Annotated in this window: 58 protein-coding genes and 1 riboswitch (2 of these 59 cut by a window edge); of the genes, 34 read left to right on the top strand and 24 right to left on the bottom strand. The window is 55.1% G+C overall.

Annotation, left to right across the window (positions count from 1 at the left end; all coding sequences use genetic code 11):
• Window positions 1-365, top strand: partial view of a branched-chain amino acid ABC transporter permease gene (locus FAP39_RS06565; RefSeq protein WP_138015600.1) — the 3' end only. 670 nt of this gene lie to the left of the window's left edge; the window shows 365 of its 1035 coding nt (coding positions 671-1035); the start codon falls outside the window, past its left edge; the stop codon is at window positions 363-365.
• 38 nt (window positions 366-403) lie between these two features.
• Window positions 404-1573, top strand: a complete 1170-nt coding sequence (locus tag FAP39_RS06570) for an ABC transporter substrate-binding protein (RefSeq protein WP_138015601.1) — start codon at window positions 404-406, stop codon at window positions 1571-1573.
• A gap of 39 nt (window positions 1574-1612) precedes the next feature.
• Here FAP39_RS06570 and FAP39_RS06575 read toward each other — a convergent pair whose 3' ends face one another.
• The 3 genes from FAP39_RS06575 to FAP39_RS17485 all read right to left on the bottom strand — a co-directional run bounded on the left by FAP39_RS06575 (window position 1613) and on the right by FAP39_RS17485 (window position 4636).
• Window positions 1613-2668, bottom strand: a complete 1056-nt coding sequence (locus FAP39_RS06575; RefSeq protein WP_138015657.1) for an FAD-binding oxidoreductase — start codon at window positions 2666-2668, stop codon at window positions 1613-1615.
• 35 nt (window positions 2669-2703) lie between these two features.
• A complete protein-coding gene (locus FAP39_RS06580) occupies window positions 2704-3930 on the bottom strand; it encodes an aromatic ring-hydroxylating oxygenase subunit alpha (RefSeq protein ID WP_138015602.1) in 1227 nt (408 codons plus the stop codon).
• 109 nt (window positions 3931-4039) lie between these two features.
• A riboswitch (cobalamin riboswitch) is annotated at window positions 4040-4243 on the bottom strand.
• A gap of 135 nt (window positions 4244-4378) precedes the next feature.
• Window positions 4379-4636 (bottom strand): hypothetical protein, encoded by a 258-nt coding sequence (locus FAP39_RS17485; RefSeq protein ID WP_171006788.1) that lies wholly within the window; start codon window positions 4634-4636, stop codon window positions 4379-4381.
• Between FAP39_RS17485 and dusA the strand changes: the two genes are divergently transcribed.
• From dusA to FAP39_RS06595, 3 genes are read left to right on the top strand one after another with little or no spacing between them, the layout of a single operon-like run.
• Window positions 4635-5594, top strand: a complete 960-nt coding sequence (gene dusA, locus FAP39_RS06585) for a tRNA dihydrouridine(20/20a) synthase DusA (protein WP_246058974.1) — start codon at window positions 4635-4637, stop codon at window positions 5592-5594. The two genes, FAP39_RS17485 and dusA, sit on opposite strands and share 2 nt — an antisense overlap.
• 12 nt (window positions 5595-5606) lie before the next feature.
• Window positions 5607-6431, top strand: coding sequence for a sulfite exporter TauE/SafE family protein (locus tag FAP39_RS06590; protein ID WP_138015604.1), 825 nt, complete (start codon window positions 5607-5609; stop codon window positions 6429-6431).
• Window positions 6428-7210: a phytanoyl-CoA dioxygenase family protein gene (locus tag FAP39_RS06595; protein ID WP_138015605.1), complete on the top strand. Its 783-nt coding sequence runs from the start codon at window positions 6428-6430 to the stop codon at window positions 7208-7210. Before FAP39_RS06590 ends, FAP39_RS06595 begins: the two co-directional genes overlap by 4 nt.
• Before the next feature lie 18 nt (window positions 7211-7228).
• Here FAP39_RS06595 and FAP39_RS06600 read toward each other — a convergent pair whose 3' ends face one another.
• From FAP39_RS06600 to ccmI, 3 genes are read right to left on the bottom strand one after another with little or no spacing between them, the layout of a single operon-like run.
• Window positions 7229-7471, bottom strand: a complete 243-nt coding sequence (locus FAP39_RS06600; RefSeq protein WP_138015606.1) for a DUF1289 domain-containing protein — start codon at window positions 7469-7471, stop codon at window positions 7229-7231.
• Complete coding sequence (gene ruvX / locus FAP39_RS06605) at window positions 7468-7950, bottom strand: Holliday junction resolvase RuvX (protein WP_138015607.1); 483 nt, start codon at window positions 7948-7950, stop codon at window positions 7468-7470. Before ruvX ends, FAP39_RS06600 begins: the two co-directional genes overlap by 4 nt.
• Window positions 7947-9173, bottom strand: coding sequence for a c-type cytochrome biogenesis protein CcmI (ccmI, locus tag FAP39_RS06610; RefSeq protein ID WP_138015608.1), 1227 nt, complete (start codon window positions 9171-9173; stop codon window positions 7947-7949). The genes ruvX and ccmI overlap by 4 nt, the downstream gene beginning before the upstream one ends.
• Before the next feature lie 179 nt (window positions 9174-9352).
• Here ccmI and FAP39_RS06615 point away from each other — a divergent pair, with 179 nt between their 5' ends.
• From FAP39_RS06615 to rarD, 8 genes are all read left to right on the top strand, one after another.
• Window positions 9353-10600 (top strand): sarcosine oxidase subunit beta family protein, encoded by a 1248-nt coding sequence (locus FAP39_RS06615; protein WP_138015609.1) that lies wholly within the window; start codon window positions 9353-9355, stop codon window positions 10598-10600.
• A 14-nt stretch (window positions 10601-10614) separates the two neighbouring features.
• Window positions 10615-10944 carry a sarcosine oxidase subunit delta gene (locus FAP39_RS06620; protein WP_138015610.1) on the top strand — a complete coding sequence of 110 codons (330 nt, stop codon included), beginning with the start codon at window positions 10615-10617 and terminating at the stop codon, window positions 10942-10944.
• A complete protein-coding gene (locus FAP39_RS06625) occupies window positions 10941-13952 on the top strand; it encodes a sarcosine oxidase subunit alpha family protein (RefSeq protein ID WP_138015611.1) in 3012 nt (1003 codons plus the stop codon). The genes FAP39_RS06620 and FAP39_RS06625 overlap by 4 nt, the downstream gene beginning before the upstream one ends.
• A complete protein-coding gene (locus FAP39_RS06630; protein WP_138015612.1) occupies window positions 13945-14511 on the top strand; it encodes a sarcosine oxidase subunit gamma in 567 nt (188 codons plus the stop codon). The genes FAP39_RS06625 and FAP39_RS06630 overlap by 8 nt, the downstream gene beginning before the upstream one ends.
• Window positions 14512-14671: 160 nt before the next feature.
• Window positions 14672-15199, top strand: a complete 528-nt coding sequence (locus FAP39_RS06635; protein ID WP_138015613.1) for a hypothetical protein — start codon at window positions 14672-14674, stop codon at window positions 15197-15199.
• Window positions 15200-15340: 141 nt separating this feature from the next.
• A complete protein-coding gene (locus tag FAP39_RS06640; RefSeq protein ID WP_138015614.1) occupies window positions 15341-15769 on the top strand; it encodes a hypothetical protein in 429 nt (142 codons plus the stop codon).
• A gap of 112 nt (window positions 15770-15881) precedes the next feature.
• Window positions 15882-16481 (top strand): superoxide dismutase, encoded by a 600-nt coding sequence (locus FAP39_RS06645; RefSeq protein WP_138015615.1) that lies wholly within the window; start codon window positions 15882-15884, stop codon window positions 16479-16481.
• A 121-nt stretch (window positions 16482-16602) separates the two neighbouring features.
• Entirely contained in the window at window positions 16603-17517 is a 915-nt protein-coding gene (gene rarD, locus FAP39_RS06650; protein WP_138015616.1) for an EamA family transporter RarD, read from the top strand.
• On the opposite strand, the gene FAP39_RS06655 is transcribed toward rarD, so the two are convergent.
• Window positions 17460-18011 carry an LOG family protein gene (locus FAP39_RS06655; protein WP_138015617.1) on the bottom strand — a complete coding sequence of 184 codons (552 nt, stop codon included), beginning with the start codon at window positions 18009-18011 and terminating at the stop codon, window positions 17460-17462. The two genes, rarD and FAP39_RS06655, sit on opposite strands and share 58 nt — an antisense overlap.
• Before the next feature lie 99 nt (window positions 18012-18110).
• On the opposite strand from FAP39_RS06655, the gene FAP39_RS06660 reads away from it, so the two are divergent.
• Complete coding sequence (locus tag FAP39_RS06660) at window positions 18111-19301, top strand: LysM peptidoglycan-binding domain-containing protein (RefSeq protein ID WP_138015618.1); 1191 nt, start codon at window positions 18111-18113, stop codon at window positions 19299-19301.
• Between the two features lie 116 nt (window positions 19302-19417).
• Window positions 19418-21238 carry an ABCB family ABC transporter ATP-binding protein/permease gene (locus FAP39_RS06665; RefSeq protein WP_138015619.1) on the top strand — a complete coding sequence of 607 codons (1821 nt, stop codon included), beginning with the start codon at window positions 19418-19420 and terminating at the stop codon, window positions 21236-21238.
• A 119-nt stretch (window positions 21239-21357) separates the two neighbouring features.
• Here the strand turns inward: FAP39_RS06665 and FAP39_RS06670 are convergent, their stop codons facing one another.
• Window positions 21358-25134, bottom strand: a complete 3777-nt coding sequence (locus FAP39_RS06670; protein WP_138015620.1) for an efflux RND transporter permease subunit — start codon at window positions 25132-25134, stop codon at window positions 21358-21360.
• Window positions 25131-26390 (bottom strand): efflux RND transporter periplasmic adaptor subunit, encoded by a 1260-nt coding sequence (locus FAP39_RS06675; protein WP_138015621.1) that lies wholly within the window; start codon window positions 26388-26390, stop codon window positions 25131-25133. The genes FAP39_RS06670 and FAP39_RS06675 overlap by 4 nt, the downstream gene beginning before the upstream one ends.
• A 206-nt stretch (window positions 26391-26596) precedes the next feature.
• On the opposite strand from FAP39_RS06675, the gene FAP39_RS06680 reads away from it, so the two are divergent.
• The 4 genes from FAP39_RS06680 (at window position 26597) to FAP39_RS06695 (ending at window position 31247) form a co-directional block, all read left to right on the top strand.
• Window positions 26597-27277, top strand: a complete 681-nt coding sequence (locus FAP39_RS06680; protein ID WP_138015622.1) for a hypothetical protein — start codon at window positions 26597-26599, stop codon at window positions 27275-27277.
• A 26-nt stretch (window positions 27278-27303) separates the two neighbouring features.
• Entirely contained in the window at window positions 27304-28608 is a 1305-nt protein-coding gene (locus tag FAP39_RS06685) for a PQQ-like beta-propeller repeat protein (RefSeq protein ID WP_246058976.1), read from the top strand.
• Window positions 28609-28656: 48 nt separating this feature from the next.
• On the top strand, window positions 28657-30114 hold the full coding sequence (gene der, locus FAP39_RS06690; protein ID WP_138015623.1) for a ribosome biogenesis GTPase Der: 1458 nt from the start codon (window positions 28657-28659) through the stop codon (window positions 30112-30114).
• Between the two features lie 143 nt (window positions 30115-30257).
• Window positions 30258-31247, top strand: a complete 990-nt coding sequence (locus FAP39_RS06695) for a fatty acid desaturase (protein WP_138015624.1) — start codon at window positions 30258-30260, stop codon at window positions 31245-31247.
• A 175-nt stretch (window positions 31248-31422) separates the two neighbouring features.
• Here FAP39_RS06695 and FAP39_RS06700 read toward each other — a convergent pair whose 3' ends face one another.
• Together FAP39_RS06700 and serS are read right to left on the bottom strand one after the other, a co-directional pair.
• Window positions 31423-32061 carry a hypothetical protein gene (locus FAP39_RS06700; RefSeq protein WP_138015625.1) on the bottom strand — a complete coding sequence of 213 codons (639 nt, stop codon included), beginning with the start codon at window positions 32059-32061 and terminating at the stop codon, window positions 31423-31425.
• Between the two features lie 338 nt (window positions 32062-32399).
• On the bottom strand, window positions 32400-33692 hold the full coding sequence (gene serS, locus FAP39_RS06705; RefSeq protein WP_138015626.1) for a serine--tRNA ligase: 1293 nt from the start codon (window positions 33690-33692) through the stop codon (window positions 32400-32402).
• Window positions 33693-33910: 218 nt separating this feature from the next.
• On the opposite strand from serS, the gene yajC reads away from it, so the two are divergent.
• The 10 genes from yajC to FAP39_RS06755 all read left to right on the top strand — a co-directional run bounded on the left by yajC (window position 33911) and on the right by FAP39_RS06755 (window position 40867).
• The gene (gene yajC, locus FAP39_RS06710) at window positions 33911-34198 is read left to right on the top strand and encodes a preprotein translocase subunit YajC (RefSeq protein WP_138015627.1); all 288 of its coding nucleotides are present in this window, start codon (window positions 33911-33913) and stop codon (window positions 34196-34198) included.
• A 21-nt stretch (window positions 34199-34219) separates the two neighbouring features.
• Complete coding sequence (secD, locus tag FAP39_RS06715; RefSeq protein ID WP_138015628.1) at window positions 34220-35881, top strand: protein translocase subunit SecD; 1662 nt, start codon at window positions 34220-34222, stop codon at window positions 35879-35881.
• 3 nt (window positions 35882-35884) lie between these two features.
• Window positions 35885-36853, top strand: coding sequence for a protein translocase subunit SecF (gene secF, locus FAP39_RS06720; protein ID WP_138015629.1), 969 nt, complete (start codon window positions 35885-35887; stop codon window positions 36851-36853).
• 1 nt (window position 36854) lies between these two features.
• The gene (locus tag FAP39_RS06725) at window positions 36855-37598 is read left to right on the top strand and encodes a sulfite exporter TauE/SafE family protein (protein ID WP_138015630.1); all 744 of its coding nucleotides are present in this window, start codon (window positions 36855-36857) and stop codon (window positions 37596-37598) included.
• 12 nt (window positions 37599-37610) lie between these two features.
• A complete protein-coding gene (locus FAP39_RS06730) occupies window positions 37611-37964 on the top strand; it encodes an Mth938-like domain-containing protein (RefSeq protein WP_138015631.1) in 354 nt (117 codons plus the stop codon).
• 84 nt (window positions 37965-38048) lie between these two features.
• Window positions 38049-38675: a heme ABC exporter ATP-binding protein CcmA gene (gene ccmA / locus FAP39_RS06735; protein WP_138015632.1), complete on the top strand. Its 627-nt coding sequence runs from the start codon at window positions 38049-38051 to the stop codon at window positions 38673-38675.
• Window positions 38672-39328 (top strand): heme exporter protein CcmB, encoded by a 657-nt coding sequence (gene ccmB / locus FAP39_RS06740; RefSeq protein WP_138015633.1) that lies wholly within the window; start codon window positions 38672-38674, stop codon window positions 39326-39328. Before ccmA ends, ccmB begins: the two co-directional genes overlap by 4 nt.
• Window positions 39329-39436: 108 nt before the next feature.
• Window positions 39437-40168 (top strand): heme ABC transporter permease, encoded by a 732-nt coding sequence (locus FAP39_RS06745; protein ID WP_138015634.1) that lies wholly within the window; start codon window positions 39437-39439, stop codon window positions 40166-40168.
• Window positions 40165-40317 carry a heme exporter protein CcmD gene (ccmD, locus tag FAP39_RS06750; protein ID WP_171006790.1) on the top strand — a complete coding sequence of 51 codons (153 nt, stop codon included), beginning with the start codon at window positions 40165-40167 and terminating at the stop codon, window positions 40315-40317. The genes FAP39_RS06745 and ccmD overlap by 4 nt, the downstream gene beginning before the upstream one ends.
• Entirely contained in the window at window positions 40310-40867 is a 558-nt protein-coding gene (locus FAP39_RS06755) for a DsbE family thiol:disulfide interchange protein (protein ID WP_138015635.1), read from the top strand. Before ccmD ends, FAP39_RS06755 begins: the two co-directional genes overlap by 8 nt.
• A gap of 98 nt (window positions 40868-40965) precedes the next feature.
• Here the strand turns inward: FAP39_RS06755 and acnA are convergent, their stop codons facing one another.
• On the bottom strand, window positions 40966-43653 hold the full coding sequence (gene acnA / locus FAP39_RS06760; RefSeq protein WP_138015636.1) for an aconitate hydratase AcnA: 2688 nt from the start codon (window positions 43651-43653) through the stop codon (window positions 40966-40968).
• Between the two features lie 228 nt (window positions 43654-43881).
• Here acnA and FAP39_RS06765 point away from each other — a divergent pair, with 228 nt between their 5' ends.
• Window positions 43882-44559: a DUF1223 domain-containing protein gene (locus tag FAP39_RS06765; RefSeq protein ID WP_138015637.1), complete on the top strand. Its 678-nt coding sequence runs from the start codon at window positions 43882-43884 to the stop codon at window positions 44557-44559.
• On the opposite strand, the gene FAP39_RS06770 is transcribed toward FAP39_RS06765, so the two are convergent.
• The 8 genes from FAP39_RS06770 to purB form a co-directional block, all read right to left on the bottom strand.
• The gene (locus FAP39_RS06770) at window positions 44556-45467 is read right to left on the bottom strand and encodes a lysophospholipid acyltransferase family protein (protein ID WP_138015638.1); all 912 of its coding nucleotides are present in this window, start codon (window positions 45465-45467) and stop codon (window positions 44556-44558) included. The genes FAP39_RS06765 and FAP39_RS06770 overlap by 4 nt on opposite strands.
• Window positions 45464-46345, bottom strand: coding sequence for a DMT family transporter (locus FAP39_RS06775; RefSeq protein WP_246058978.1), 882 nt, complete (start codon window positions 46343-46345; stop codon window positions 45464-45466). Before FAP39_RS06775 ends, FAP39_RS06770 begins: the two co-directional genes overlap by 4 nt.
• A 93-nt stretch (window positions 46346-46438) precedes the next feature.
• Window positions 46439-47500 carry a flagellar motor switch protein FliG gene (locus FAP39_RS06780; RefSeq protein WP_138015639.1) on the bottom strand — a complete coding sequence of 354 codons (1062 nt, stop codon included), beginning with the start codon at window positions 47498-47500 and terminating at the stop codon, window positions 46439-46441.
• 59 nt (window positions 47501-47559) lie between these two features.
• A complete protein-coding gene (locus tag FAP39_RS06785; protein ID WP_138015640.1) occupies window positions 47560-48102 on the bottom strand; it encodes a tetratricopeptide repeat protein in 543 nt (180 codons plus the stop codon).
• A gap of 24 nt (window positions 48103-48126) precedes the next feature.
• Window positions 48127-48273, bottom strand: coding sequence for a hypothetical protein (locus FAP39_RS17490; protein WP_171006791.1), 147 nt, complete (start codon window positions 48271-48273; stop codon window positions 48127-48129).
• A 156-nt stretch (window positions 48274-48429) separates the two neighbouring features.
• Window positions 48430-48600: a hypothetical protein gene (locus FAP39_RS17495; RefSeq protein WP_171006792.1), complete on the bottom strand. Its 171-nt coding sequence runs from the start codon at window positions 48598-48600 to the stop codon at window positions 48430-48432.
• Window positions 48601-48613: 13 nt separating this feature from the next.
• A complete protein-coding gene (locus tag FAP39_RS17500) occupies window positions 48614-48781 on the bottom strand; it encodes a hypothetical protein (RefSeq protein WP_171006793.1) in 168 nt (55 codons plus the stop codon).
• Between the two features lie 137 nt (window positions 48782-48918).
• Window positions 48919-50223 carry an adenylosuccinate lyase gene (gene purB / locus FAP39_RS06790; RefSeq protein ID WP_138015641.1) on the bottom strand — a complete coding sequence of 435 codons (1305 nt, stop codon included), beginning with the start codon at window positions 50221-50223 and terminating at the stop codon, window positions 48919-48921.
• A 191-nt stretch (window positions 50224-50414) separates the two neighbouring features.
• Between purB and FAP39_RS06795 the strand changes: the two genes are divergently transcribed.
• On the top strand, window positions 50415-50987 hold the full coding sequence (locus FAP39_RS06795) for a hypothetical protein (RefSeq protein WP_138015642.1): 573 nt from the start codon (window positions 50415-50417) through the stop codon (window positions 50985-50987).
• Window positions 50988-50999: 12 nt separating this feature from the next.
• A complete protein-coding gene (locus FAP39_RS06800; protein WP_138015643.1) occupies window positions 51000-51281 on the top strand; it encodes a hypothetical protein in 282 nt (93 codons plus the stop codon).
• A 112-nt stretch (window positions 51282-51393) separates the two neighbouring features.
• Here the strand turns inward: FAP39_RS06800 and FAP39_RS06805 are convergent, their stop codons facing one another.
• On the bottom strand, window positions 51394-52632 hold the full coding sequence (locus FAP39_RS06805; protein ID WP_138015644.1) for a bifunctional alpha/beta hydrolase/OsmC family protein: 1239 nt from the start codon (window positions 52630-52632) through the stop codon (window positions 51394-51396).
• Between the two features lie 223 nt (window positions 52633-52855).
• On the opposite strand from FAP39_RS06805, the gene FAP39_RS06810 reads away from it, so the two are divergent.
• A complete protein-coding gene (locus FAP39_RS06810; protein WP_138015645.1) occupies window positions 52856-53482 on the top strand; it encodes a hypothetical protein in 627 nt (208 codons plus the stop codon).
• 75 nt (window positions 53483-53557) lie between these two features.
• On the opposite strand, the gene FAP39_RS06815 is transcribed toward FAP39_RS06810, so the two are convergent.
• The 3 genes from FAP39_RS06815 to FAP39_RS06825 all read right to left on the bottom strand — a co-directional run bounded on the left by FAP39_RS06815 (window position 53558) and on the right by FAP39_RS06825 (window position 55832).
• Window positions 53558-53914, bottom strand: a complete 357-nt coding sequence (locus tag FAP39_RS06815) for a hypothetical protein (RefSeq protein ID WP_138015646.1) — start codon at window positions 53912-53914, stop codon at window positions 53558-53560.
• A gap of 140 nt (window positions 53915-54054) precedes the next feature.
• Window positions 54055-55461, bottom strand: coding sequence for a type I glutamate--ammonia ligase (gene glnA, locus FAP39_RS06820; RefSeq protein WP_138015647.1), 1407 nt, complete (start codon window positions 55459-55461; stop codon window positions 54055-54057).
• 32 nt (window positions 55462-55493) lie between these two features.
• Window positions 55494-55832: a P-II family nitrogen regulator gene (locus tag FAP39_RS06825; RefSeq protein WP_138015648.1), complete on the bottom strand. Its 339-nt coding sequence runs from the start codon at window positions 55830-55832 to the stop codon at window positions 55494-55496.
• 173 nt (window positions 55833-56005) lie between these two features.
• Between FAP39_RS06825 and FAP39_RS06830 the strand changes: the two genes are divergently transcribed.
• A protein-coding gene (locus FAP39_RS06830) for an NAD(P)H-hydrate dehydratase (protein WP_138015649.1) crosses the window boundary here: on the top strand, window positions 56006-56725 show its start. 819 nt of this gene lie beyond the right edge of the window; 720 of the gene's 1539 nt are visible here — the first part of the coding sequence; it begins with the start codon at window positions 56006-56008; its stop codon lies off the right edge, out of view.

Below are 56725 nucleotides of genomic sequence, written 5' to 3' on the forward strand. Positions count from 1 at the left end.
TGTCACTGGTGATCAGCGGCTTTTTCGTCGGTGTCGCGGGGGCATTGTTTGGCCACTCTCTGGGTGTGCTGAACCCTGGCAGCTTTTATCTGGGTATCACATTCATCACGTTGGCCATGCTGGTGGTCGGGGGCGTCTCAAGCCTGTCCGGCGCGGTCACCGGGGTGCTGGTGTTGTCTTGCCTGATCGAAGCCCTTGTTCGCATGGAACGCGGCGTTGAAATCGGAGACGTGGCCTTTGCGTTGCCCAGCGGGGCACAGGAAATTCTGATCGGCGTTGTGATGATCATCGTGCTGATCGTACGCCCCACGGGTCTGATGGGCGGACGAGACTTCCAATGGCCAAAATTTGGCAAAACTACCTGAAAATAAAGAAAATACTCAGTCAACAGAGGAGACTACTCATGAAAACCATTTTATCCGCAACCGCCGTCGCACTGGGGCTCGCAGCCCCGGTGATGGCAGACGACATCACCATCGGGTTTGCCATTGCGCAATCGGGCTGGCTCGAAGCATATGACACGCCAGCCACCACTGCGGCCCGCATTCGGATCGAAGAAATCAACGCTGCTGGGGGGCTTTTGGGTCGCCAGATCAAATGGATCGAGGCAGATACAAAGTCAGATCAACAACAATCTGCCAGTGCAGGTTTGCAGTTGATCGATGAAGGCGCCGACATGCTTGTGGTCAGCTGCGACTATGATTTTGGCGCGCCTGCCGCCTTGGCGGCTGAAAGCGAAGGCATCAACTCGTTCTTTCTGTGTGCCGAAGACGTAAAGGCGGGCATTCAGGGTGTCGGCCCCAATAGTTTCTCTGCGTCTGTTCTGGCGGCGGTGCAGGGCGCAACCATGGCAGAATGGTCCATGGCCGAGCGCGATGCGAAAACCGGATATGTGCTGTTGGACACGACAATTGAATACAACAAGGGGATTTGTACCGGCTTTGATTGGATGTTCCCGACGGCCGGTGGCGATATTGTCGGGCGCGATACCTTTAAGAACGGCGATGCGTCCATTGCCAGCCAAATCACCCGTATCAAGGCACTGCCGCAAGAGCCCGACGTGATTATGCTGTGTTCCTATATCCCCGGCGCGGCCTCTGCGGTACGCCAAATTCGGGCGGCTGGGATTAACTCGCTGATTTTGAACGGGTCTGCGGTTGATGGATCATATTGGCTTGGGGCCACGCCGGATCTATCGGGATTTGTGGTGCCTGTTCAGGGGTCGATTTATGGCGACGATCCACGTGCAGACGTCGAAGCCTTTAACGTCGCCTATGAAAAAGCCACAGGCGCACGTCCGGCAAGTTCTTATGCCTATCCCGGATATGTGTTGATTGATCTTTGGGCCAAAGCGGTTGAGCGTGCAGGCACAGTGGAGGGATCAGAGGTCACTGCTGAACTCGAAAAAATGACGGACGAGCCGACAGCCTTTGGTCCTCGGAGCTTCTCGGACGAGCTTCACCATCAGAATGCTGCGGAAATGCAGATCATCGAGATCACCAACGCCAAACCGGCAGTGGTCAGCAAATGGGCGATTTCCAAGCCTGTGCCGCTGGATGTCCTGCTGCGCTAATAATGGTCGGAGCGACGGGATGACCGTCGCTCCACTTTGTCATATTTCGACGGCGACTTTGCCAATCGGATTTGAACAACACGCAAGGATATACCCTGCATCAATATCGTCTTCGGAAATGCCACCATTGTGCACCATATGCACGTCACCAGCGGTTTTGCGGACCTTGCATGTCCCACACACACCAAACGTACACCCCGACGGAATATTCAGACCTGACGCACGCGCCGCCGCCAGAACAGTATCGGTTTGCGCCACCTTTGCTGTGACACCGGATACGGAAAAGGTGATCTCGGACATTGAATCGTCTTCAAGCACCACATCATCAAGATCCGGCTGATCAGCCTCTGTTTCCACTGGCGCGCCAAAGCTCTCTTGGTGATACATGTCCATGTCGAACCCAAGCCCAGCCAACGCGTCCCGCACAGCTTGCATGAACGGCTCTGGTCCACAGCAATACACCTCGCGGTCAAGATAGTCGGGCGCCATCAAGCCAAGCATGAGCTGGTTGAATTGGCCTTGGTATCCTGTCCAAGGGCGATACCGGTCCGGTTCTTCGACGACAAACTTAAGATCAAGGCCCGGTGTCCGGCTGGCCATTTGCTCTAGGCGCTGTCGAAAGATGATTTCCGAGGGGCGCTTGGCGCAATTGATGAACACAATGTCCATGTCCTTGCCTTCGTCCCACATACAGGTTGTCATCGACATCATCGGGGTGATGCCTGATCCCGCCGAAATATACAGGAACTTGCGCGCAGAGCTGTTGGCGTTGGTAAAGACACCTGCAGGCCCAAGCGCCTTGAGGCGCATACCAGGCTTGAGCACGTCAAGCATCCAGCGTGTGCCAATGCTGTCGTCCTGTGCCTTTGCCGTGATGGTAATCGAGCGCGGGCGCGACGGCGATGACGAAATCGTATAGGTCCGATACACCACGCCCCCCGGTTGTCCCGGAGCAGGAATTTCCAAAGTCAGGAATTGCCCTGGTTGATAGGAGAACAGCGCGCCTGACGGAGCGCGGAACGTAAAGCTGGCCGTGTTGGGCATTTCCGGCACAATTGAGACGCATTCGAGCAGTTCACTGTCGTGCCATATCATACCGGTGTTTTCTGAAGGTGATTGAGTCACAGGCTTTACTCCGCTGCCAATGTGTCTGGGGACATGCGTTCGGCCAATGTGGCGCAATACCAATCCGTGAACTGGATCACACCGCTTTCCTGAAGGGGTGAATAGGGGCCGGGGGTATATGCAGGGCTGTCGACACCTTGCTGGTTGTCTTCGACCACGCGACGATCTTCGTCATTTGTGGCCATCCAGACCTCTGTCAGACGCTTAAGGTCATAGTCCACACCTTCAACCGCATCCTTGTGCACAAGCCATTTGGTTGTGACCTCGGTTTCTGTTGGGCTGATCGGAGTGACGCGAAACACGATCGAATGATCCGGCAAAAAATGGTTCCACGTTGATGGGTAATGGAACTTGAGCAGGGCGCCCGCATCATCATAGGGCACGTGCCCCAGTTTGCGGGTGACTGCCGGAGCTCCATCCATGGTATAGCTTTTTGATCCTTCGTTCAGAGGCATGCGCGCCAGACGATATTGACCGTCGGATTGAATGAAAAACTGTGATTTTACGCCTGCGGATTCGCAGCGATCAAAATGCGCTTGCAGGCGCGGGGGCACCTCGCCACCTTCGCCAATGCCTGTGACACTGGGGTCTTCGGGGAAACTTCGGCACAGGGCCGGATGGTTGCCACCACAATGATAGCATTCGCGGTTGTTTTCCCACACCAGCTTCCAATTGCCGTTTTCGATGATCGAGCTTTCAAAGGCGACCTTTGCATTGGCCAGATCATGTGGCTCCAGATAGGGGCGTGCAACGTCGGCAAAGTTGTCAAAATCGGGCGCGGTCTCGGCAAGGCAGACGTACACCAGTCCAGCCAGCTCGCGACAATGCACAGGTTTGAGGCCGTGTTGTGATGGATCAAAGTCCGGTCCCATGTCGCGTGCCCACAAAAGTGACCCGTCCAGTTCATAGGTCCATTGGTGATACGGGCATACCAACTTTGGGGCATGTCCTTTGGCGACCTTACAGATCACGGATCCACGATGGCGGCATGTGTTGTGAAATGCACGGATTTCTTGATCGGCTCCGCGCACCAATACGATGCGATACTCGCCGACTTTGTGTGTCACAAAGCTGCCAGGTTTTTCCAGCTCGCATGCGGGAACTGCAAACAACCAATCACGATAATGAAAGGCATCTAGGTCGGCCTTGAACACATTTGGATCATTGTAAAATGCCTGGTCCAGCGCATGCCCAGACGTACGCTGCGTCAACAGGTCTGTGATTGTCTTCATCTTTGGCTCTCCTGCCGCGCCCCGCGGCGTTGCTTGGGCAGATGGCGTGAGAGCACGGTCCGCATAATGCGCTGCATCATCCGGTTTGAATGCCCCCACCGCCACCCGCGGTTTGATATGACACAAGGCTGGTTTCCGGACTTAAAAGGGGCTTGCGCCGGGTCACGAGACCTTCCCGAGGAGTGTCCCCAGTGGCATCTCTCGCGCCGTTACCTTTGTCACCGTTGCGGGGGCAGTGCCGGATTTTCACCAGCTTCCCAATTCTCCCCCAGCCCAGAATTGAACCAGAGGCACCTTGTGGGGTGCAACGTATCCTCGGAATTTTTAGGCGCTGGACAAATTGCGACCTTTTGGAATTCAAAAATGACCTTGGGAAAAGATGGGCAAAATCGACGTCACGCGATCAGCCGGAGAGTATCCACTCATGAGCAACGTCAATCTTGGTCTCTTACATCATTTCAAATATTCTCTGCTTGAGAAGGGGGCGCTTTTTCGGGCGACGGATACGGATGTTCTGCCAAGCCCATTTTGCTTTTCTTTTTACAGCAACCTGTGCGAGATAGACCCTTGAGCCGTCTTTACGCATGCATTTGAGAATGTCCGGCAAAAAGAAAACACTGTTGACGAGCGGAACCGTGCGAAAACCTGAAACAAATTTATCAACGCCAGATGTTTGCAATAATGCAAAACTGAGTGTGGCACCCATGATGGACTGGACGGATCGGCATTGTCGGTATTTTCATCGACTGATGAGTGGCCAAGCCTTGTTGTACACCGAAATGGTCACCTCGCCCGCATTAGTGCGGGGGAATGCGGTGCATTTGCTGGCCTATAACCCAGAGGAACATCCCGTTGCGCTTCAGTTGGGGGGATCGGATCCTGTGGAACTGGCCAAAGCGGCCAAGCTTGGCGATGCAGCTGGGTATGACGAGATCAACCTGAATGTGGGCTGTCCGTCTGATCGGGTGCAATCTGGCACCTTTGGCGCGGTGCTTATGAAAAACCCTGATCTGGTGTCGGAATGCGTCAAAGCCATGCAGGATGCCGTCAGTGCCGAGGTCACCGTGAAATGCCGGATCGGCGTGGACGAACAGGACCCCGACGTGATCTTGCCCGAGTTCCTTGAAAAAATATCTGCGGCAGGGGTTACACGTGTGACCATTCATGCGCGCAAGGCGTGGCTCAAGGGATTAAGCCCAAAGGAAAACAGAGACATTCCGCCTTTGGATTATCCTCTTGTTTTCAAGATGAAAGAGGCCTTTCCGCATCTTCATATGTCGCTCAATGGTGGGGTGCAGACGCAAGATGACATTGCCGACCTGCTTGCGACCGGTATGGATGGGGTGATGGTGGGGCGTGCGGCCTATCATGCGCCCGCGTCGATTTTGGTAGGGGCGGACAGCCGCTTTTTTAACACGCCGGATGCACTTGATGCCCAAGGGGCGGTGCGGGCCATGTTGCCGTATATGGAAGATCACCTGTCCAAAGGAGGACGTTTGAATCAGATTACGCGTCACATGCTGGGGGTGTTCACCGGCAAGCCGGGGGCGCGTGGATGGCGACGCGCCCTGTCCGAGGGTGTATCGGTGAAAGGTGCCGGACCTGAATTGGTTGAACGCGCCCTTGATGAATTTGTGGCGGCTCAAACTCCGCCTGCCTCGTAAGGAGACCTGCACATGCCGGAAACCGCATTGTTGCTTCAAATGTGCGCACTGCTCTTGGTCATTGGGGCCTTTGCGGGTGTGCTTGCCGGATTGCTTGGGGTGGGGGGCGGCATCGTCTTGGTGCCCGCCTTTTTCTATGCGTTTCAGGCTCTGGGCTATGACGGGCCGCAGCTCATGCAGATTTGTCTGGCGACGTCTTTGGCGACCATCATTGTCACGTCTGTGCGCTCTGTGTTGAGCCACAACAAAAAGGGCGCTGTGGATTGGGATATTTTGCGCGGCTGGGCCATCGGAATCGCGCTTGGTGCGGTTTTGGGCGTGATGGTGGCGACATCCCTGCGCTCTGTCACGCTTCAGATGATATTTGGTGTGCTCGGAATGGGGATCGGGCTGTACATGGGGTTTGGCCGGTCTGAGTGGCGTTTGGGGCAGGCGATGCCAACCGGTATCACGCGTGCGATCTTAAGCCCTGCTGTGGGGTTTATGTCGGTGCTCATGGGGATTGGGGGCGGCAGCTTTGGCGTGCCCTTGATGAGCTTGTTCAACACGCCCATCCATCGTGCAGTTGCGACGGCTGCGGGGTTTGGTGTGTTGATTGCGGTGCCGTCTGTGGGGGGGTTCTTGCTGGTGGATATTGATCCCGCACATAAACCGCCGTTGACGATTGGTGCGGTGAACTTGGTCGCTTTTGGGCTGGTCGTGTCCATGACCCTTGTGACGGCGCCGATCGGCGTCAAGTTGGCACATGCGATGGACCCGAAACCTCTCAAGCGCGTCTTTGCGGTGTTTTTGGTGATCGTTGCTCTGAACATGCTGCGCAAGGCATTTCTGGGATGACAGAATTTTGGGATCGCGGGTGGGCAAAACTGGCCTTTGATCCCCATGTCTTGGAATGGGCGACGCAGGCATTGCCAATTGCGATGCAGGCAATGAGTGCCCCTGAGAACGCACATTGGTGGACGTGTGAAAACACGTGGTTTGTCGGTGTTGACGCCTTGCCCAACCAAACGGACGGATCCCTAAACGGGGGCAAACCGCTGTCTGGCGGTGTCAAAGACGCGGTTCTGGGGTTGGGCTATCCGTGGCTGGATTTGCACCGCGCGCAGGTGTCGATCATGCGTCCGGGTTATCCCAAACCGCGCGATGCCGAGTCTGAAAGTGCTTTTCGATATCGGCTCAAGCGGGACGCGGCACATCTGGATGGATTGCTTGCCGTTGGGCCGTCACGTCAGCGCAAACTGTTGGAGCCGCACGCCTATGTGGTGGGTCTGCCGTTGAATTCTGTGCCGCAAGAGGCTGCGCCACTGGTGGTGTGGGAAGGCAGCCATAAATACGTGCGCGCCGCCTTTCAGGCCCGATTTGCCGAAGTTCCCCCACAGGATTGGCCGGATGTGGATGTGACGGATATGTACAAAACACTTAGGACGCAGGTGTTCGACACATGTCGGCGCGTTATTGTGCATGCAGAGCCCGGAGAGAGTTATGTGCTGCACCGGCATACGTTGCACGGTGTTGCGCCGTGGACCGCAACCGATCCCACACACACCGACAGGGTCATCGCGTATTTCCGCCCAGAGTTTCCCGAGGGCATTCGGCCGTGGCTCGAGTCGCCGTAAGGTGCGGGACGAGGGTGGTCAGGTGGTGCGGGCTTTGCGCCCACCGCGACGTTTGCGCAACCGCGGGGCCCGCTCAGGAAGCGCCTTTAGGATGTCTGCGCGTTCGTCATTGTCCATTTTTGACCAGCGGGTAATTTCGTCGATACTGCGCAAGCATCCAGTGCAGAGCCGTTCTTGCGGATGGATGACGCAAATCTGGATACAGGGGCTTTGCACCTCGTCACGCGTCCAGACGCTGTCTTTGTCATCCTTGCTGCTCAAGATGCGCTCCTTAGATGGGTTAGGCGGTCTAACATACCTTGCAGGATAAACGACGCCGCAACGTGATCGATGACCTCGGAGCGACGTTTGCGAGACGTATCCGCCTCGAGCAGGGCGCGTTCTGCGGCCACTGTGGACAGCCGCTCGTCCCAATATCCGATTGGAATCGCGGTCAGTTGCGACAGATTGCGTGCGAATGCGCGGGTGGATTGGCATCGCGGGCCTTCGCTTCCGTCCATATTGCGGGGCAGGCCAAGAATGATGCCGCCGATGCTGCGCTGGTCGATAATTTCCAGCAGGCGTGCGGCATCAATGCCGAATTTCTTGCGCTTGATTGTCTCCATTGGTGTGGCGACGGTTTGAAAGCTGTCCGAGATGGCAACGCCGATGGTTTTGGTGCCCAGATCAAGGCCGATGAGCGCCTGTGTCACAGGCAGGGCATCCGCAAGGTCGTTGATGTCTTCGTGAATGTGGATCATTCGACCAGTCCTGCGCGCTGTGCGCCTGTGCGTACAATTGCCAATGCATCAGGCGCTTGCGCAAACACGGTTTGGGCTTCGGTCCAGATTGCGCTGGCTTGGTCCATATCTCCCAAAACCGCATAAGCGCCAATCAAACGCGCCCATTCTTGCGGTGTGCCGCCTTCGGTTGCCAATCGCTCTGACAGCTGTGTCACCATGCCTTGGATCATGTCTTGGCGTTCTTCGGCGGTCATCTCTGACGCTGCATCCACATCTGATGCGGATGGTCCTTTGGGCGCAGGGCCCTCCGGAGGAAGTTGATAATTCACGCCGGCGCGCCATGCCAATTCTTGGATGCGTCCGCGGATCGGGCCAATCCATGGTGCATCGGCGGGGCCTTCACGCAACAATTGTTCCCACATGCGAAACGCCAGATCAGGGCGTTCGTTTTGCATAAGCATCAAGCCCCAGTAGTACCGCGCGACCTTGTTACGCGGTGAAAGTGACATTGCTTTGAACAGGGATTCTTCGGCTTCAGGGGATACATATCCTTGGGCCGCATTAATCATCAGCTCAGCGTGCATCAAATAGTCGTCGACCGTAACTGTGTCGCCTTTGATGCGCAGGATTTCCCCCTGAGCGGTATAGGCGGCTTTGGCATTGCCAAGATTTGCCTCGTTGCGCACAAGCAACGTAAGGCCTTGCAAATCATCAGGGTTTTTCGCCACGGCTTCGCGCAATTTGGTAATAAGTGCGGCGTAGTCTCCATCAGGCTCGGGGCGCGGTGACACAGGAAGCTGGGCTTCAAAATCAGCCTGCGACAGACGGGTGGCATGCAGCTCTTTTGAGTCATCTATGCGGGTCTGCAGCGGCATATCTGAATATCCGGGTGCCCCAATAACCAGATACAACCCCACACCGCCGCCAGCAATACATGCAGCTAGGGCAACCGCCAAACCCAAGGCCAAACTACGCGGCTGAGCCCCATTCTCTGCGGCGTCCTGTAGTTGGGCGTCTGCATTTAGAATGCGGCGGGAAATTTCGGCGCTGGCGCGTTCGGCATCTTCGGATCCGATGACGCCACGGGCCAGATCGCGGTCTACTTCCTTGAGTTGATCGCGATACACGCGCAAGTCATAGGCGGCAGGCGGCTCTTGGTCAGAGCGGTTTCGAAGCAAGGCAAGCGCCAAAAGGCCACAAACGACCAGAGAAAGGGTGCCAGCAACTATCCAGAATATCATGATCTCTCCTGCGGTATTCCCCTTCCATCTAACGATCCCGAGCGCTGCAAAAAAGGGCAAAATGTCGTGATCGCGCGAGATGTCGCAACCGACGATCAAACTGACGGTTTGAATCGAGTGTTTTGCTGTGCAAGGGTCCATGTAATATCGAGACCCGCCCGAGATCGGAAAATAGAGACATGAGACGTTATTCTGCATTTGCCATCGCCCGAGAAGCTGCCCGGTTCCACACTGGTTGGGAACGTGCGTGGCGTTCGCCTGAACCCAAGAAAAAATACGATGTGATCATCGTTGGTGCTGGGGGGCATGGTTTGGCTACGGCCTTTTACCTTGGTAAAAATTTCGGCATCACAAATGTCGCGATTATTGAAAAAGGTTGGCTTGGGGGCGGCAATACGGGCCGCAACACCACCATTATCCGGTCGAACTATCTTCAGGATCCGTCGGCGGCGATCTATGAAAAGGCACGTTCGCTCTACGAGACCATGTCGCAGGATCTGAACTATAACGTGATGTTCAGTCCACGTGGCGTGATCATGTTGGCCCAGACCCAAGCGGAAATTCGCGGGTACGAACGCACAGCCCACGCCAATGCGCTGCAAGGCGTGAAAACCGAATTTATTGACCCCGAGAGGGTCAAAGAGTTGGTGCCGATTATCAATATTGACGGCCCACGCTATCCTGTTCTGGGTGGCTTGTGGCAAGAACGCGGCGGCACTGGGCGTCACGATGCTGTGGCATGGGGCTATGCGCGGGCTTGTTCCGACATGGGCATGGACATCATCCAGAAATGCGAAGTCACGGGCGTGCGCCAAGAAGGCGGCAATGTTGTTGGCGTCGACACCACCAAAGGCCCGATTGATTGTGACAAGCTGGGTCTTGTTGTGGCGGGTAACTCTGGTGATCTGGCGAATATGGCGGGCTTCCGTCTGCCGATGGAATCTGTCGCCCTTCAGGCGCTGGTCTCTGAGCCGATCAAGCCTTGCATGGATGTGGTCGTGATGGCCAACACCGTGCACGGCTATATGTCCCAGTCCGACAAAGGCGAGATGGTCATCGGCGGCGGCACCGACGGGTTCAACAACTATACCCAGCGTGGATCGTTCCATCACGTTGAGGAAACCGTGCGCGCCCTTGTGGAAACCTTCCCGATGGTGTCGCGCCTGAAAATGCTGCGCCAATGGGGCGGCATCGTGGATGTGACAGGCGACCGCTCGCCGGTGATTGGCAAAACACCGCTTGGCAACTGCTTTATCAACGCAGGCTGGGGCACTGGCGGCTTCAAGGCGATCCCAGGCGGTGGCTGGGCAACCGCGGAACTGATCGCCAAAGGCGAACCCGGTCCGCTCTCTGCTGAATTCGGAATGAACCGCTTTATCGAAGGCCGCTTTATTGATGAAAGCGTTGCCGCCGGTGTGGCGCACTAAGGAAAGACACGCACATGCTGATCCTAGAATGCCCGTATTGTGGCGTACACGCCGAAGAAACCGAACTGCACGCCGAAGGCGAAGCGCATCTGAAGCGCTTTGGTCCCGGCTCAAGCGATGACGACTTCGAGACCTATATGTTTATGCGCGAAAACCCCAAAGGGGTGCATTTCGAACGCTGGCGCCACAGCAATGGCTGCGGCAAGTTCTTTCATGCCGCACGCTGTACGATGACACTTGAGGTGTTTGGCACCTATTCGGCCCAAACCCTTGAGCCACCAAAAGACATCAAAGACAAAATCTCGGCCAAACGACCTGGTTGGTCTTGGGGGAATTTCTCATGAGCACACGTCTCGCAACTGGCGGTCGCCTGCTGAACAAGAGCAAAGCCGTCGAATTTACCTTTAATGGCAAGCGCCTGAACGGGTTCGAGGGCGACACGCTTGCCTCGGCTCTTTTGGCCAACGACCAGATGATGATCGGTCGGTCGTTCAAATATCACCGCCCACGTGGCGTTGTGGCCAGCGGCGCAGAAGAGCCCAACGGCTTGGTCAATATGGGCGAGGGGGGCAAGTTCGAGCCAAACCAGCGCGTGACAACGACCGAACTGTTTGACGGTTTGACCTGTACGTCGCAAAACCACTGGCCATCGCTGGAATACGATGTGGGTGTGTTGAACAACTATGCCGCGCGGTTCTTGCCTGCCGGGTTCTATTACAAAACCTTTATGGCCCCTGCGGCGGCGTGGAAACACGTGTTTGAGCCGATTGTGCGCCATTCTGCTGGTCTTGGCAAAGCGCCCAAGGACCGTGATGTCGATACCTACGAACATTTCTATGCGTTTGTGGACGTGGTTGTTGTCGGCGGCGGTGTGGCGGGTCTTCAGGCTGCCAAAGCGGCTGGCGCGTCGGGTGCCAAGGTCTTGTTGATCGAACAAACCGCACATTGGGGCGGACGCGCGCCCGTCGACGGCGGCGAAATCGATGGCATGCCGATCGAGGACTATATTGCGTCGACGATCAATGATCTGAAAGCCATGGACAATGTCACCATGCGCAACCGTATGATGGGCTCTGGGGTCTATGATCATGGGTATGTGATGGGCTATGAGCGGGTGACCGATCATGCGCCACGTGCGGCTGGCCCGCGTCACCGCTTGTGGCGCATTCGTGCCAAACAAGTGGTCACCGCAACAGGTGCCATCGAACGTCCGCTGTCGTTTGCAGGCAATGATATTCCCGGTGTGATGCTGGCGGCTGCGCTGCGTGACTATGTGGTCGATTATGGCGTCTCGGTTGGGGATCGCACCGTGGTTGTGACCAACAATGACGATGCCTATCGCACGGCGATTGCCTTGAAAAATGCGGGCCTTGAGGTTCCGGTTGTTCTGGATGCACGGGCCTCTGGTGGCGGTGCTTTGGCAGACCAAGCCAAAGCCTTGGGCATTCGTGTCGAAAATGGCAAAGGCATTGCCAAGGTCAAAGGCGGTAAGCGCGTGACCAGTGTGGCGATCTGTGCGCAGGCTGGCGAAGGCTCGGTTCTTGAAGAGATCAAATGTGATGCCGTGGCGATGTCTGGTGGATGGTCGCCGGTCGTGCACCTGTGGTCTCACTGTGGTGGCAAGCTGATCTGGGATGACGCGCAAGCGCATTTCCGTCCAGATGCCAGCCGCGCCCCCACGGGTGCGGACGGTCAGGGCTTTGTCATCCCGGCTGGCTCGGCAAATGGCCCGTTTGGCTTGAATGCTGTTCTTGCCGATGCCAACGCAGCAGGCTTGGCCGCAGCGAATGCCGCAGGCTTTACAGCCGAGCTTGAGGCCCCCGTGGCCACAGACCTGCCCGAAGCCGCAATGGAACCGGTTTGGCTGATGCCACAGGGCGCGGGTCCAAAACTGCGCATGAAAGCATGGTTGGATTATCAGAATGACGTCAAAGTGTCCGACGTGCGTCTGGCGGCCCAAGAAGGCTATGAAAGTGTCGAACATACCAAGCGATACACCACGCTGGGTATGGCAACGGATCAAGGCAAGTTGAGCAACATCAATGGCTTGGCTACACTTGCCGGTCAGTTGAATGCGCCAATTCCTGCTGTGGGGACGACCACGTTCCGCCCACCTTACACGCCGATCAGCTTTGGCGCGATTGCAGGTGAAGCGCGTGACGCAGTGTTCCAACCGCTGCGGCGCACCCCGATCCATGACTATCACGAAGACCAAAAGGCGTTCTTTGAACCCGTCGGTCAGTGGCGTCGTCCGTATTGCTTCCCACGCAACGGCGAAACCCATGCCGCGGCCGTGAAACGCGAAATCTTGCAAACCCGCAATTCTGTCGGGCTGTTGGATGCGTCCACACTGGGTAAGATCATCGTCAAGGGGCCTGACGCGGGCAAATTCGTCGACATGTTGTATACCAACATGATGTCGACGCTGAAGCCGGGCAAATGCCGCTATGGTTTGATGTGCTCTGAAAACGGGTTCTTGTCGGATGATGGCGTGGTTGCACGCATCGACGAAGACACCTTCTTGTGCCACACCACCACAGGGGGCGCCGAGCGCATTCACGGCTGGATGGAAGACTGGCTGCAATGCGAATGGTGGGACTGGGATGTCTATACTGCCAACGTCACCGAGCAATATGCCCAAATCGCGGTTGTGGGCCCAAATGCGCGCAAAGTGATTGAAAAGCTTGGCGGCGACATGGATGTCTCGAAAGAGGGTCTGGCGTTTATGGAATGGAAAGACGGCAAGATCGGCGACTTTGACGCCCGCGCTTACCGGATTTCGTTCTCGGGCGAGCTGTCGTACGAAATTGCCGTGCCAGCCAGCCAAGGGCGCGCCTTCTGGGATGCGTTGATGGAGGCAGGTGCCGAATTTGACATCATGCCATACGGGACAGAAGCCCTGCACGTGATGCGTGCCGAGAAGGGCTTTATCATGATCGGGGATGAAACCGATGGCACGGTCATTCCGCAAGACTTGGGCTTGAACTGGGCGATTTCCAAGAAGAAGGAAGACTTCCTTGGCAAACGTGCCCAACTTCGGACCCATATGGCGGATCCAAACCGGTGGAAACTGGTCGGGCTCGAGACCTTGGACAGGTCGGTCATTCCGGATGGATCATATGCGATCGCCGCTGGTGAAAATGCCAACGGCCAGCGCAACACCCAAGGGCGTGTGACGTCGACGTATTATTCCCCGACCATGGATCGCGGAATTGCGATGGGTCTGGTGCATTACGGACCAGAGCGCATGGGCGAGGTTCTGGAATTCAACAAGGTAGACGGCACAACCGTCCAAGCCAAAATTGTCGATCCTGTGTTTTATGACAAGGATGGGGAGAAGCAAAATGTCTAAGGTTGTCAGTGCCCTAAACCACACCAAGGCCCACGGCTTTGTCAAAGTTGAAGAAACCGGAGTGCACGGCATGATCACTGTGCGCGGTGATCTGGCCTCCAAGGAAATGGCCGCTGCGCTGAAGGCTGCCATTGGTGCCGATGTTCCGGATGTACGTCAGATCGTGCATGCTGACGGTGGCGCGGTGGCATGGATGTCGCCTGACGAGCTTTTGGTGATGACGGCCTATGATCAGGCCAACGACACGGTTGCCAAGCTGACAGAGGCGCTTGGGTCGGTGCATGCGTTGGTGGCGAATGTGTCCGATGCGCGCGCCGTGTTCCGCCTTAGCGGTGAGAATGCGCGTGAAGTGCTTGCCAAAGTTGCTCCTGTTGATCTGTCAACCGAGGCCTTCGGCGCAGGATCGTTCCGCCGCTCGCGGATTGCACAGGTCGCCGCGGCGTTCTGGTGCAATGAAGACAACAGCTTTGAACTGGTCTGCTTTCGCTCGGTGGCGCAATACGTTTTTGACGTGTTGAAAGTGTCTGCCGAAGAGGGCGGCGAGGTCGGCTTTTTGTAGGCCCACGCATATATGAAATACTGAACGGCGTGTCCCCGGGGCGCGCCGTTTTTTGTTGGAAACCGGTTGACGCTAAAGAGAGACGACTTATACCAGCATTCAATCACTGGTTGAGCTTAGGTTTGTAAGTCAACTTATTTGTTGATGCAGGGAAAAACACATGACGTTCAAAAAGGTCTTTCAAGCTCTGTCTGTCGGTCTGATCTGCATGGCACAATCCGCAAGTGCCGAACGGTATGATTGCCACATCTCTGACAAGCCGAACCCTGAAAAGCCATTCCCGTATATCTTTGCCGTAGATGGAAAAAGCGGCATGGTCGGGGTCTTGGATCCAAGAATTTATGCGAAAAACCAAAAACTTCCGCTGATTGTGACCGCCTCTCGAAACTCTGCGACGCAACTTGAGGTGCGCTGGAAGCTCAAAGACATCGACGTCACTGATCATCAGACAGGATCGACTGACCAGACTTTTGATATCGGGTATAAGGCGCGCATTAACAAGAAATCCGGGGCGGCGACACTCAAGATAAATATCGGTGGATATGGCGGTGTGCTTGAAAACGGCACATGCAAACGCACAGGCAAGCCGACAGTGTCTTATGAGGGCAAGCGCATTAAGCGTCAGCAATTAAGCCCACCGGCTCATCAAACAATTGCAGATTGCTATAAGACGCCTTTGCTGTGTTGATAGGGGCGGCGTGGCATGCATCTGGAAAACAACCCTGTAAACGGCTTTTTTCCGCAAGGGGGATTGAATTCCGGACACCAGACAGGCCATCTTGAGGAAACGGGGGCAAAATGCCGCCGATATCATCAAAAGAGGCGCCAAATGAAACAGATACTAGGGGTGGTCGCATTTGGAATGACGGTCATGTCAGGTGTTTCGGCCTATGCCGAAGCCCTGAACTGTACGTTTCCCAACCAGAAAATTGATGGCTGGATACGCGGACAGGTGTTTTTGAAACCTGACGGGGCAGGGGCCTATACGGTCTATGACTCTTTGATTAACCAGAAACATGGCGGCCCCATTGCGGCACGTGTGTCTGCGGATAATGACAAACGTCTGACCGTCAAATGGACCCTCAAAAGAATTGAACTGCGCCATGGTGATGCACCGCGCGTCGATTACACGCTGAACTATCTCAAACGGGATGGCAGCGCGACGATCAACGCACAAGCACCGGAGCTGAATGATTATAACAAATCAAGCTTTGCTGGCGGGACTTTTGGCGCGCGTGGCTCCTGTCAGGCAAAGTAAGCAAGTTTCGCACAAAAGGTTTGGCGCAAATTGCCTTTGCCTCTTGACGTTTGGCACCAGAAACTCACATCTGTAGCCAAGACCAAAACGCCCGAACAAAAGGATACCAATCATGGCTTTTCAACTTCCTGATCTTCCCTATGCACATGACGCGCTGGCCGATCTCGGCATGTCTGCCGAAACTCTCGAGTTTCACCACGATCTGCACCACAACGCATATGTGACCAACGGAAACGCGGCAATCGCGGGCACCGAATGGGAAAACAAGTCGCTGGAAGACATCATCACCGGCACATACGATGCATCATCCGTGGCCCAAAATGGTATCTTTAACAACATCAGCCAGCTCTGGAACCACAACCAGTTCTGGGAAATGATGGGCCCAGGCAAATCGGCCATGCCCGGCGCGCTTGAAAAAGCCTTGATCGAGAACTTTGGCTCGGTCGACGACTTTAAATCGCAATTCTCTGCTGCTGGCGCTGGCCAGTTCGGATCCGGCTGGTGCTGGCTTGTGAAAAATGCTGACGGATCTTTGGCTGTGACCAAAACCGAAAACGGTGTGAACCCATTGTGCTTTGGCCAGACCGCGCTGTTGGGCTGCGATGTGTGGGAGCACTCATATTACATTGACTTCCGCAACAAGCGCCCTGTGTACCTGACCAACTTCTTGGACAATCTGGTCAACTGGGAAAACGTTGCCTCGCGCATGTAATTCTTTGATTTAGAACGTATTTTTAGGCCTCGCAAAAATCTTTTGCGGGGCCTTTTGTTTCTGCCCATTGCTATTGTCTGCAATTCCTTCCATCACTTTGAGATTGGAAAAGGATTGCCCGATGTCAGAAACCAGATCAGGTGTGTGGGCCATGCTTATGGCATGTGTGGTGTGGGGGCTTTCCCCGCTGTTTTATAAGCAGCTCGCGCATGTTCCCCCCATCGAAGTCTTGGCGCATCGAACCATCTGGTCTGCTGTGTTTTTTGGCGTGGTGCTGTTGATCCAGCGCCGCCTGCCGGAACTCAAGGCTATTGTACGCTCACCCAAAAGCATGATCATCACGGTGCTTGCGGCGCTGATGATTTCACTCAACTGGTTTATGTTCATTTGGTCCATCGGGGCCGGTAAAGCGACCGAAGCGTCGCTGGGGTATTATCTGTTTCCATTGGTGGCGGTGCTGATCGGGCGCGTTGTTTTTGCGGAACGTCTTACGCCGCTTCAGTGGGCCGCTGTCGGGCTTGCGGCCTGTGCGGTGCTGGTGTTGACGCTGGGCCTTGGTGTGGCCCCATGGATCGCGCTTGCGCTGGCGGCAACATTTGGCATGTACGGCTTGATGAAAAAGGGGCTGACCATCGGTCCGGTGGTTTCGGTGACCGCCGAGGTCATCGCCCTGAGCCCGATTGCGATCGCGGTCTTGGTATGGAGCCATATGTCTTCACAAGGCGCGTTTGGCGCATCGTTCAAGGACACAAGTTTGTTGATGTTTTCCGGCGCGCTGACCGCAACACCGTTGATGTTCTTTAGCTACGCTGCAAAACGCGTGCCGATGGCGACCGTGGGATTGGTGCAATACCTCAATCCCACGCTTCAGTTCTTATGTGCGGTGATGGTCTTTGGTGAACCTTTTGGTCCTTGGCACAGCATCGCCTTTCCGATGATTTGGGCGGCTTTGGCGGTTTATACCTTCGCCACGTGGCGTCAGGAAAAGGCCCGTACCAAAGCAGCCTCGAGCGCGTCGACATCTGGGGCAATCTGAACAAAATCGCGCAGGCTCTGATCTGCGAAACCCTGTGCGATGACGTGATCCAGCATGGCCACAAGCGGATCCCAGTATCCATCGGTGTTCAAAAGGATCAGAGGTTTGTTGTGCAAATCCAGTTGGCGCCACGTCAGGACTTCGAAAAACTCGTCAAGCGATCCTGCCCCACCGGGTAAGACGACGATGGCATCCGAATTCATGAACATAACTTTTTTGCGTTCATGCATGTTTTCGGTCACGACAAAACGGGTCAGATCAGTCTTGCCCACTTCGCGTTTCAATAGGTGGGTCGGGATCACACCAAATGTGTCGCCCCCTTCGGCCTGACAGGCATTTGCCACTGCGCCCATCAAACCGACATCCCCAGCGCCATAGACAAGCCGCCAGTTTTTCTGGGCCATCGTGCGCCCGAATGCCTTGGCTTGGGCCTCATATTTGGGGTTTAGGCCGGAACGTGAGCCGCAAAAGACACAGATTGATGGGTGTGACATGCAAATCCTCAATATCATCAAAGCAGTTTTGACCAGTGTTGCCCCTGTTGATATGTTCCCTGAACTAAGAAGGCTAGCGGAATTTGGGGAAAGGCTGGCATGACGAAAATTGCACAATTTTTGGGACAAAATGCTGTCGTAGTGGGCGGCACGTCTGTGGTTGCCGTGGTGGCCGTCATCGCGGTTGCGGTCAGCGGTGTCTTTGCGCCGTCCGTACCTGTGACCGATGAGACAAATACAGTTCAACCTGTGGCGCAGGTTCCTGACGAGGGCACAAGTCAAGAAGCCGCGATTGCCGAGGTTGTGGATCCTGAAAAGGTCACAGACGAAACCACGCCAGATCGTTCCAAGACCATCCCGCAATTTGATGTCGTCCGTATCGAACCGGATGGATCGACCTTGGTTGCCGGTCAGGCCGCCGCCAAGAGCGACATCGTGCTTTTGCTGGATGCGGTTGATCTTGTCACGGTCACCACGGATTTTGCCGGAAAATTTGTTGCGTTTGTGTCCATCCCCCCAAGTTATGAGCCGCAAATTCTAGCCTTGGTTCAGCGCCACGAGGACGGAGACGTGTTCTCCGAACAAACGGTGATTATTTCACCTACCTTGGTGGCCAGCACAGCGGACCCAATCCCAACCCCAATTCCTGCTGACCCACAAAGCCCAGCATTGGACCAGACAACAGAGTTGAACACATCGCCGACGCCTGAAGCGACGCCAAGTCCGACTGCGCCAACAGACGCGCCAGCCGTGATCTTGGTGGATGCCGACGGCGTCAAGGTCGTCCAGCCGCCGCGCGATGCAGCACAAGGCCCCGAGGTCATGTCGACCGTGGCCTTGGATTCCATCAGCTATTCGGATGACGGCGAGGTCGAGCTTGCGGGCCGTGGCCGTCGCGACGGATCCGTGCGGGTCTATCTGGACAACACGCCCATCACGACCTCGCGTATTCGCGAAGACGGCAACTGGCGTACCGAGCTTCCGGATGTGGACACGGGTGTTTACACGTTGCGGGTTGACGAAGTGGATGCCTCCGGAGAGGTGATCTCGCGCGTGGAAACGCCCTTTCAACGCGAAGATCAAGATACCATCGACACAGCCACAGCGGCCCAAGACGCGCAAACCCGAGCTGAGATCATAACCGTGCAACCGGGATCAACGCTTTGGGCGATTGCCAAGTCACAGTATGGCGAAGGGCTGTATTTTGTGCGCGTGTATGAAGCCAACAAAGACCGCATTCGCGACCCCGATTTGATCTATCCGGGCCAGATTTTCGACATCCCGAACTGATCTTCGCATCCTCGAAGGTGCGACTGTGTGAACCTGCGCGGGATAATTCTCGGGCCTGTCTGGTCATTTTGCCTGACGGCCACTACCTGTGTGTATGAAAAATCAGGACATATTTTATGAAAACGTGGCATACAGCGTCATCCGAAGAACTTTCGCGCAACGAAAAACGGTCAGGCATTCGGACAATCCGCAAAGTGTTGCCGTATCTGTGGCCAGAGTCCGCAAGTTGGGTCAAACAACGGGTGGTGCTGGCGTTGCTGGCGCTGTTGTTGTCCAAGATCGTCGCGGTCGGTGTGCCGATGATTTACAAGCAAGCTGTGGATGCTCTGGCAGGGGATGCCACGTCGCAACTCATGGTGGGAGCGGTAGGTCTGACCGTTGCTTACGGCATGGCGCGGTTGATGTCGGTCGGGTTTCAGCAGTTGCGCGATGTGGTGTTTGCCCGCGTGGGCCAACGGGCGCTGCGTGCGCTCGCACTTGAGACCTTTGAACATATCCACCGCCTGTCGATGCGATACCACATCACGCGAAAAACCGGCGGCCTGAGTAGGATCATCGAGCGGGGCGTCAAAGGGGTTGAATTCCTGCTGCGCTTTTTGCTGTTCTCGATTGGGCCGCTTGTGCTCGAGTTGTTGATGATCTCGGTGATTTTGTTCTGGCTGTTTGATGTGTGGTATTTGGCGGTCGTGACGCTGACCATCGCCGCCTATGTCTGGTTTACCTTTGCGGTGACGGAATGGCGCGTCAAACTGCGTCGCCAGATGAATGACCAAGATACGGACGCGAACCAAAAGGCGATTGATAGCCTTTTGAACTTTGAGACCGTGAAATATTTTGGCGCCGAAAAACGCGAAGCCGCACGGTATGACGAGTCAATGGCAGGGTATGAAACGGCTGCGCTCAAGACGTCGTATTCCTTGGCAATGCTCAACTTTGGTCAATCCATTTTGATCACATCTGGCTTGGTGATTGTGATGGTGCTTGCCGCCCGAGGCGTGCAGGCAGGGGATTTGACGGTCGGTGATTTTGTCATGGTCAACGCCTATATGATCCAGATCACCATGCCGTTGAATTTCTTGGGAACGGTGTACCGCGAAATCCGCCAAAGCCTTGTGGATATGGGGGAAATGTTTGATCTGTTGGAACAACCCTCAGAGGTCAGTGATGCGAAAAACGCCAAGGACTTGGTGGTAGACGGCGGTGCGATCGAGCTTGAGAATGTGGTGTTTGGCTATGAAGAGGCGCGCCCAATCTTGCACGGAGTCAGCCTTAAGGTCGGCGCCGGACAAAACGTGGCCATCGTTGGTGCCTCGGGGTCGGGGAAATCCACAATTGGGCGTCTATTGTTCCGCTTCTATGACGTGAAAGGGGGCGCCTTGCGTATTGATGGGCAAGACATTCGCGAGGTCACGCAAACAAGCCTGCATGATGCCATCGGGGTCGTGCCGCAGGATACTGTGTTGTTCAATGATACCATTCGATACAACATCGCCTACGGGCGCGATACGGCCACCACACAGGACGTGATCGAGGCAGCGCAGGCTGCTCAGATCCATGACTTCATCCAATCTTTGCCCGACGGGTACGATACCATGGTGGGCGAGCGCGGTCTCAAGCTGTCTGGGGGTGAAAAACAACGTGTGGGCATTGCGCGTACATTGCTCAAGAACCCGCCTATTTTGTTGCTAGACGAAGCGACATCGGCGCTTGATACAGAAACCGAGCAGGACATCAAAGAAGCGTTGGCGCTTGCGGGGCAGGGCCGTACGGTCATTACCATTGCCCACCGCCTCTCTACCATTGCCGAAGCAGACCGTATTGTGGTGTTGGAAAATGGACAGATTAAGGAAGAAGGAACGCATACTGACCTTCTTGCGCGCAACGGACGCTATGCCCAGCTTTGGCAGCGGCAACTGGCCGAGAACGACGCGGCATAGGGGCCTGTCGCCATCGCGACTGGATGAGGTCACAAGATAGCGTAGATCGCAAAAGGCCGTCGCAGATTGCGACGGCCTTTTTGGTTTCCAGTGCATCAGAGATGCGGTGGCGGATCACGTTATTCCGCAGCGCGCAGACGCGGGTCCGTGCCGTCTGGTGGTGTGTCCTCAGCGTCCCCCATGTCAGATGCATCATCGGAGTTTTCCTTGGTTGCATCTGCCGGTGTCGCGTCTTCTGCAGGGGTGGCGTCGTCGTCCATCCAGATGATTTCTGGTGCTTTCACGCGACGGGCTTCGCGGCGCAAGGCCCAATCTTGAGCCGCGCGGCTTGACCGCCCCATCGATAGGCGCGCAAAAAGCTGGACCATCCATTGCAGATACGTCGTGAACCAGACCCGCAAGGCCAGCATTGACGGTGTAAAGACCAGTGTCAAAACCGTGGCGATGCCCAGACCAAACACCACAGCAGTGGCCAGCTGTGTCCACCAAAGCGATGTGGGGCTGTTGACCGAATAGCCGCCGTATTTGAAATCAAGTGACAGGCCAAACATCATCGGGGCCAGACCCGCCATCGTGGTGATTGTTGTCAGCAACACAGGCCGAATACGCGCCTGAGCGGTGCGCACAATTGCCTCGATGCGGGGCATGTATTGTGAATATTCCTGATAGGTATCAATCAGAACAATGTTGTTGTTCACAACGATCCCTGCCAACGCGACGATCCCCGTTCCTGTCATGATAATGGAAAATGCCTGATCCATGACCAGCATGCCGATCAATACTCCGGCGGTTGACATAATGACCGCCAGCAAGACCAAGACAGAGTTGTAAAAACTGTTAAATTGCGCCAGCAGAATAATGAACATCAACCCCAAGGCACCCATAAAGGCGCTGGTCAGGAAGGCTTCGCTTTCGGCTTGGTCCTCTTGATCGCCTGTCCATTCCCATGCGATGCCAGCAGGAAACGGATTTGTGGCGAGCCAGTCGCCCAAAGCAGTGATGCGTTCGTTGGCATTCAAAGGCGTCGCGACAAAGCCGCGATCCACATAGTCGGTTCTGAGCGCCTCGTCGGCTTGCCAAACCGCGGTGTCGATGATGTCTCGTTCACCTGAGTCGGCATTGTTGAGCACCATAAGATCGCTGCTCACGCCTGCTTTGACATCAAAATACCGTTTCTGATCGATGCGATTGATTTCGGCCAGTTTGGCAACGGGCTTGCGGGTGATAAAGTTTGACAGCGGCACCAGACCATCTGCGGTGCGCACCTTCATGGTATCCAGCGTATACAGAACGCGGTCCTTTTCCGGCAGGCGCACGCGGATATCAATTTCTTCGTCCGAGCTGTCGACGCGCATGGTATCCAGCAAAATGCCGCGGGTGACCAGCTGCACCATGCCTCCCACTGTGGCGACATCGGCGCCATAGCGGCCCGCTTTGGCCACATCTACGTCGATCTGCCAGTCAATGCCCGGCAAGGGCAGGGTGTCTTCGATCAGGATCAGACCGGGGGTCTCGTCGAACTGGGCCCGTGCAAGGCTTGTCGCGTTGACCAAGGTGTCCCAGTCATCGCCCATCAGGCGCAGATGCACCGGCTTGGCTGACGCAGGACCGCGGTCTGCTTCCAGAATTTCGATGCGCACGCCGGGTATTTTTTCGAGATCGACAGTCAGCTCGGCAAGAATGGTGTTGCCATCCCAAGCGTCATCTTTGACGCTGCGGTTGATATCAATGCCCAACACCGAGAACCACGTCTTGCGGGTTTCTGGGCGGGCTTCCCATGGAATGGTTTCAAGCTGAATTTGCCCGATCATGTCTTTTGGGGCTTGGGCGCCGCCTGTGTTGCTGTCCAAGCCGCCTTCGCCTGCAAAAGAAAATGCAGTTTTAATGCCAGGATGCGCCAAGACAACATCTTCGGCCTGTTTTAGCAGGTCATCTTTTTGATCCAACGACAGGTTGCCGCGCGCGAGCACATACACAATGGCCTGTTCTGGTTCGGATTCGACAAAAAATTCGACCCCGTTGTTGTTTTCACCAAAATACCCAAACACCATAAAGACAAAGGCAACCACGGTGCCAATCGACACCAAGGGCATGATTGGGTTGCCGGCAATAAGTTTAATCAACCACCCAAAGGGTGACAGGCGAAAACCGGATTTGATTTTGGTTTTACGCCGCTCGATCCGTGCGGCCCCCATTGTGACAGAGCTGGAAAATGCCCCAAACAAGAAGATTGCAAATCCCGGCAGAAGCGCGATGACCCCCGTGGTATTGGCATCATCGCCAAGCAAATAGGTCGGGTTCAGGCTTTGCATGGCACCAATAAAGATCAGGTATAGAGACGGAGGCACCAATGCTGCGCGCAGCCACCAAGGTGCGCGGGCGCGCAATCCGTCAGACAAATGAATAAACATCCGGCTCATACGGCCCGACACGCCGCCCATCACCGGTAGATAGATCAACGCCACAACCAACGATGCCGACAGCACAAAGATCAATGTGATGGGCAACATGCCCATAAATTCGCCGGGAACACCGGGCCAGAACAGCATGGGCAAAAACGCGCAAAGCGTGGTCGCGGTGGATGACACAATCGGCCAGAACATGCGTTTTGCCGCCTCGACATAGGCGTGCATGGGCCCTGAGCCCTCTGAGATGCGTTTGTCGGCGTATTCGACCACAACAATGGCCCCGTCCACCAACATGCCCACAGCCAAGATCAAGCCAAACATCACGATGTTGGAAATCGTGATGCCCATCATCGCCAAGAGCACAAAACACAGCAAGAAGGATGTCGGAATCGCAAAGCCAACCAACAGGGCGGCACGTGTCCCCAATGCGGCCAGTACCACAATCATCACCAGCGCAATCGCTGTTAAAACCGATCCTTCCAGCTGGCTAACCATAGAGCCGACGATGCGGCTTTGGTCATTTGAGGTGCCAACCTCAATGGCGGCGTTAAGCTCGGCTGGCCATTCTGCAGAGGCCTTTGCCACCTCTTGCTTGACCAGTTCTGCGGTGCCAATAAGGTTAAACCCTTTGCGTTTTACAACTTGCAACGCAACGGTGTTATCCCCGTTAAAGCGTGCCGTGCCGATGCGATCCTCAAAGGTCAGGTTGATTTCGGCAAGATCCCCCAAGGTGACGACGCGGTCGCCGTTGACCTTGACGGGCAGGTTGTAAATGTCGCGCGGTTCATCAAAAGACGATGGAATTTTGACAGCAAATGACCCTTGTGCCGAGTCAATTTCGCCGGCCGCGATCAACTGGTTGTTGTTGACCACGACGCTGATCAATTCTGCGGCTGTCACATTATAGGATTCAAGGCGTAGCGGATCGATCACGACCTCGACCATTTCATCGCGGCTTCCGGCGATGCCTGCCTCAAGCACGGCATCCAGACTTTCCAGACGATCCTGAAGGTCATTGGCAATTTTGGTCATTGTGCGTTCGGGCACATCACCAGTCAAATTCACGATGATGATCGGAAATTCCGAAAAGTTGATCTCGTTGATCGTGTATTTCTCATACCCTTCGGGAAATTTGCCTTCGGCCGAATTCATGGCCTCGCGCACGTCAGCCATTACACGGGATTTGTCCCATCCGAATTCGAACTCAAGCGCCAAACCCGCATAGCCTTCGGCGGCGGTGCCCGTCAGGGTCTTGAGACCATCAATATCCGAAAGCTCGGTTTCCATTGGCTTGAGCAGCAACGTTTCGCTGTCGGCCGCGGAAATGCCAGGGAAGGGCACAGACACAAAAAGAGCCGGAATTTCAATATCCGGCTCGCCTTCTTTGGGCAGGCCCCAATATGCGTACCCGCCAACCGCGATTGACAGGACGATAAAGGCAAGAACCATTCGGGCCCGTCCAGCGGCCCAGTCGACGACCCCTATCATTGGCCAAGCTCCTGATAGGTCGGCAAGACAGCCACGTCATCCGTGACGAACTCCTGCCCGATAATGATCACGTCAATATTTTCCGGCAGGCCAGAGACCCAAATGCCCTTTGGGGTATCGCGCAATAAATCAACCTTCATAAAGCGCACCGTGTTTTCGGATGTGATGGTGCGCACGCCCAAGTGACCTTTGTCATTCAAGGTCAGGGCTGATTGCGGAATCAGGTGGGCTTGGGCCCCATCAGACGCAATGGCAATTTCTGCGGTCTGTCCATCGCGGATTTTCAAATCTGGGTTGGGCACGTTGATCTCAACGCGGAACGTCCGTGTCAAAGAGTCGGCTGAGCGCGAGAGAAAGCTGACTTGTCCGGTGACTTCTTGACCGGATGTCAGGCGTGCGCCAGCCATGGCACCGATCACAATGCGATCTACTTCGGTTTCAGGCACAAACCCCACAACCTTGATTGGGTCAAGCCGAATGATCGTGGCACAGAGCGATCCGGGCTGGAGAAGGCTGCCCAGTTCTGCTGTGTCTGCTTCGAGCAATCCGCCAAACGGAGCCTTGAGCGTCAAGCGGTCGATCTCGCGCTCGGCGGCTGCCACAGAGGCCTCTGCTGACTGAATGCTGGCTTGGGTGGATTGCAGTCCGCTTTGGGCGGCTGCCACGGTGGCTTCAGCTGCGCGCACAGAGGCTTGCGCTGACGCCACACGGGTTTCAGACGCAAATCCGCCCTCTGACAACTTGGATGCGGCGTTGTCGATGATGCGGGCCTCTTCAAGACGGGCGCGCGCTTCTTCGATGCGGGCTTGGGTTGCTGGGACACCGGCGCGTGCTTCTTCGAGACGTGCTTGGGCTTCGGCAAGGCTGGCCTCGCGCGTGCCGGGATCCAATTCGCACATCACCTGACCGGTTTTCACATGCGTGCCGCGTCGCAGGGGCGAAGAGATGATCTGTGCAGACGTTTCGGCGCGGACCTCAACTTGGCGATCTGCTTCTGTTTGTCCCCGCAAGACCACGGCGTTGTCCACAACCCGTGTGGTCGAGTGAATGGCGACGACCCGCACGGCGCCCTGTGCGGCGCTGTCCATGTCAGTCTCAGCGGCAGCGTTTTCGGGCGTCTGATCTGTTGTATCTTCGGTGCTCTCTGTTTTAGCATCAGTGCCCGCGGCAAATGCTAACAGCGCGTCGCGTTCGACAACAATAAAGTACAGAAACGCAGTGACCAATATCGCGGTCAAAATTGGAACTGGTTTCATCTGGTATACCTCAAAAAAAATGACTTATGTGCGACATAATCGCAGGAAATAGGAATGCAAGCACTAAACCAAATTATCTGAACTCACCCGTTCAGTTTATGGTTTTCAAACTTGGGCCGCAAGTTGGGTGGCGGGTGATCTGCGCACAGGTCTTGGCAGTCCGGCCCCTTCACGGTAAGAGAGGGCAAATCAAGGGAGTTACCGGCGTGAGCGATACCGACAGTTTCATCGAAGAAGTCACAGAAGAAGTGCGTCGTGATCGCCTGTTTGGCTATATGCGGCGGTACGGCTGGATCGCTGTGGGTGCGGTGGTTCTGATCGTAGGTGGTGCTGCGTGGAACGAATGGCGCAAAGCCGAAGCGATGGAACGCGCCCAAGCTACGGGTGACGCGATTTTCGCCGCTGTAGATCAAGAAGAGAATGCCGCGCGTGTAAAGGCGTTGCAGGCCTTGGATGTGCCCTCGACAGATGCCCAAGTGGTTGTGGACTTTCTGGAAGCCTCTCATCAGGTAATCGAAGGGGACAGTGCGGCAGCCGCGGATACGCTTGACGCGCTTGCGGCATCGGGTACCGATATGCCGGAAATTTACCGCCAGATTGCGGCGTTTAAATCGGTGACGGCACGCGGCTCAGATATGCCAGTGGCCGAACGGCGTGTGATTCTTGAATCGATGGCCGCACCCGGTGCGCCGTTGGCGCTCTTGGCACAAGAGCAACTGGCCATCCTCGATTTGGAAGAAGGCAAGACCGATGATGCTTTGGTGAAGCTGCAGGCCCTTATCCAAGACGCTGAGGCCACAGAAAGCTTGCGTCGGCGCGCAACACAGTTGATTGTAGCGCTAGGAGGCGAATTGCCAGAACGTCCGGTGCAGGCAGTTGGTCAATAAAGCATATTAAACGAGAGGCCGGGGCAGTGAAAACACGCACTATGATTTTTGCGCTGACAGGTGCAGCACTGCTTGGCGCATGCGCAGATAAAGAAATCATCCTTCCGGGAAAACGCGAGGATTTGCGCAGTTCGACCGCCTCAGAAGAGGTCGTTAATCAAGAACGCGCTATTCGTGTCCCGTCAGCGAAAGCCAATTCCAGCTGGACCCATCGCATCGGCTCGCCGTCATATCGCGTGTCGAACGCCGCCCTGTCGCAATCACCAAAACTGGCCTGGAGCGCAGACATCGGCGAGGGAGACACCCGCAAGGGGCGTCTGACCGCGGACCCCGTTGTGGCCGAGGGCCGTATCTTTACGATGGATACCGCAGCCAATCTTCAGGCGACTGCCACGAATGGCGGTGTGCTCTGGACAACAAACCTGACGCCGTCCACCGATAAAATAAGCGATGCCGTCGGTGGTGGTATTGCCTATGGCAACGGCAAGCTTTTTGTGACCACTGGGTTCGGGCGTCTGGTTGCCGTCAACCCAACGTCTGGCAAAGTGCTTTGGGAACAAAAGCTTGAAGCCATCGGTAGCGGAACACCGACTTATTACGGCGGTCTTGTCTATGTCGTCTCTGGGGATTACAAAGGTTGGGCGCTGAACGCCGATACAGGCAAGATCGCTTGGCAATTGTTTTCCATTCCGGCTGTGAACAACGTCCAAAGCCCGGCGGCACCGGCCGTCAACGACCGTTTGGTTGTTTTCCCGTTTGGTTCAGGTGAACTTCAGGCCACGTTCCGCCGGGGTGGTGTGCGCCTTTGGGATGCGGGTATTGCGGGCGAACGCTTGGGCCGGTCCATCAACAAGGTGGGCGATATTTCGGGTGATCCTGTGATTGATGGCTCTGTTGTGTACGCCGCAAACCACTCTGGTCGTATTGTGGCGCTGGACGTGGATACCGGCACCCGACGCTGGACCGCTGAAGAAGGGGCGCTAAGCCCTGTCTGGCCGTCTGGCGGATCGATTTTCCTTGTCAGTGATCGCAATCAGTTGGTTCGGCTTGACGCGAAGGATGGCAGCAGAATTTGGGCTGTGGATTTGCCAAAGTTTGTGAGCTTCAAACCCAAGAAACAAGCCGCACTTTATGCCCATTACGGGCCTATTATGGCAGGCGGCAAGCTGCGGGTTGTGTCTTCGGATGGCCTTCTGCGAAGCTTTGACCCCGCGTCTGGCCGTTTGATCAGCACTGCCGAAATTCCTGGTGGTGCATCCTCGAACCCGGTTGTGGCTGGGGGCGTTCTCTATGTTGTCGGCGGAAAAGGCCAATTGCACGCTTTCCGTTAAGCGTGAAATGGTATATCGCGGCGTCTTCATACGTGTCGGAGACATAAAATGAGTTTCACACTCGCCATCGTGGGGCGCCCGAATGTGGGCAAGTCCACTCTTTTCAATCGCCTAGTTGGCAAACGTCTGGCGTTGGTCGATGACCAGCCGGGGGTGACGCGTGATCTGCGCGAAGGTGAGGCCAAATTGGCCGATCTTCGTTTCACAGCGATCGATACGGCCGGATTGGAAGACGCCACCGATGACAGCTTGCAAGGGCGTATGCGTCGCCTGACAGAGCGGGCTGTGGGCATGGCGGATGTATGTCTGTTTATGATCGATGCCCGTACCGGCGTGACGCCAACCGATATGGTGTTCGCTGAAATTTTGCGGAAAAAATCTGCGCATGTGATTCTTGCCGCAAACAAAGGTGAGGGTGCTGCCGCAGATGCTGGCGTCATCGAAGCATGGTCGTTGGGCTTGGGCGAACCGATCCGTTTGTCTGCCGAACACGGCGAGGGTCTGAACGATCTCTATTCACAACTGATGCCGTTGGCTGACGAGTTTGAAAAGAACGCGCAGGACACTGGTCCACAGGTTGATGTTGATGTCGACGAAGATGACGAAGAAGATGCAGTTCCCGTTCCAACGCGTTCAAAACCTTTGCAAATTGCCGTTGTAGGTCGCCCGAACGCAGGCAAATCAACCCTCATCAACAAGATCCTTGGCGAAGAGCGTTTGCTCACGGGGCCCGAGGCGGGCATCACCCGAGATGCCATCAGCTTGCGCATGGATTGGAACGAAACACCTGTTCGTATTTTCGACACAGCAGGCATGCGCAAAAAGGCCAAGGTTCAGGACAAACTCGAGAAGCTGAGCGTTGGCGACGGTCTTCGGGCGGTGAAATTCGCCGAGGTTGTTGTGGTTCTTTTGGATGCAGCCATTCCATTTGAACAACAGGATTTGCGGATCGCCGATTTGGCCGAGCGCGAAGGGCGCGCGGTGATTGTTGCGGTCAACAAGTGGGATGTCGAAACCGAGAAACAAGAAAAGCTGCGGGATTTGAAAGAAAGCTTTGACCGGCTTTTACCCCAGTTGCGTGGCGCACCTTTGATTACGGTGTCAGCGAAAACCGGGCGCGGTCTGGACCGTTTGCACGATGCGATTATGCGTGCCTACGAGGTCTGGAATCGCAGGATCACCACGGCGCAATTGAACCGCTGGCTGACGGGGATGCTGGAACAACACCCGCCCCCCGCACCGCAAGGCAAGCGAATCAAGCTTCGATATATGACACAGGTGAAATCACGCCCACCAGGATTTGTCGTCATGTGTAGCCACCCTGACAAGATGCCCGACAGCTATTCGCGGTATTTGGTCAACGGGTTGCGGGTTGATTTTGATATGCCGGGCACACCAGTTCGGTTGTTCATGCGCTCACAGAATGACCAAAACCCATACAAGGGGCGCAAAAAGGCCCCGCCGAGCAAGCTTCGCAAGCACCTCAAGGGCCGCAGCAAAGACTGAACCCGACGTTAGATTTGGAGTTTGCCGTAAACACGCTATAATTGCCCCCGTATGATGAATGTCATGCGGGGGTTACGATTTTGTGCAAGGCGGTTCCCTACGTAATGGGGATTGTCTGAGCAGTTTCACATAGGGGGCTGGCAATGGAAATCAGAGAGCAACTTCAAAAGTACACGGTCAAAGATGATCGTATCGGCGCGGTAAGTTATTTCGCGACTTTTGTGGTGTATTTTGGCTCGCTCTATCTGGCGATCACAAATGCGGCGCATTGGGGGGTGTTGATCCCCTGCATGATCATCAATGCGTTTGCGGCGGTGCGTCTGTATGTGTTGCAACATGATTGCGGGCATGCGTCGCTGTTCAAAAGCCGCAAAGCCAACGATCTGGCCGGAGAAGTCCTGTCGGTTCTGACGTTTGCACCCTACGCGGTGATGCGGTTCAACCATAATGAACATCACTCGCATCTTGGTAACCTCGAACATCGTGAGACGGGCGAAATCCATACCATGACGCTTCGGGAATGGAATGACGCCGGTGTCTGGGCGCGGCTGCAATATCGGTTGTATCGCAATCCGTTTATCCTGATTCCCGTGGGCAGCTTGTTCACCTATTTCATCCGCTACAGATGGCCGAAAAAGGCCGTTGATGTGGGGGCAGGTGGGGTTTTGCTGCACAATCTCGCGATCTTTGGCTATATGGCGGTGATTTGGGCTTTGGCTGGATGGACCGGTGTGTTGATTTGGTTCCTCAGCTCGTTCATTGGCGGAATGATTGGGGTGTTCATGGTGTATCTTCAGCACAATTTTGAAGACACCTATTGGGATCGCAAACCGGATTTGAACCCGCGCTTGGCTGCCCTTCAGGGCTCGTCAGCACTTGATCTGGGGTGGTGGATGGATTTGGGCTCTGCCAATATCGCCTATCACGACATTCACCATTTCAACGCCCGCATTCCGCATTACAATTTGCGCAAGTGTCATCAGGCCATCCGAGAAGAATATGACCTGCGCGTGATCAAATGGCCCGAGGCGTTGCGGTCGTTTTCGCTAAAGCTGTGGGACGAGGACCAGATGCGTTTGGTGCCATTTCCCAAGGCAGGGCGCACCGATACAGCGATCACACCCGCACAATAGATTAATTCTAGGGTGGTCTGTAACGGACAGGTTACAGGGCTCTGGCATACAAAAATGGGCCGTGTCGCAAGGCAGGCCTCTTTCCAGAAGTGTCGCAGATCATGTGTGTGGGGCAATGACCGTTATGAGCCCATTTTTTCGGTAGCTTCGGCTTTTCTAACAAACCGTCATAATGTCAGGCTGGGAAAATAAAGTGAGCGACTTTTCCCTCGAAGAAAACCATAAAATCATCTCCCGCCGCCATTTCTCGCGCTTTCTCACAGATTTCCTGTACCTCAACTCGACTTAACGCAAAGTCGTAGTTGTCTAGGAAGACAGCACTTTCAATTAGGCAACTCACTGACCAACTATATGGCTCGGACGCTTTTTCTGTTCTGGCTTGTCTAGCCCAATCAGTAGCCGAGTTGATGTTCTTTGCGGTTAGGTAGGTTGCTGCAAGGAATGCTGGTGCCTCACTTATTCCGCCAACTGCCGCTTTGTTCAGAAGTGGAACAGCCTCCAATGGCCTCCCCTTTGCTCGCAGAATCATTCCTGCTTCGTAGGCAGCTTCTGGGTCGTCCGGAGCCAGTTCAATCGCACGAGTACAGAATATCTCAGCTTCTTCTGTTTGCTTTGTTTTTCGCTTTAGCAAACAACCTTTTTTCGCGAGGTTAGCATTGTCCCACCATAAATCTCGGTTACTTGCACTGAGAGACTTGTTGAGCGCGTTAACCAGGAACTCTGGTGCTGCAGCATCTCTATTTGATGACAAATACCAAGACATCCCGAGTAGAGCCACACCCACGAGCCCAGCAAGTATTCTTGTCTTCTTCATTTCCCAGCCCCAAATGCCACAACTTTTTTACAAACGTCATCTAAATAATTTCGACCACATCCAATTTTTCGCGCTCGGCTTTCCCATGTTATACCTTAGGTATAAACATCAACGCAATTGCGCTTAACCGTGGGAAAAGTGAAATATTTCAATTCAGTCAATTGCAAGTTAGTCCGCATAGCCGCCGTTCCGAAAAAAGACACCCCCCGCAGAAATCTGCGAGGGGTGTTTTGTAGCAAGAGCCTGTTGCGCGGCGCGATGTGTCTGACTTTACAACACTTCCGGTAACCAGCGTGGTCGCAAGACCGGCCCTTTTCGTCTGTATTGACTTGGGTGACCTAGGCCAATGTGCCCGACGCCGTCAGAGTTGTCTTGCCACCCAGATAGCCATGCAGGGCCTCGGGCAGGGCCACAGATCCGTCTGCTTGCTGTCCATTTTCCAGAACGGCAATCAAACACCGCCCCACGGCCAGACCGGACCCGTTTAGTGTATGCACAAACTCGGGCTTGCCACCACCTGTCGGTTTGAAGCGTGCGTTCATGCGGCGGGCTTGGAAGTCGCCACACACGGAGACCGAGCTGATCTCGCGGTATGTGTTCTGCCCCGGCAACCAGACTTCGATGTCGTGGGTGCGTTGGGCCCCAAACCCCATATCCCCAGTGCAAAGCGCCACGGTGCGATACGGCAGGTTCAGGCTTTCGAGGATACCCTGAGCACAGGCGGTCATGCGATCCAGTTCGGCGCGCGACTCGTCTGGTTTGGTGATCGAGACCATCTCGACCTTTTCAAACTGGTGCTGGCGCAGCATGCCGGACGTATCACGCCCTGCGCTGCCTGCTTCGGAGCGGAAGCATTGTGTATGGGCCACCATACGGCGGGGCAGGGACGACTCGTCGATGGTTTCACCATTGACTGTGTTGGTCAGCGACACTTCGGCGGTCGGCACCAGCCACCAGCCATTGGTGGTTTGATAGCTGTCTTCGCCAAATTTGGGCAATTGTCCGGTGCCAAGCATCATATCTTCGCGCACCAAAACAGGCGTCCACATCTCGGTCAGCCCGTTTTGGTCGACATGTGTGTCCAGCATAAACTGTGCCAATGCACGGTGGATGCGGGCCACGGCACCAGACAGGACCACAAATCGCGTGCCAGACAGTTTGGCACCCATTTCGAAATCCATGCCGTGCGCGACGCCATCCAGTTCGTAATGTTCCTTGGCCGCGAAATCGAGCGTGACAGGCGTGCCCCAGCGGTGGGTTTCGACGTTGTCATCTTCGTCTTTGCCAATCGGTGTGTCTTCGAATGGCAAATTCGGAATGCCCATAAGCAGATCGGTTAACTTCTGATCCAGCTCTTTGGCGTCGGTTTGCATCTGGGCGGTTTCGGTCTTTTTCTCACCGACAAGCGCGCGCAGGCGCTCGAATTCGGCGTCATTGCCCGCAGCTTTTGCAGCGCCCACATCTTTGGCCGCTTTTTTCTGTTCAGACTGGGCAGCTTCGGCCGCTTGGATTTTGGCGCGTCGCTCGGCATCCAAGGCCAAGATTGACGGCGACATGGCATCAAGCCCACGGCGGGCGAGGGCGGCGTCAAACGCGGCCGGATTTTCGCGGATCGCACGGATATCATGCATGTCAGTTGTCCTTGGTTTATGAATCACTTGGGGGCAGCTTATGGCGTATTTTTTGCCGGATCGTAAGCACCCCGTTTTTGGCAGGTGTCAGGTTTCACCGGAATGGCCACACATGTTGGTGTTTCGCGCCTTGCATATAGGCACGCGGGCACATAGGTTCCTGCCAAATTAGCGGGGCTTTGGCCTCGGGCTCACATCTACCTAAAAGGAATGCTTCCATGGACGCCAGTGCAATCGGCCAGTTTCTGCCTCTCATTCTGATCTTTGCGATCATGTACTTCTTGTTGATCCGCCCTCAGCAGAAGAAAATGAAAGAACACCAAGGCATGGTGACGGCCCTGCGCCGTGGCGACCAAGTTGTGACCCAAGGTGGTTTGATCGGCAAAGTGTCCAAAGTTAAAGACGACAGCGAAATCGAAGTTGAACTGGCCGAGGGCGTCAAAGTCCGCGTCGTCAAGTCTACGATTGCTCAGGTACTGAGCAAGACCGAGCCTGCAAACTCTTAATTCACTGACAAGGCTGCGACGATGCTGCAAATCGACCGTTGGAAACGGGTCCTGATCTGGACCGTGTGTGTGTTGGGGCTGTTGATGGCGGTTCCCAATGCGTTCTATGAAAGGGTCGAGGCGCATAATGACGCCGTGGCTTCGCTCGAGCTGGGGTATTCCGGCAATGGGCTAGAAGAGCAGGCTGGCATGTGGCCAAGCTGGATGCCATCTTCTCTTGTGAATCTCGGGCTCGACCTGCGTGGTGGGGCCCATTTGCTGGCCGAAGTGCAGGTGTCGGACGTGTACGAAGCCCGCATTAAGGCCATGTGGCCCGAAGTGCGTGACCTGCTGCGTGCCGAGCGTGCCACAATTGGCACCATTCGACTGCAACCCTCTGACAGTGCTGAACTGCGGATCAAGGTTTCCAAACCCGAAAGCATCGAAAGTGCTGCGACCTTGGTGCGTGGGCTGGGGCGTCCGGTCACGTCTTTGACTGGCGCGGCAGCGTCGGACATTACCGTGAATACAGAAGGCGGCGACATCGTGATCGCGTTGTCGGATGCAGAAAAGCTCGCCACGGATGAACGGACAGTTCAGCAAGCGCTAGAGATTATTCGCCGCCGGATCGACGAAGTCGGCACACGCGAGCCCACTATTCAACGCCAAGGCGCTGATCGCATTCTTATTCAGGTGCCCGGCATTGGCTCGGCTGCTGAACTCAAAGAGATCATCGGGACAACCGCGCAATTGACCTTTAACCCAGTTGTGGGTCGCGGCACGAACCCGGATGTCAATCCGGGACCGGGCAACGAGGTGCTGCCGTCCCAAGACGAAGAAGGCCTGTATTACACCGTCGAAAGCGCCCCTGTTGTCACAGGCGAAGAACTGGTGGATGCCCAACCGTCGTTCGACCAAAACAACACGCCTGCCGTGTCGTTCCGGTTTAACCCGTCGGGTGCGCGCAAGTTTGGCAATTACACCGCCGAAAACATTGGATCACCGTTTGCCATTGTTCTGGATGGCGAGGTCGTCAGCGCCCCTGTGATCCAAGCCCACATCGCGGGCGGATCGGGCATTATTACCGGACGCTTTAGCGTTGAGGAAAGCACCAATCTGGCCGTGCTGTTGCGCGCAGGTGCCTTGCCAGCAGGGCTTGAGTTCCTCGAAGAACGCACAATCGGACCGGAGTTGGGCCAAGACAGCATCGAAGCCGGGCAAATCGCTTGTGTCGTGGCATTCTTGGCGGTGCTGGTCTTTATGTTCCTGAGTTATGGCACCTTTGGTTTGTTTGCCAATATCGCCTTGATCATCAACGTTGGCCTGATCTTTGGGTTGCTGTCCATGATTGGTGCGACCCTGACGTTGCCGGGCATTGCCGGTATCGTTCTGACAATCGGGATGGCTGTGGATGCCAATGTGCTGGTGTTCGAACGTATTCGTGAAGAGTTGAAATCCGCCAAGGGGCCTGCACGGGCCATTGACCTTGGGTATGAGAAAGCGCTGAGCGCCATTCTGGATGCCAACATCACAACCTTTATCACCGCTGCGATCCTGTTTGCCGTTGGCTCGGGGCCAGTACGCGGTTTTGCAATTACTTTGGCTTTGGGCATCATGACCTCTGTATTCACCGCGATCTATGTGACGCGGTTGATTGTGGTCATCTGGTTTGAACGCCGTCGTCCCAAGACAATCGAGGTATAAGCCATGCGTCTGAGACTTGTTCCGGAAAATACCAAATGGGATTTCTTTGGCCGTCCGCTTTTGTGGCTTGGGTTGTCAGGGTTTTTGGTCGTGTTGGCGCTGGTGTCATTCTTTGTTCAGGGATTGAACTATGGGATTGATTTCCGCGGTGGCACCACCATTCGCACCCAAAGCGCCGAAGTTGTGAATGTCGCTGAGTACCGCGGCGCGCTTGAACCTTTGGGGCTTGGCGATGTGACCATCACCGAAGTGTTCGACCCCAGCTTTGACGACAATCAAAACGTCACCATGATCCGTATTCAGGCCCAAGACGGCCAAGAATCTGTGTCTGCCGACTCGGTGCGCACCGTTTTGACTGCGCTGCAGACGGTCACGCCGGACATCATCTTTGTGTCCGTTGAATCCGTGGGGCCAAAGGTCTCTGGCGAGTTGATCCAAACGGCCGTGATCGCGGTGCTTTTGGCAATTGGTGCGGTGCTGATCTATATCTGGCTGCGGTTTGAATGGCAGTTTGCATTGGGCGCGGTTGCTGCATTGGTGCATGACGTTGTGCTGACCATCGGGGTGTTCTCCGAGTTGCAGATCAGGTTTGATCTGGCGATTATCGCCGCGCTGCTGACCATTGTCGGGTACTCGCTGAACGATACCGTGGTGGTGTTTGACCGCGTGCGGGAAAACCTGCGCAAGTACAAAAAGCTGGAGCTCAAAGAGGTCCTGAACCTGTCGATCAACGAAACGCTGTCGCGGACGGTGATGACCTCGGTCACGACGTTGCTGGCATTGATTTCGCTTTTCGTACTGGGCGGTGACGTGATCCGTGGATTTGTATTCGCGATGATCTGGGGTGTGATCGTCGGGACGTATTCGTCGATCTTTGTCGCTTCGACGGTCTTGCTGAAACTTGGTGTAAAGCGCGACTGGTCCAAACCAGACAACAGCGCGGGCAACCAGTTTGCCAATATCGACGCCTGATATGATCGCTGACATTCTGGCAACGCCGGGTCTTTTCTGGCTATGTCTGACCATAGGAGCCGCGGGCATTGTCCGCGGCTTTACTGGTTTTGGCACTGCGCTTATTTTTGTGCCCGTGGCGGGGATGTTTTTGCCATCGGCACAGGTGATCGCGTTGATCACCATGACGGGCGTTGCCAGCACCATGGCTTTGTTGCCCAAGGCATGGGGAACTGCACAAAAAGCCGATGTTGGCCTGATGGCAGGCGCCGCGCTGTGCACCGTGCCCATCGGGCTTTGGGTGTTGTCGTTGCTGGATCAGAACACCGTGCGTTGGGTGGTCACAGCCATTGCGACGGTGATGTTGGGATCGCTGGTGACTGGGTGGCGATATCGGTCGCAGATTGGGCCAATAGGGTTGTTGGCGATTGGGGCGGCTGCGGGATTGTTTGGCGGGATGACTGGTCTAACGGGGCCAGTGGTGATCTTGTTTTATCTGTCGGGCCTGCACAAAGTCGAAGTCGTGCGTGCCAATACGATCTTGTTTTTGGCCGCGCTGGATGTTGTGATCGTGAGCAATCTGATATGGCAGGGCATGACGAGTTGGACATTGTTTGGCGTGGCTATTGTGCTGGCAGTGCCGTATTTTGTGACCACGCTGATCGGGCAGGCGCTCTTTGATCCGGCGCACGAGAAAATATATCGCATTGCGGCCTATGCTGTGATTGCGCTGGCGGTCGTCACTGGGCTACCGCTGTGGGATTAAGGAACTGAACCTATGCAACTAAACGAGATCACATACTCTGACGCCATTCCGATCGACAGCTATGGTCCGGGGTTCTTTCGTATTGGCGGACAGGTCATTGAGGGGGGCGCGTTTATTCACGCCTCAGGTGCCCGCAGTTGGCAGGGATATGAAGACACGCAACACATTTTGGAGCTTGCGCAGAAAATCGACTTTGTGCTTGTCGGAACTGGTGAGAAGATGGATTTTGTCGACCCGACGTTTCGGACCACATTGGAAGATGCGGGCATCGGCGTTGAACCCATGGCATCTGCGACAGCATGCCGAAGCTATAACGTCTTGGTGTCAGAAGGCCGCCGTGTCGCCGCCGTTCTGCTGGCAGTCTAGCGGTCTGCGTGACAAGCGCACAGGGGTGTATACAGAGATGGCATTTTGCTTTTGTCATGCGTGCGGATGGGCTATGGCAGACACATGACACTGACTGTAACTGATCTGACAATCTCGCGTGGTGGCATTCCTGTTTTGGAAGGGCTGAATTTTCGCTTGGACGCGGGGCGTGCGCTTGTTTTACGCGGCCCCAATGGCGTTGGGAAAACCACGTTGTTGCGCACGGTTGCAGGTCTTCAGCCACCGGTCACAGGGCAGATCACCAATCCACCAGAAAGCATTGCCTATGCTGCCCACAGTGACGGGCTTAAGGCCACGTTGACCGTGGCCGAGAATTTGCATTTCTGGGCGGACATCTTTGGAACCAAAGGCATCGACAAGGCATTGGCGGGCTTTGATCTGGAGGGACTTGTTGATCGCCCCGCTGGCGCATTGTCTGCGGGACAAAAACGTCGATTGGGTCTGGCACGCCTTTTGGTTAGCGAACGGTCAATCTGGATTTTGGATGAACCAACTGTGTCCTTGGATGTGGCATCCGTGGCGATGTTTGCCGATGCGGTGCGTGCCCATCTTGCTACTGGTGGATCAGCCTTGATTGCCACGCATATTGATTTGGGTCTTGATGCGGATGTGCTGGATGTCGGCCCATTTCGCGCTGTGCCCGGATCAGGATCGGGTGATTTTGACGGGCTCGATGAGGGCTTCTTATGATTGCGCTCCTGAGCCGCGATATGAAACTTGCGATGCGGGCAGGGGGCGGGTTTGGCCTTGGGCTTGCATTCTTTTTGATTGTGACGGTGTTGGTTCCCTTCGGGGTTGGCCCAGAGAGTGGCCTTTTGTCGAAAATCGCCCCCGGAATCTTGTGGTTGGGGGCGCTGTTGGCGTGCCTTTTGTCGCTGGATCGTATTTTGGCGCTGGACTGGGAAGATGGATCTCTTGACCTTTTGGCCACGTCACCGCTGCCTATGGAAGCTGTGGTCAGTGTCAAAGCGTTGGCGCATTGGATCACCACTGGGTTGCCTCTGACGTTGGCGGCGCCGTTGTTTGGATTGCTCTTGAGCTTGCCAGAGGCAGGATACAAATGGTTGGTGATTTCGCTGATTTTGGGCACGCCCGCACTTTCGGTGATTGGCACGTTCGGTGCTGCTTTGACCGTGGGCCTTAAGCGCGGTGGGTTGTTGTTATCGCTGCTGGTGCTGCCATTGTATGTGCCGACGTTGATTTTTGGCGCCGAATTGGCGCGCCGCGGGGCCGTTGGTCTTGAGACGACAACACCCATGTTGATGCTTGCGGGGATCACCGCGGGCACCATTGCGCTGTTGCCTTTTGCAAGTGCGTTGGTGCTTCGGGTGAATTTGCGATAGAACATGCGGGTTTGAAAATGTGATGAGGGTTTAACCCAAATCAAGGACGAGCGAGCAGCTCACTGCGATGTGAGGTGCAATAGCCAAAGAGGGCAGGTAGGAAAAGACATGGCGTCTATCTGGGAATATGCAAATCCGGTCAAATTTATCCGGACTTCGGAAATGGTGTTGCCGTGGGTTTCGATCCTGGCAACGATCACCTTGGTTGTCGGGCTGGTGTGGGGATTTTTCTTTACCCCTGACGACTATCGCCAGGGGGCGACAGTCAAAATCATCTATCTACACGTGCCTGCCGCGCTGATGGCGATCAACGTGTGGTTTATGATGCTGGTGACATCGCTGATCTGGTTGGTCCGGCGTCATCACGTCTCGGCACTGGCTGCCAAAGCTGCCGCACCAGTGGGCATCATCATGACGGTCATCGCCCTGATTACAGGGGCGATTTGGGGCCAGCCGATGTGGGGCACATGGTGGGCGTGGGATCCGCGTCTGACCTCGTTTCTGATCCTGTTTTTGTTTTATCTTGGGTATATTGCGCTTTGGGAAGCCATCGACAATCCGGACACGGCGGCCGATCTGACGTCGGTATTGTGTTTGGTTGGCTCTGTGTTTGCGATCCTGAGCCGCTATGCGGTGAACTTCTGGAACCAAGGGTTGCATCAAGGTGCATCGCTGTCTCTGGATAAGAAAGAAAACGTGGCCGATGTGTTCTCGACGCCGCTTTATATCTGCATGGTGGGGTTTGGGCTTTTGTTCATTGCGTTGGTGTTTTTGCGCACCCGCACAGAAATTCATAAACGCCGCACCAAGGCGTTGTTGGCGCGGGAGAGACTGGGATGATGCCTGATCTGGGGAAATATTCTGACACGGTATTGTCGTCCTATATCGTGTCGATTGTGTTGTTGGTTGTGCTTGTCGCCATGAGCCTGTGGTCCGCGCGCAAGGCCCGCGCTGAGTTGAAAAAAATCGAGGATCGCCGAAATGGCTAAGATTTCACCGTTGATGATGGCTCCACCTGCAATTTTTGCAGGCTTGGCGGCGTTGTTTTTTATCGGAATGTCGCGTGAAAATCCGAATGATCTTCCGTCGATGCTGATTCAGAAAAGTGCACCCAGCGTTTCCGCGCTGCAGCCGCTGCTGGATACGCCATTGCTGACAGATGAGGTGCTGGCGCAACCGGGCCTGAAGTTGGTGAATTTCTGGGGCACATGGTGTGTCGCCTGTCGGGCAGAACACCCAACATTGCTCAAGATCGAAGAGTTGCTGCCTGTAACCCTGCATGGCGTGAACTTTGACGACACCAAAGCCAAAGCCGAAGCGTATTTGCGCGAGGACGGCAACCCGTTCACGACTTTGGGCGAGGATGTCACCGACAAAACCAAGATCGACTGGGGCGTGTACGGCGCGCCGGAAACCTTTCTGATTGACGGGAATGGCACGGTTTTGTTGCGTATCGCGGGGCCAATTACCGAACGCGTCATCGAAAGAACACTTGGCCCAGCTGTGCAAAAGGCGATGACTGCGGCTCAAACCAACTAGGGACACGCCGCTTGGCGCAGACCAACCGCGCGGTTGTGAGAGACGAACCATCTTATCAAAGAGCCCTGCCAAATTGGCAGGGCTCTTTATTTTGTGTGTTACGTCTTGGCCAAGTCCCGCAGCACATAATGCAGCACACCGCCGTGTTCGATGTATTCAATTTCCGGCGCTGTATCGATGCGGCACTTCAGGGTAATGACGCGCGTTGTGCCATCCGGTGATGTAATGGTGCATGGCACCTCTTGCAGGGGTTCGATGGTATCCAACCCTGAGATCGACACAGTTTCATCTCCGGTTAGACCAAGCGTCTTTCGCGTATCCCCGTTGGTGAACTCAAACGGGACAACCCCCATTCCCACGAGGTTCGACCGGTGGATACGCTCGAAGCTTTCGGCAATCACCGCTTTGACCCCCAAGAGCGCTGTCCCCTTGGCCGCCCAATCACGCGACGACCCAGCCCCATATTGCGCACCGCCAAAGACAACCAGAGGCGTCCCCGCCTGTTGATACGCCATCGAGGCCTCATAGACCGACGTCTGGACGCCATCTGGGCCCTTGGTATACCCGCCTTCGACACCATCCAGCATTTCATTCTTGATACGGATATTGGCAAAGGTGCCGCGCATCATGATCTGGTGGTTGCCACGGCGTGATCCGTACGAGTTGAACTCGCGGACAGGCACGCCATGGTCGATCAGATACTGACCGGCGGGGGTGCTTTGGGCAAAGGACCCCGCAGGCGAGATGTGGTCGGTTGTGACCATGTCGCCCAATACCAACAGAACCTTGGCGTTGCTGATGTTTGATATCGTGCCCGGTTCAGCCCCCATATTCTGGAAATACGGCGGGTTCTGAATATACGTAGATTCGCTGGGCCAGTCGTATGTTTCTTGTTGGGGGACATCGACGGCCTGCCATTTGTCATCGCCTTTGAACACATCGGCGTATTTCGACAGGAACGCCTCGCGGGTCACTGTGGCCTGTACCAGATCCGCGATTTCCTGTGTGCTGGGCCAGATATCTTTCAGATAAACATCGTTGCCGTTTTTATCCTGACCAAGGGCATCGCTGGCAAGGTTGATGTCCAATGTCCCAGCCAGCGCATAGGCCACCACCAACGGGGGCGAGGCCAGATAGTTGGCGCGCACATCGGGTGAAATCCGCCCCTCAAAGTTGCGGTTGCCTGACAGAACAGACGTCGCCACAAGATCGCCCTCGGCAATGGCCTCCGAGATTTCCTTTTGGATGGGCCCAGAGTTGCCGATACAGGTCGTACAGCCGTATCCCACAAGGTTAAAGCCCAGTGAATCAAGGTCTTTTTGCAAATCAGCCGCCTCGAGATAGGCCGACACAACTTGCGATCCAGGGGCCAGCGAGGTCTTGACCCACGGCTTGCGGTTCAGACCCAGCGCGGCGGCCTTGCGGGCCACAAGACCTGCGCCTATCATCACATAGGGGTTTGATGTGTTGGTGCACGACGTAATCGACGCAATCACGACTTTGCCCGATTCCATGGTGTACTCTTCACCTGCGACGGCAACCTCTTTGCCCATGGGACGCTTAAACGTCTCTTCCATTTCGCGACGAAATTCGGTCTGGCCTTGGCTTAGCGGCACATAGTCTTGCGGGCGTTTCGGTCCAGATATTGCAGGCACAATGGTACCCATATCGAGCGTCAACGTGTCGGTGTAAATCGGTGCGTAATCTGCGCCTCGCCAGAGCCCGTTTTCCTTGGCATAGGCTTCAATGAGGGCGATGCGGTTCTTGTCGCGGCCGGTGTTTTCCAGATAGCGCAGGGTTTCGCCGTCAATCGGGAAAAACCCACAGGTCGCGCCGTATTCGGGGGCCATATTGGCAATGGTGGCCCGATCCGCCAGTGGCAAACGATCCAGACCCTCGCCATAGAATTCAACAAATTTTCCGACAACACCCTTTGCCCGCAGCATTTCCACGACCTTCAGCACCAGATCAGTGCCCGTGGTGCCTTCGACCATGGCGCCTGTGAGCTCAAAGCCGATGACTTCGGGGATCAGCATGGAAATTGGCTGGCCCAGCATCGCGGCTTCGGCTTCGATGCCGCCAACGCCCCATCCCAACACGGCTACGCCGTTGACCATGGTGGTGTGGCTGTCTGTGCCCACAAGGGTATCGGGATAGGCCACGTCATTCCCGTGTTGATCGGTATCAGTCCAGACCGTTTGCGCCAGATACTCAAGATTTACTTGGTGACAGATGCCGGTTCCGGGGGGCACAACGCGAAAGTTGTTGAACGCGGTCTGTCCCCATTTGAGGAAAGTATAGCGCTCCAGATTACGTTCATATTCGCGGTCGACGTTCATTTGAAAGGCACGCGGATTGCCAAACTCGTCAATCATCACCGAATGGTCGATCACAAGATCCACAGGTACCTGCGGGTTGATCTTGCGCGCATCTCCGCCAAGGGTTTTGATCCCGTCGCGCATGGCCGCCAAATCGACGACGGCGGGTACGCCTGTGAAATCCTGCATCAGCACGCGGGCAGGGCGATAGGCGATTTCGCGCGGGTTCTGGCCCCCGTTTGCCCCCCAGTCGGCAAATGCCTTGATGTCGTCGATCGACACCGAAAATCCGCCATCTTCAAATCGCAGCATGTTCTCGAGAACCACCCGAAGTGACGCAGGAAGTTTCGAAAAATCCCCCAAGCCGGCCTGTTGGGCGGCGGGGATCGAATAATAGGAAATTGACTTGCCGTTGACGTGCAGTGTTTTGCGCGTCTTTGCGGTATCGTGTCCGACGGTGATGGGCATGTTGGCCTCCTTCTTAGCAAAAAAACTAGGAGTCTCGCTGATGCATTTTTGACCGATCGTGTCGCTGTTATCAAGGGGCTGGCGGCGGGCGACGCATTTGGCGTGGGCACAGGCGGACTTCACCGTTGCCTCGCAAATGGTTGATTGGTGTTTCAATCGGTCCCGACGTAGAACAGGTGAAACATGATCTTAACGAACGGAATCGCGATGTTGCATCTAGGCCGCCTCATGACGTTGCTCCTGCTGATGACAGGAACGCCTCTGTTGGCGCAAAACCATCCGGTCGTTGTGGAAATGTACACCTCGCAAGGGTGTTCCTCTTGTCCGCCAGCAGATGCGTTTTTTGACCAGCACCTTGCGGAGCGCGACGATGTCATCGCCTTGGCGTTGCATGTGGACTATTGGGATTACATCGGGTGGAAAGATGAATTTGCCAGTCCCGACTATACCAAACGCCAAAAAGCCTATGCGCGCGTTGCCGGCCATCGATCGGTGTATACGCCACAGATGATTGTGGGTGGTGTGGATCATGTGGTGGGCACCCACCCCGAAGAGGTCAACTCTCTGGTCCGTAAACATCAGTCTCTGGCAAGTCAGGTCGAGTTTTCGATCGAACGCAAAGGCAACAAGCTCCATATTCATGCCAAGGGGGGCGCGGTGAGTGACGAGATGGAAGTGCATCTTGTGCGCTATCGCCCTTCTGAAGAGGTCGCAATTAGGCGCGGGGAAAATGCTGGAAAATCCGTGCGTTACGCCAATATCGTGGACTCGTGGGACAGTATTGTCATGTGGAATGGCCGTAAAGATCTGAACGTGACAGCGCCCGTACGTGGCAAGGCGCCTGTGGTGGCCATCCTTCAGGTCGAAGGTTATGGGCCTATTTTGGCTGCGGCGCGCCTGCGCTAGGGTTTCTTGGTTCTGAGATCAAGGTCGGCGTATTTCCAACGCCGATGAATCCAGAACCATTGATCCATGTTATCACGAATAAGGTCTTCCAGACCGGCATTGACTTGTTGCGTCATGGTCATGGCGTCCGAATGTGGAATCTCGTCCTGAACTACAATCCGAAAGCTAAGGCCGTCGGGATTGCGCAACCCATACACCGGTATCAGCGCCGCATTGAATTTCAAGGCCAGTTCGGCGGTCACAAGCGATGTCACGGCCTTTTGTCCAAAGAAATCAAGGGCCACACCGTCTTGGACGTAGAGATCGGTCAGAATACCCAAGACGCCGCCAGCTTTGATGTGGCGGACCATTTCCATCATCCCTTTGCGCCCTTGTTCGAACATCGGGGTGCCAATTTTGGAAATGGAATTTACGTAATGTGTGTTGAAATACGGGTTCGACATACGCCGATAGAGCGCCCCCATATTGTGGCCGCGGTGGATCAGGGCCGCGCGCACCACGTCATAGTTTCCCATATGACCTGTCACCAGAATAACTGGCCGCCCTTGGGCGCGTGCCGCCTCCAGTTTGTCGAGGCCTGGCCCAGAGATCGGGGACTCGATGGCGCGTGCGACGAATTCTTCACCAGAATAAATCTCGATCAGGGTGCGGCCGACGTTGTTGGGGACGGCTTTGCACAGGTGATCGACTTGATCTTGTGGCAGGTCAGGCAGCACATGATGTAGGTTTTCACGAATGCGTTTGCGGAATCCCGCGATTGGGGCAAACACGCCCGAGACCAGTGCCCCCATCATGCGCACACGTGTGGCATAGGGCAACGCCAGTGCAAGGCGGAGCGCACCAGTCAAAACCAAATTGATTGTGTAATCTCTGGCGCGGCGGCCAAATGGCGGTGTGTCCGTTTTCATTCTTTGGCCCGGCGGAATGTTTCACGATGCCAGACATAGATGCCCGCGCTTGCGATCACAAGGGCACCGACAATTGTCCACATGTCCGGGAACTCGGCGAAAAATACGACGCCCCAGAAGGTCGCAAAGATCAGACCGGTATAGCCGAACGGGGCTAACAATCCGGCTTCGCCCTGCGACAAGGCTTGAATCAGCAACAGTTGCGATGTGGTGCCAAAAATCACAATCAAGATCATCAGGCCAATGCTGGTCGCGTCCGGTGGCGTCCAGTTGGGCACAACCATGACACTGAGAACCAGCGTTCCGAACAGGCCTGTGTACAGCAGCGATGTCCAGATGTTTTCATCTTTCCCAACAAAGCGCGTCGCCAGATTATAGCCGCTGATAAACATCGCTGCGACAAGCGGATAGATTGCGTAGGGCGAAAACACGCTTGCACCCGGGCGGATGATGATGAGCGCGCCTATCAATGCGATGCCAATGCCGATCAAACGTCGCGGCCCGAGACCTTCTTTGAGAAAAACCGCGGCGCCAATCGTGATCAGGATAGGATTGATGTTCATAATCGCGGTGGCCTCGGCCAAGCCAATATTGCTGATCCCGATGAAAAAGCACCACGTGGCGCATAACAAAAAGAGCGAGCGCATGAGTTGAAGCAGCGGATAGCGCGTCTTGAGCACGGCAGGAAACCTGTGCCGGACCAGAAAGAGCACCAGAATCATTTGGCCTGCATAGCGTGTCCAAAGCGCGGGAATGATCCCGATGCGCGGCGAGAGTGCTTTGGCTGTGGCATCCATTAACGAGAATGCCAACACGGCCGCGACCATCAAGACGATGGCGCGGGCATTGGGTGACAAGGCGTAAAACCGGTTCAACACAGGATGGGTCCTTCAAACAGACCTCCAGTTACGCGGCTGCGGGGGGCACTGTAAACACACGTCTCCCAATATCGTGCGGGTATGACAGTAAGATTATGGTGGCGCGTCGTCCTCGGGTTGGATCAATGTGATATCGCCGCTGGCTTGTAAGGAGCGTATCGCGCCAATGACGGCCGTCATGGCTGTTTCACCGTCCTTAAGCGAAACCTTGCCGCGATCTTGGGCGTCTTCACGCAATTGGTCCGCCAATCTTGACGACGTATTTTCAAGCAGGAATGTGCTTGCTGCTCCAAGGTCATCGGTTGCGGCATAGGCAAACGCCGTCACCAAGTCGGTCTGATCAACCTCGCGCAGAATGCGCGGCACATCCCGTGGCGTGATCCGAGCCGGGATGTCAGCGTAGGTGAAAATTGCTTTGCGCACCAAGGTGGCAAACCCTGCATCGGTTTCCTCAAGGCCAGACAACACGTCGTCGCGTGTAGAGGCCATGGAATAATTCAAAATGGCGCCCACACGATCCACGGGTTCCTCGGAAAACGCCCGGTCTGGCACATCATCCAGCTGTGCCGCCAAAGAAATTCCGATTCTGTCCACGGCTTCGGGGGTGATGCCCGCTGTCAATGACACCGCATAGGTGATGCGCCGCGCCTTGGCACCGGGCAGCGCGCTGAGCAATTCAGCTGCTTTGGCCACATCCAGCTTGGAGAGCATCACAGCCGCGACCTCGATGCTTTCTTGTTCGGTAAATGTGACAAGCTGAGGGATAGCGAGACCGCGAATACGGCTCCAGGGGTCGCCCGATTGGCGCACACCGGCCTCTTTGCGCAGCCGTGCGGCGGTCAGGGGGCTTATGCGACCCTCAAGCGCTGTGAGTGCACCAGAAATGCCATTGGGGAATGATAGGCCGACGGATTCAAGCTCGGCTGCGAATTCCATGACAACAGAGGCCAAGGTATCGCGATCAACATAGCGCATCGTCCCCATGGCATGGGTCAAGGCCCCCTGAAGATCATCGGGCAATTCTGTCAGCGAAACGTCTGCGCCCTCGTTCAACAGAAACCGCACAATAATTGCTGCCTTTTGCTGGCGGCTAAGAGAAACGGGAGCAGGGGGGACAGGTGGCGCGATTTGCGCCACCTTGTTGGAGAGAGTCATCCGCAGGATCCTTTGACTTTGGGCAGATAAGACCACCCAAGAGTGAAAAAATCCTGAACCTAATAGTTGTAAGTTTGACCACTGCGAATGGCGGCCTCGAGGGATTGCTCGGGCCAAGTGCCTGCTCCCCCACGTGCGCGGATTTCCTTAAGCTGCAAAAATGCCAGATACGTATCGCCGGATTCAACGAAGGCCTGACCCATATAAGAGCGCACCAAAAGGTTATCTGGGTTTGATGCGATGGCCTGTTGGTAAAAGCTCATGCCAAGATCAACATTGCCCATCTTGCGGTTGGTGAATCCCCAATAGGTCAGCACGCGATCATCAGTTTGATCAGACATGGCAGACAGAACGATCTGGGCATTTTCGTATTGTCCGGCATAGGCATATTCGCGCACGGCTTGGTACAAAATGTCGTCACTTAGGTCAGATCGTTGCGCTTTGACACACCGCTTTTTCTTGTCATTCCACACCTTGCCCTTTTTACAATCCTTCGTGGTCTTGGTGGGCTTTGGCACAAACGGATCATCGGCACCTGCAGCCATCACCGACATGGGAGCCAAGGCAATTGCGGCCGCTGCTAAGATGGAAGGTACTTTCATAAAATTCTCCGTCATAAAGTGTGGTTATCTGCCGTTGTCATAGATGCACATGTTGTCACGTGTGTCCCAATATGACCCCGGTGGGCATTTTTGAGGATTTGCATAGGCCGCTGAGGCTGCCATCAGGATGGCAGAACAGATGGATGCTCTGATAAATGTCGCGTTCAACATGTTTATCTCCTCAGCATGCGATGCTTAATACATGCGTTAAATTGAATGTAGGTGTTGCAACGTATATTGCAACACCAAAATGTGGATTTCAGTACCACAACCAAAGTACCCAAAAGATCAAAACGTTTTCACGTTCGGGTGTGTTTCAGGTCGCCCCTAAATCCAATTGGCCGCCAGACACATCTGGTCCGTGGCATCCCAATAGAACCCGGGGTCACATCTTGTCCCGTTTTTTTCACCAATACCTGTTTTGATATTTGCACCACTGGCCAGTGCAGTCATCGGCAGCATACCAATCGCCGTTACAACGAGAATGTTCTTAAACATAGGTCTTCTCCTCTTAGCGCCCATTGTCGGGCATGCACATTTTTTCTGCTGCGTCCCATGAAAATCCGTCGTTACAGTATTCGCGGTTTTCGTCCGAATGAATGGTCAGAGACGTGATTGGCTGCGCTTGCGCCATGGCCGGAAGCGTCAGGGCGGCGCTCAAAAATATCGCGTATTTCATGTGATCACCTTTCGGGTGGTTCGTTTCAGTTCGATACCAATGGTACGGGGCACCTGCAGATTTGGATCACTTAAACACAAAAAAGGCCGGACAGATGTCTCTGTACCGGCCTCTGATCTCAGTGGGGTGATAAGGTTTTAGTCGCCAAACACCCGCGCAAAAATCGTATCGACGTGTTTGGTGTGGTACCCGAGGTCGAACTTTTCTTCGATTTCTTCGACCGACAGAGCCTTGACCACATCAGCGTCATTCAGCAATTCAGTTTTGAAATCACAGCCGGTTTCCCAGACTTTCAGTGCGTTGCGCTGAACCATCTTGTAACTGTCTTCGCGGCTGACGCCCGCTTGGGTCAGTGCCAATAGCACACGTTGGCTCATCACAAGGCCAGGGAACTTGTTCATATTGGCCAGCATGTTGTCTGGGTACACCAACAGTTTGTCGATGACCGAGGTCAAACGTACCAAAGCAAAGTCCAGCGTGATCGTTGTGTCTGGGCCAATGTTACGCTCAACGGACGAGTGCGAAATATCACGCTCGTGCCAGAGGGCAACGTTTTCCATCGCGGGGATCACCGCCATACGCACCAAACGGGCCAGACCCGTCAGGTTTTCAGTCAGCACAGGGTTTTTCTTGTGCGGCATCGCAGACGAGCCTTTTTGACCCATCGAGAAAAACTCGGCGGCTTCCAGCACTTCGGTACGCTGCATGTGGCGAATTTCTGTGGCGATGTTTTCGATCGACGATCCCACAACCCCAAGGGCTGCAAAGAAGGCCGCGTGGCGGTCGCGCGGGATCACTTGGGTCGAAATCGGCTCTGGCTCGAGGCCCAGTTTTTCACAAACGTGCTCTTCGACGGCGGGGTCGATATTTGCAAACGTGCCTACAGCGCCGGAAATAGCGCCGGTTGCGATTTCATGGCGTGCGCGCTTCAAACGCTTTAGGTTCCGATCCATCTCTGCATAGAACCGCGCAAACGTCAGGCCCATGGTGGTGGGTTCGGCGTGAATGCCGTGGCTGCGGCCGATACGGATGGTGTCTTTGTGCTCGAGTGCGCGCTTTTTGAGCGCAACCAACAGACCTTTGGTGTCTTCGATCAGGATGTCCGCAGCTTTGACCAGCTGCACGTTAAAGCAGGTGTCCAAAACATCGGAGGATGTCATGCCTTGATGCACAAAACGAGCTTCGTCGCTGCCGACATGTTCGGCCAAGTGGGTCAGAAAGGCGATGACGTCGTGTTTGGTTTCGGCTTCGATTTCGTCGATACGGGCCACGTCAAATTCTACATCTTTGGCTTTCCAAACGGCATCCGCGTTTTCGCGGGGGATCACGCCCAGATCTGCCATTGCGTCACACGCGTGGGCTTCGATCTCGTACCAGATTTTGAATTTGGATTGGGGTGACCAGATGGCAACCATTTCAGGGCGGCTATAGCGAGGGATCATGTGACGACCTTGTTTTGTTAGGCGGGAGTTGGGCGCGGTTTAGCCCTTGGGGGCGGTCTCGGCAAGGTATGAGGCCACACCTGAGACGGATTGCCCTGATATTTAGGACATCCGGGGCAAATTGGGGGCAAGTTGGGTGGACTACGCTTTGAACTGGGCTAGTATTGGGCAAGCAATCTGGAGATAGGGTAATGATGCGACTTGGATTTTCAAAACACGTGCGCCGTTGGGCCGGAGCAGGAGCACTGGTTCTGGCGTCGTCGCTGGGTGTCGCTGCAGATGTCCCGGTGCAATACACCGACGGCGGCAAGGCCTTGTTTCGCGTGATGGTTCCAGATTTTTGGGAAATGCGCGCCGGTGGATCGCGGATGCTGACGGCACCCGGTGATGATGCTGCACGCGAAGTGCCGCGTTTGATCGGTTTGTCGCCCGAGGCCTATGATGATGCATGGGTCGGATTTATCGTGCCGCGCAACGTACGCACCATTGAGCAAGGCAAGGCGTATATGCGCGAAATCGGCCCACATCTGGTGAAAAATCCCGAAGTCAGCCGCAGTCATAACAATCCGGTCGCGGGATTGCCTGCCTACACTGTGGCGGGGACTGGCAAACGGGGGGGCAAGAAAGTCGACTTTACCGCTGTCCTGATCAAGATGCCAAATGGCAAAGTCGCTTTTTCGGTGACCGTGCTTGAAAAGGGGTATGACCCCTCAGTGCTCAATGACATCAATGGAATGTACGCGTCATTCCGTGCGATCCGCTAGAGGAGAGATCATATGCTTATGAAAAAAACTGTTCTGGCGATTGCTGGTCTGGGAATGGGCGCAGTGACCCTAAGTGGCTGTGATAGCACGTCATATTCCGGCGGCGTGAGCACAGGGGTGTATTATGACTCCATGATGTGGAATGACTATTATCGTCCGTATCCGCCCAACCGCCCACACCCCCCAGAGCGTCCGGTGAAGCCAGTGCATCCGATTGCACCGCAACCACCTGTGCGTCCGACACCGCCGATGCGTCCAACGCCGCCCATGCACCGCCCGTCGCCTCGCCGATAATAGTAGCCTGCGGGCACCATCAGTCTTAGAGAGCCGCCTCGTGATTGGGGCGGCTTTTCAGTGAGGGGCGCAGGGCGCTAGACGGCTTTTGCTGGGGCAGGCGTGGTGTGGATCATTGGGACCGGTTGTCGGCCATGTCGGCCAGTTCGGTTCTGATATGACTGGTGCGCTCTAGGGTTCGATGCACAGGGCATTTGTCGGCAATCTCTAGGAGCTTCTGGCGTTGGTCATCGGTGAGGGCATCGCCACACAAATGAATGACACGTTTGAAATTATCGACTTTTTCACCGGTTCTTGTATTGGCATCTTGCGCATGGACTTTGTCATGACAGACATCCACCCAGACATGCGCGAGTGGCCACCCTTTGCGGCGCGCATACATGCGAATGGTCATGGATGTGCAGGCACCTAAGCCCGCCGACAAAAAGCCATAGGGCGACATGCCCTTATTGGTGCCGCCATAGACCATGGGTTCGTCTGCCAATGCATGATGAAACGGACCAGAGTTGATATCTTGCAAAAATCCGGCGGGGTCGACCTCTGAGACGCGCACAATCCCTTCGGGCGTGCCGGGTTGTGGGGCTGGTGGGGATAGATCAAGATACCGCACGACCCACGCCGCAATGACTTCGGCTGCGTATTCCGCGTCTTGGGCACGGCTGATCAGATGATCGGCATTATCAAGCGTGACAAAGCTCTTGGGGTGTTTGGCGGCTATGAAGATTTGACTGGCATTCTCGATGCCGACGATGTCATCCAACGGTGCATGCAATACCAAAAGTGCGGCGTCCAATTCGGAAATATAGGGCGCGAGGGTGCTGGCGCAGACGTCATCCACAAATGACTTGCTGACGGTAAATTTTCGCCCCCCAAGGCACACCTCGGCTTGGCCGTTGTCATTGATGTCTTGCAAACTGTCGCCAAAGTTATGGGTCACATGCCCCGGATCAAATGGCGCGCCAAGCGTGACCACGGCTTTGGTTGTTGGGACATCTGACGCGGCCCGCAAGATCGCGGCCCCGCCAAGGCTGTGTCCGATCATGAGGTCGGGCGCCAGATCGCGGGATTTAAGATAGGAGGCTGCGGCGATGATGTCCTGCACATTCGAGGTAAACGTCGTGTTGCCGAACTCGCCGTCTGAATGACCGAGCCCGGTAAAGTCAAAACGCAACACAGCAATCCCCATTGTTGCCAACCGCGACGCAATTCTGCGTGCTGCGGGGATATCTTTGGAGCAGGTAAAGCAATGGGCAAACAAGGCTGTGGCAAGATGTGGACCATCCGGACGATCAAGTCGTGCCGCCAGGGTTTGTCCATTATGGCCGGGGAAGGTGATGCGTTCAGAGGGCATTGGGTCATCCTTGTATGCTTGATGCCAATTTGAGAGAGAAGTCGCGTTTCGCCAAGGGCCGTAGCGTGCGGGTCACGTGATGGTGAAGCGCGGTGATCGTCTTCAAGCCTCGGCCGTATTGAGGGCGCGCCGTTAAGTGACTTGGCCGCAACAATGACGCGTATATGTGCAAGGTGTGCGCCTATTCATTGAATGTAAATCTATAACAGGGCAGGTTGGCCATATGAAATATATTGCCGCCATGTCTGCTATCGCACTTATTACTGCTGCAACGGTATCGCACGCTCAGGAGGTGGGGAAATACGGATTTTCTCTTGGCATTTCCAGCGTCGGTCTCACTGGGGAAGTGGCCTATCGGCACAGTGAAAAGTGGCGAGTGCGCGCGATGTTAAGTGGCGCCCCAAAATACCGATCCGGAGAAGACTTGGGGGGGATCAGCTATGATACGACCTCCAAGCTGCGCGGGTTGTCTCTGCTGGCGGATCGACAATTGGGTCAAAGCAACTGGCGCTTGACCTTTGGCGCCTTTGTTTCTGACACCGAAGCGGCAGGAACCGCCAACGGGACATTTCAAATCGGGAACAATATCTATACCACCAAACTGGACGCCATCGCGAAATTTGAAAACAGAGTTTCGCCGATTATTGCGATTGGATATGACTATCCGATCGGGCAGCACTGGATATTTTCTGGCAGCGCTGGCTACATCTATACTGGTGGCGTGAGTGTCGGGTTTTCTTCGACCAACCCTATCTTGCCCGGCGACTTGGTGCTTGAAAAACTGCAAGCCGAAGCAGACATCGGAAATGGATACCCCTTTATTGAGATCGGGATGACGTACCATTTCTAAGCTCATATTATTTGAGCTCTATGGGTAAATACATATGAAAATTAAGATGTTATAAGGTTATGTTGATCCGATATCTTAGTCACGTGTGGTGGTGTGAGAAATAGTTCCGAAATCCAAAGCCGGCAGCGCCGGTGGCATTGCGGGATCTTTCGGTGGCGCAGTCACATAAACATACTCTGATGTCGGCTGTGGCGGTTTTGGCGTGATTTCCTGTGCAACGATTGGCGCCCCAGTCGCATTGGAATTCTGCCAAAGAGCGTGGCCTGCTGCCAGAATGGCGATGAACGCAATCAACCTCCCGAGCTTGGGAACCAAGTTCGAGGGCGGGCATTTGCGGTCGGCCTCGGGTAGCCACATTTGCTCTTGGGGCGCGATATTTGGCAGCAAGTTGCGACGAGGGGAGTGGCGTGCTGAATTGCGATTTTCGGACATATCAATACTCTTACGAAACAATGGCTCCTCTTTTGACCAGAGGATTTGCGCTGAGTATGATTGACCTGTGGCAATACTAAGGCAGCCGTAAAAAAAGGGCGCCACCTTGGGCGCCCTTTTCCGAAATGTTCAAGGCTGGATTAGCAGCTGTAGTACATGCCGAATTCAACCGGGTGTGGGGTTGTTTCGTACAGGGTGACTTCTTCCATTTTCAGTTCGATATAGCCTTCGATCTGATCTTTGGTGAAGACGTCGCCTGCCAGCAAGAAGTCATGGTCAGCTTCGAGGCATTCCAGAGCTTCACGCAAGGAGCCACAGACTGTTGGGATGTCTGCCAGTTCTTCTGCAGGCAGGTCATATAGGTTTTTGTCCATGGCTTCGCCGGGATCAATTTTGTTGTTGATGCCGTCTAGGCCAGCCATCAACAGCGCTGCAAAGCACAGGTAGGGGTTGGCTGCTGGATCGGGGAAACGTGCTTCGACGCGTTTCGCTTTTGGCGATTCTGTCCATGGAATACGTACACAACCCGACCGGTTACGTGCAGAGTATGCGCGCAGAACAGGGGCCTCAAAACCAGGAACCAGACGCTTGTAGCTGTTGGTCGCTGGGTTTGTGAACGCATTCAGTGTTTTTGCGTGCTTGAGGATACCGCCGATGAAATACAGAGCTTCCTGTGACAGGTCTGCGTATTTGTCGCCAGCAAAGAGCGGCTTGCCGTCTTTCCAGATCGACATGTTCACGTGCATGCCTGTGCCGTTATCGCCATAGATTGGCTTTGGCATAAAGGTTGCCGATTTGCCGTAAGACGCAGCCACGTTGTGGATGATGTATTTGTATTTTTGCAGCTCGTCAGCTTGTTTTGTCAGGCTGCCAAAAATCAAACCCAGCTCGTGTTGGCAAGATGCCACTTCGTGGTGGTGCTTGTCGACTTTCATGCCAAGACGTTTCATCGTCGAGAGCATTTCCGAACGGATGTCTTGTGCGTCATCTGTTGGGTTTACTGGGAAGTACCCACCCTTAAGGCCCGGCCGGTGGCCCATGTTGCCCATTTCATATTCGGTGTCTGTGTTCCAAGACGCATCAATCGCATCAACTTCGTAAGATACTTTGTTGACTGTATTGGAGAAACGCACGTCGTCGAACAGGAAGAATTCTGCTTCTGGACCCATATAGGCCACATCACCAATACCCGAAGACTGTAGATAGGCTTCTGCTTTTTGGGCTGTGCCGCGTGGGTCACGCGCATAAGCTTCGCCTGTGTCCGGCTCAACAATCGAGCAGTGCAGACAGATGGTTTTTTCCGCATAAAACGGATCCAAATAGGCAGATGTTGTGTCGGCCATCAATTTCATGTCCGAGTTTTCGATCGACTTCCAACCGGCAATGGATGACCCGTCAAACATAAAGCCTTCTTCGAGGAAGTCTTCGTCAACCAAGTCAACATCCACAGTAACGTGCTGAAGTGTGCCGCGTGTGTCGGTAAAACGGATGTCGACATAGGCCGCATCTTCGTCTTTGATCATCTGGAGAACTGCGTCTACGCTCATTCCCTTGGTCCTTCTGTTAGAAATAGATGGGATTACAGTGCGTCCGAACCGGATTCACCGGTCCGAATGCGAATGGCTTGCTCGACGGGGCTGACAAAAATTTTGCCATCGCCGATTTTGTCGGTTTTTGCTGCATCAACGATGGCTTCGATTGCACCGTCAACTTGATCATCATCCAAAACAACTTCGATTTTTACTTTTGGAAGAAAATCTACGACGTATTCCGCGCCGCGGTAAAGCTCGGTATGGCCTTTTTGACGGCCAAAACCTTTGACTTCAATGACGCTGAGGCCTTGGATACCGGCATCCTGAAGGGCTTCTTTGACTTCATCCAGCTTGAAGGGCTTGATGATTGCTTCGATCTTTTTCATCTCGGATGTCTCCTCACCTGCGTACTTGAGCTAGCACAGACCACTTTCATCTCGCGGTCACAATTGGCTAAGGTGACGCGGGGGGGCACTGAGTGGGTGAATTGAGTAACTTGCACAAAAAATAGGCAGTATGCACCCAAACTATGCTGAATTGAATCGCGAAAGGTGATCAAGTGACCGAAATTCTAACGGCTGCCCAAATGCGCGCCATCGAACATATCGCGATTGAGTCGGGAGAGGTGACCGGCCTTGAACTGATGGAACGGGCCGGGAAGGGCGTCGTCGACGCAGTATTTATGCAGTGGCCAGAGCTGTCGGAGACCTCTCGTCGTGCCGTGGTTTTGTGTGGCCCCGGAAATAACGGTGGCGACGGATTTGTGATTGCACGAATGTTGAAAGCCCATGGTTGGGATGTTCGGGTCTATTTGCTTGGGGATGCGTCCAAATTACCGCCGGATGCAACAACCAATTTCTTAAGATGGCAGGCGCTCGGAGATGTCGAAACGATCGGGGATGCCCCGAGGCTTGCCGGCGAAGCTGATCTGTATGTGGATGCGCTTTTTGGTACTGGCCTTGGGCGTGCTCTGGATGGTGCGGTGTTGGACTGGGTTCGCGATCGGGCTGCGGCCAAGGATGTGGGCGCAAAAACGGTTGCGGTCGATATCCCGTCCGGTCTTTGCAGTGACAGTGGCCGTGTGTTGGGGGCAGGCGCAGATGTGGTGTCTGCGCAGCTTACGGTATCTTTTCATACGGCAAAAATCGGGCACTATTTGAACGTCGGGTCCACAACCTGCGGCACGCTTGTCGTCGCGGATATTGGTTTGACATCTCAGAGCCATGACGGGTTTGTCGATATTGTGGAAGGCGCGAGGTTGCCGTCTCTTTCCAAATCG

The sequence above is a fragment of the Shimia litoralis genome, assembly GCF_005518135.1.
Classification (GTDB): domain Bacteria; phylum Pseudomonadota; class Alphaproteobacteria; order Rhodobacterales; family Rhodobacteraceae; genus Shimia_E; species Shimia_E litoralis.

Bases quoted from the DNA above. Each gene is read 5' to 3' on its own strand.
- ccmB (WP_138015633.1), top strand. From the start codon at position 38,672: ATGATTGCGCTCCTGAGCCGCGATATGAAACTTGCGATGCGGGCAGGG.
- FAP39_RS17490 (WP_171006791.1), bottom strand. From the start codon at position 48,273: ATGTTGAACGCGACATTTATCAGAGCATCCATCTGTTCTGCCATCCTG.
- dusA (WP_246058974.1), top strand. From the start codon at position 4,635: ATGATGGACTGGACGGATCGGCATTGTCGGTATTTTCATCGACTGATG.
- FAP39_RS06615 (WP_138015609.1), top strand. From the start codon at position 9,353: ATGAGACGTTATTCTGCATTTGCCATCGCCCGAGAAGCTGCCCGGTTC.
- FAP39_RS06660 (WP_138015618.1), top strand. From the start codon at position 18,111: ATGACGAAAATTGCACAATTTTTGGGACAAAATGCTGTCGTAGTGGGC.
- FAP39_RS06785 (WP_138015640.1), bottom strand. From the start codon at position 48,102: ATGAAAGTACCTTCCATCTTAGCAGCGGCCGCAATTGCCTTGGCTCCC.
- FAP39_RS06695 (WP_138015624.1), top strand. From the start codon at position 30,258: ATGGAAATCAGAGAGCAACTTCAAAAGTACACGGTCAAAGATGATCGT.
- FAP39_RS06620 (WP_138015610.1), top strand. From the start codon at position 10,615: ATGCTGATCCTAGAATGCCCGTATTGTGGCGTACACGCCGAAGAAACC.
- FAP39_RS06765 (WP_138015637.1), top strand. From the start codon at position 43,882: ATGACGTTGCTCCTGCTGATGACAGGAACGCCTCTGTTGGCGCAAAAC.
- FAP39_RS06675 (WP_138015621.1), bottom strand. From the start codon at position 26,390: ATGAAACCAGTTCCAATTTTGACCGCGATATTGGTCACTGCGTTTCTG.
- yajC (WP_138015627.1), top strand. From the start codon at position 33,911: ATGGACGCCAGTGCAATCGGCCAGTTTCTGCCTCTCATTCTGATCTTT.
- secF (WP_138015629.1), top strand. From the start codon at position 35,885: ATGCGTCTGAGACTTGTTCCGGAAAATACCAAATGGGATTTCTTTGGC.
- FAP39_RS06570 (WP_138015601.1), top strand. From the start codon at position 404: ATGAAAACCATTTTATCCGCAACCGCCGTCGCACTGGGGCTCGCAGCC.
- FAP39_RS06665 (WP_138015619.1), top strand. From the start codon at position 19,418: ATGAAAACGTGGCATACAGCGTCATCCGAAGAACTTTCGCGCAACGAA.
- FAP39_RS06700 (WP_138015625.1), bottom strand. From the start codon at position 32,061: ATGAAGAAGACAAGAATACTTGCTGGGCTCGTGGGTGTGGCTCTACTC.
- FAP39_RS06795 (WP_138015642.1), top strand. From the start codon at position 50,415: ATGATGCGACTTGGATTTTCAAAACACGTGCGCCGTTGGGCCGGAGCA.
- FAP39_RS06730 (WP_138015631.1), top strand. From the start codon at position 37,611: ATGCAACTAAACGAGATCACATACTCTGACGCCATTCCGATCGACAGC.
- FAP39_RS06590 (WP_138015604.1), top strand. From the start codon at position 5,607: ATGCCGGAAACCGCATTGTTGCTTCAAATGTGCGCACTGCTCTTGGTC.
- FAP39_RS06580 (WP_138015602.1), bottom strand. From the start codon at position 3,930: ATGAAGACAATCACAGACCTGTTGACGCAGCGTACGTCTGGGCATGCG.
- secD (WP_138015628.1), top strand. From the start codon at position 34,220: ATGCTGCAAATCGACCGTTGGAAACGGGTCCTGATCTGGACCGTGTGT.
- acnA (WP_138015636.1), bottom strand. From the start codon at position 43,653: ATGCCCATCACCGTCGGACACGATACCGCAAAGACGCGCAAAACACTG.
- FAP39_RS06635 (WP_138015613.1), top strand. From the start codon at position 14,672: ATGACGTTCAAAAAGGTCTTTCAAGCTCTGTCTGTCGGTCTGATCTGC.
- FAP39_RS06645 (WP_138015615.1), top strand. From the start codon at position 15,882: ATGGCTTTTCAACTTCCTGATCTTCCCTATGCACATGACGCGCTGGCC.
- ccmA (WP_138015632.1), top strand. From the start codon at position 38,049: ATGACACTGACTGTAACTGATCTGACAATCTCGCGTGGTGGCATTCCT.
- ruvX (WP_138015607.1), bottom strand. From the start codon at position 7,950: ATGATCCACATTCACGAAGACATCAACGACCTTGCGGATGCCCTGCCT.
- FAP39_RS06805 (WP_138015644.1), bottom strand. From the start codon at position 52,632: ATGCCCTCTGAACGCATCACCTTCCCCGGCCATAATGGACAAACCCTG.
- der (WP_138015623.1), top strand. From the start codon at position 28,657: ATGAGTTTCACACTCGCCATCGTGGGGCGCCCGAATGTGGGCAAGTCC.
- ccmI (WP_138015608.1), bottom strand. From the start codon at position 9,173: ATGATATTCTGGATAGTTGCTGGCACCCTTTCTCTGGTCGTTTGTGGC.
- FAP39_RS06800 (WP_138015643.1), top strand. From the start codon at position 51,000: ATGCTTATGAAAAAAACTGTTCTGGCGATTGCTGGTCTGGGAATGGGC.
- FAP39_RS17485 (WP_171006788.1), bottom strand. From the start codon at position 4,636: ATGGGTGCCACACTCAGTTTTGCATTATTGCAAACATCTGGCGTTGAT.
- FAP39_RS06780 (WP_138015639.1), bottom strand. From the start codon at position 47,500: ATGACTCTCTCCAACAAGGTGGCGCAAATCGCGCCACCTGTCCCCCCT.
- FAP39_RS06815 (WP_138015646.1), bottom strand. From the start codon at position 53,914: ATGTCCGAAAATCGCAATTCAGCACGCCACTCCCCTCGTCGCAACTTG.
- FAP39_RS17500 (WP_171006793.1), bottom strand. From the start codon at position 48,781: ATGAAATACGCGATATTTTTGAGCGCCGCCCTGACGCTTCCGGCCATG.
- FAP39_RS06655 (WP_138015617.1), bottom strand. From the start codon at position 18,011: ATGTCACACCCATCAATCTGTGTCTTTTGCGGCTCACGTTCCGGCCTA.
- FAP39_RS06575 (WP_138015657.1), bottom strand. From the start codon at position 2,668: ATGATATGGCACGACAGTGAACTGCTCGAATGCGTCTCAATTGTGCCG.
- FAP39_RS06745 (WP_138015634.1), top strand. From the start codon at position 39,437: ATGGCGTCTATCTGGGAATATGCAAATCCGGTCAAATTTATCCGGACT.
- FAP39_RS06725 (WP_138015630.1), top strand. From the start codon at position 36,855: ATGATCGCTGACATTCTGGCAACGCCGGGTCTTTTCTGGCTATGTCTG.
- serS (WP_138015626.1), bottom strand. From the start codon at position 33,692: ATGCATGATATCCGTGCGATCCGCGAAAATCCGGCCGCGTTTGACGCC.
- FAP39_RS06625 (WP_138015611.1), top strand. From the start codon at position 10,941: ATGAGCACACGTCTCGCAACTGGCGGTCGCCTGCTGAACAAGAGCAAA.
- FAP39_RS17495 (WP_171006792.1), bottom strand. From the start codon at position 48,600: ATGTTTAAGAACATTCTCGTTGTAACGGCGATTGGTATGCTGCCGATG.
- glnA (WP_138015647.1), bottom strand. From the start codon at position 55,461: ATGAGCGTAGACGCAGTTCTCCAGATGATCAAAGACGAAGATGCGGCC.
- purB (WP_138015641.1), bottom strand. From the start codon at position 50,223: ATGATCCCTCGCTATAGCCGCCCTGAAATGGTTGCCATCTGGTCACCC.
- FAP39_RS06825 (WP_138015648.1), bottom strand. From the start codon at position 55,832: ATGAAAAAGATCGAAGCAATCATCAAGCCCTTCAAGCTGGATGAAGTC.
- FAP39_RS06630 (WP_138015612.1), top strand. From the start codon at position 13,945: ATGTCTAAGGTTGTCAGTGCCCTAAACCACACCAAGGCCCACGGCTTT.
- rarD (WP_138015616.1), top strand. From the start codon at position 16,603: ATGTCAGAAACCAGATCAGGTGTGTGGGCCATGCTTATGGCATGTGTG.
- FAP39_RS06595 (WP_138015605.1), top strand. From the start codon at position 6,428: ATGACAGAATTTTGGGATCGCGGGTGGGCAAAACTGGCCTTTGATCCC.
- FAP39_RS06670 (WP_138015620.1), bottom strand. From the start codon at position 25,134: ATGATAGGGGTCGTCGACTGGGCCGCTGGACGGGCCCGAATGGTTCTT.
- ccmD (WP_171006790.1), top strand. From the start codon at position 40,165: ATGATGCCTGATCTGGGGAAATATTCTGACACGGTATTGTCGTCCTAT.
- FAP39_RS06770 (WP_138015638.1), bottom strand. From the start codon at position 45,467: ATGAAAACGGACACACCGCCATTTGGCCGCCGCGCCAGAGATTACACA.
- FAP39_RS06755 (WP_138015635.1), top strand. From the start codon at position 40,310: ATGGCTAAGATTTCACCGTTGATGATGGCTCCACCTGCAATTTTTGCA.
- FAP39_RS06640 (WP_138015614.1), top strand. From the start codon at position 15,341: ATGAAACAGATACTAGGGGTGGTCGCATTTGGAATGACGGTCATGTCA.
- FAP39_RS06810 (WP_138015645.1), top strand. From the start codon at position 52,856: ATGAAATATATTGCCGCCATGTCTGCTATCGCACTTATTACTGCTGCA.